Source organism: Paenibacillus sp. GCM10028914, assembly GCF_042666275.1.
Taxonomy (GTDB): domain Bacteria; phylum Bacillota; class Bacilli; order Paenibacillales; family Paenibacillaceae; genus Paenibacillus_AQ.
The window spans coordinates 403,700-461,370 of record NZ_JBHTFO010000015.1 but is presented as its reverse complement, the minus strand read 5'-3'; the positions used below and the strand labels follow the sequence as shown (position 1 = coordinate 461,370).

General features: G+C 40.3%; 61 protein-coding genes and 2 pseudogenes (1 of these 63 cut by a window edge). 37 read left to right on the top strand and 26 right to left on the bottom strand.

Features of this window, described 5'->3' with window-relative positions:
• The 5 genes from ACFQV5_RS15595 to ACFQV5_RS15575 form a co-directional block, all read left to right on the top strand.
• Nucleotides 1-660, top strand: the 3' portion of a protein-coding gene (locus ACFQV5_RS15595) for a TIGR02391 family protein (protein ID WP_379248258.1). Its footprint begins 159 nt before the window's first position; 660 of the gene's 819 nt are visible here — the last part of the coding sequence; its start codon lies beyond the left edge, outside the window; the stop codon is at nt 658-660.
• Nucleotides 657-848: a hypothetical protein gene (locus ACFQV5_RS15590; RefSeq protein ID WP_379248257.1), complete on the top strand. Its 192-nt coding sequence runs from the start codon at nt 657-659 to the stop codon at nt 846-848. The genes ACFQV5_RS15595 and ACFQV5_RS15590 overlap by 4 nt, the downstream gene beginning before the upstream one ends.
• Before the next feature lie 321 nt (nt 849-1,169).
• Nucleotides 1,170-1,442: a hypothetical protein gene (locus ACFQV5_RS15585; protein ID WP_379248256.1), complete on the top strand. Its 273-nt coding sequence runs from the start codon at nt 1,170-1,172 to the stop codon at nt 1,440-1,442.
• 44 nt (nt 1,443-1,486) lie between these two features.
• A complete protein-coding gene (locus ACFQV5_RS15580; RefSeq protein ID WP_379248255.1) occupies nt 1,487-2,389 on the top strand; it encodes a phospholipase D-like domain-containing protein in 903 nt (300 codons plus the stop codon).
• A complete protein-coding gene (locus ACFQV5_RS15575; protein WP_379248254.1) occupies nt 2,386-2,571 on the top strand; it encodes a hypothetical protein in 186 nt (61 codons plus the stop codon). Before ACFQV5_RS15580 ends, ACFQV5_RS15575 begins: the two co-directional genes overlap by 4 nt.
• Nucleotides 2,572-2,750: 179 nt before the next feature.
• On the opposite strand, the gene ACFQV5_RS15570 is transcribed toward ACFQV5_RS15575, so the two are convergent.
• Nucleotides 2,751-3,521 carry a deaminase domain-containing protein gene (locus ACFQV5_RS15570; protein WP_379248253.1) on the bottom strand — a complete coding sequence of 257 codons (771 nt, stop codon included), beginning with the start codon at nt 3,519-3,521 and terminating at the stop codon, nt 2,751-2,753.
• 264 nt (nt 3,522-3,785) lie between these two features.
• Here ACFQV5_RS15570 and ACFQV5_RS15565 point away from each other — a divergent pair, with 264 nt between their 5' ends.
• Nucleotides 3,786-3,938, top strand: coding sequence for a hypothetical protein (locus tag ACFQV5_RS15565; RefSeq protein ID WP_379248252.1), 153 nt, complete (start codon nt 3,786-3,788; stop codon nt 3,936-3,938).
• A 60-nt stretch (nt 3,939-3,998) separates the two neighbouring features.
• Here ACFQV5_RS15565 and ACFQV5_RS15560 read toward each other — a convergent pair whose 3' ends face one another.
• Together ACFQV5_RS15560 and ACFQV5_RS15555 are read right to left on the bottom strand one after the other, a co-directional pair.
• Nucleotides 3,999-4,427 carry a GIY-YIG nuclease family protein gene (locus ACFQV5_RS15560; RefSeq protein ID WP_379248251.1) on the bottom strand — a complete coding sequence of 143 codons (429 nt, stop codon included), beginning with the start codon at nt 4,425-4,427 and terminating at the stop codon, nt 3,999-4,001.
• Nucleotides 4,428-4,477: 50 nt separating this feature from the next.
• Nucleotides 4,478-4,636 carry a hypothetical protein gene (locus ACFQV5_RS15555; protein WP_379248250.1) on the bottom strand — a complete coding sequence of 53 codons (159 nt, stop codon included), beginning with the start codon at nt 4,634-4,636 and terminating at the stop codon, nt 4,478-4,480.
• Nucleotides 4,637-5,025: 389 nt separating this feature from the next.
• Here ACFQV5_RS15555 and ACFQV5_RS15550 point away from each other — a divergent pair, with 389 nt between their 5' ends.
• From ACFQV5_RS15550 to ACFQV5_RS15470, 17 genes and pseudogenes are all read left to right on the top strand, one after another.
• Nucleotides 5,026-5,316, top strand: a complete 291-nt coding sequence (locus tag ACFQV5_RS15550) for a recombinase family protein (protein ID WP_379248249.1) — start codon at nt 5,026-5,028, stop codon at nt 5,314-5,316.
• Nucleotides 5,317-5,342: 26 nt separating this feature from the next.
• On the top strand, nt 5,343-5,606 hold the full coding sequence (locus ACFQV5_RS15545) for a hypothetical protein (protein WP_379248248.1): 264 nt from the start codon (nt 5,343-5,345) through the stop codon (nt 5,604-5,606).
• A gap of 1,093 nt (nt 5,607-6,699) precedes the next feature.
• On the top strand, nt 6,700-7,950 hold the full coding sequence (locus ACFQV5_RS15540; RefSeq protein ID WP_379248247.1) for a hypothetical protein: 1,251 nt from the start codon (nt 6,700-6,702) through the stop codon (nt 7,948-7,950).
• Nucleotides 7,951-8,068: 118 nt separating this feature from the next.
• Nucleotides 8,069-8,293, top strand: a complete 225-nt coding sequence (locus tag ACFQV5_RS15535) for a hypothetical protein (protein ID WP_379248246.1) — start codon at nt 8,069-8,071, stop codon at nt 8,291-8,293.
• Nucleotides 8,294-8,685: 392 nt separating this feature from the next.
• Nucleotides 8,686-9,012, top strand: a complete 327-nt coding sequence (locus ACFQV5_RS15530) for a hypothetical protein (protein WP_379248245.1) — start codon at nt 8,686-8,688, stop codon at nt 9,010-9,012.
• Between the two features lie 192 nt (nt 9,013-9,204).
• Nucleotides 9,205-9,855 (top strand): hypothetical protein, encoded by a 651-nt coding sequence (locus tag ACFQV5_RS15525; RefSeq protein WP_379248244.1) that lies wholly within the window; start codon nt 9,205-9,207, stop codon nt 9,853-9,855.
• A 536-nt stretch (nt 9,856-10,391) separates the two neighbouring features.
• Nucleotides 10,392-12,974 carry a DEAD/DEAH box helicase gene (locus ACFQV5_RS15520; protein ID WP_379248243.1) on the top strand — a complete coding sequence of 861 codons (2,583 nt, stop codon included), beginning with the start codon at nt 10,392-10,394 and terminating at the stop codon, nt 12,972-12,974.
• 296 nt (nt 12,975-13,270) lie between these two features.
• Nucleotides 13,271-13,468, top strand: coding sequence for a RuvA C-terminal domain-containing protein (locus ACFQV5_RS15515; RefSeq protein ID WP_379248242.1), 198 nt, complete (start codon nt 13,271-13,273; stop codon nt 13,466-13,468).
• Nucleotides 13,469-13,865: 397 nt separating this feature from the next.
• Entirely contained in the window at nt 13,866-15,095 is a 1,230-nt protein-coding gene (locus ACFQV5_RS15510) for an S-layer homology domain-containing protein (protein WP_379248241.1), read from the top strand.
• 132 nt (nt 15,096-15,227) lie between these two features.
• Nucleotides 15,228-15,611, top strand: a complete 384-nt coding sequence (locus ACFQV5_RS15505; protein WP_379248240.1) for a hypothetical protein — start codon at nt 15,228-15,230, stop codon at nt 15,609-15,611.
• 2 nt (nt 15,612-15,613) lie between these two features.
• Nucleotides 15,614-15,901, top strand: a complete 288-nt coding sequence (locus ACFQV5_RS15500) for a hypothetical protein (RefSeq protein ID WP_379248239.1) — start codon at nt 15,614-15,616, stop codon at nt 15,899-15,901.
• A 296-nt stretch (nt 15,902-16,197) separates the two neighbouring features.
• Nucleotides 16,198-16,803, top strand: coding sequence for a hypothetical protein (locus tag ACFQV5_RS15495; RefSeq protein WP_379248238.1), 606 nt, complete (start codon nt 16,198-16,200; stop codon nt 16,801-16,803).
• Between the two features lie 57 nt (nt 16,804-16,860).
• The gene (locus tag ACFQV5_RS15490) at nt 16,861-17,754 is read left to right on the top strand and encodes a DUF2971 domain-containing protein (protein ID WP_379248237.1); all 894 of its coding nucleotides are present in this window, start codon (nt 16,861-16,863) and stop codon (nt 17,752-17,754) included.
• A gap of 397 nt (nt 17,755-18,151) precedes the next feature.
• Nucleotides 18,152-18,334 carry a hypothetical protein gene (locus tag ACFQV5_RS15485; protein ID WP_379248236.1) on the top strand — a complete coding sequence of 61 codons (183 nt, stop codon included), beginning with the start codon at nt 18,152-18,154 and terminating at the stop codon, nt 18,332-18,334.
• Nucleotides 18,335-18,384: 50 nt separating this feature from the next.
• A complete protein-coding gene (locus ACFQV5_RS15480; RefSeq protein ID WP_379248235.1) occupies nt 18,385-18,561 on the top strand; it encodes a hypothetical protein in 177 nt (58 codons plus the stop codon).
• Between the two features lie 87 nt (nt 18,562-18,648).
• Nucleotides 18,649-19,066 (top strand): annotated as a pseudogene (gene arsC, locus ACFQV5_RS15475) (arsenate reductase (thioredoxin)).
• A gap of 294 nt (nt 19,067-19,360) precedes the next feature.
• Nucleotides 19,361-20,353 (top strand): hypothetical protein, encoded by a 993-nt coding sequence (locus ACFQV5_RS15470; RefSeq protein WP_379248234.1) that lies wholly within the window; start codon nt 19,361-19,363, stop codon nt 20,351-20,353.
• 477 nt (nt 20,354-20,830) lie between these two features.
• Here ACFQV5_RS15470 and ACFQV5_RS15465 read toward each other — a convergent pair whose 3' ends face one another.
• Nucleotides 20,831-21,157 carry a helix-turn-helix domain-containing protein gene (locus ACFQV5_RS15465; RefSeq protein ID WP_379248233.1) on the bottom strand — a complete coding sequence of 109 codons (327 nt, stop codon included), beginning with the start codon at nt 21,155-21,157 and terminating at the stop codon, nt 20,831-20,833.
• Nucleotides 21,158-21,329: 172 nt separating this feature from the next.
• On the opposite strand from ACFQV5_RS15465, the gene ACFQV5_RS15460 reads away from it, so the two are divergent.
• Complete coding sequence (locus tag ACFQV5_RS15460) at nt 21,330-21,656, top strand: hypothetical protein (RefSeq protein ID WP_379248232.1); 327 nt, start codon at nt 21,330-21,332, stop codon at nt 21,654-21,656.
• Nucleotides 21,657-21,873: 217 nt separating this feature from the next.
• Here ACFQV5_RS15460 and ACFQV5_RS15455 read toward each other — a convergent pair whose 3' ends face one another.
• Nucleotides 21,874-22,053: a helix-turn-helix domain-containing protein gene (locus tag ACFQV5_RS15455; protein WP_379248289.1), complete on the bottom strand. Its 180-nt coding sequence runs from the start codon at nt 22,051-22,053 to the stop codon at nt 21,874-21,876.
• Nucleotides 22,054-22,082: 29 nt separating this feature from the next.
• Between ACFQV5_RS15455 and ACFQV5_RS15450 the strand changes: the two are divergent.
• Together ACFQV5_RS15450 and ACFQV5_RS15445 are read left to right on the top strand one after the other, a co-directional pair.
• A pseudogene (locus tag ACFQV5_RS15450) lies at nt 22,083-22,355 on the top strand (site-specific integrase); the annotation flags it as partial.
• Nucleotides 22,329-23,012, top strand: coding sequence for a tyrosine-type recombinase/integrase (locus ACFQV5_RS15445; RefSeq protein ID WP_379248288.1), 684 nt, complete (start codon nt 22,329-22,331; stop codon nt 23,010-23,012). The pseudogene ACFQV5_RS15450 and the gene ACFQV5_RS15445, both read left to right, overlap by 27 nt.
• 990 nt (nt 23,013-24,002) lie before the next feature.
• Here ACFQV5_RS15445 and ACFQV5_RS15440 read toward each other — a convergent pair.
• The 3 genes from ACFQV5_RS15440 to ACFQV5_RS15430 form a co-directional block, all read right to left on the bottom strand.
• The gene (locus ACFQV5_RS15440; protein WP_379248231.1) at nt 24,003-25,430 is read right to left on the bottom strand and encodes a radical SAM protein; all 1,428 of its coding nucleotides are present in this window, start codon (nt 25,428-25,430) and stop codon (nt 24,003-24,005) included.
• 17 nt (nt 25,431-25,447) lie between these two features.
• On the bottom strand, nt 25,448-26,230 hold the full coding sequence (locus ACFQV5_RS15435) for a prolipoprotein diacylglyceryl transferase (protein WP_379248230.1): 783 nt from the start codon (nt 26,228-26,230) through the stop codon (nt 25,448-25,450).
• Nucleotides 26,231-26,321: 91 nt separating this feature from the next.
• Nucleotides 26,322-26,489 (bottom strand): hypothetical protein, encoded by a 168-nt coding sequence (locus ACFQV5_RS15430; protein ID WP_379248229.1) that lies wholly within the window; start codon nt 26,487-26,489, stop codon nt 26,322-26,324.
• A 196-nt stretch (nt 26,490-26,685) separates the two neighbouring features.
• Here ACFQV5_RS15430 and ACFQV5_RS15425 point away from each other — a divergent pair, with 196 nt between their 5' ends.
• The 3 genes from ACFQV5_RS15425 to ACFQV5_RS15415 all read left to right on the top strand — a co-directional run bounded on the left by ACFQV5_RS15425 (nt 26,686) and on the right by ACFQV5_RS15415 (nt 31,425).
• Nucleotides 26,686-28,422: an ABC transporter ATP-binding protein gene (locus ACFQV5_RS15425; RefSeq protein WP_379248228.1), complete on the top strand. Its 1,737-nt coding sequence runs from the start codon at nt 26,686-26,688 to the stop codon at nt 28,420-28,422.
• Nucleotides 28,415-30,259 (top strand): ABC transporter ATP-binding protein, encoded by a 1,845-nt coding sequence (locus ACFQV5_RS15420; RefSeq protein ID WP_379248227.1) that lies wholly within the window; start codon nt 28,415-28,417, stop codon nt 30,257-30,259. The genes ACFQV5_RS15425 and ACFQV5_RS15420 overlap by 8 nt, the downstream gene beginning before the upstream one ends.
• 479 nt (nt 30,260-30,738) lie before the next feature.
• Complete coding sequence (locus ACFQV5_RS15415; RefSeq protein ID WP_379248226.1) at nt 30,739-31,425, top strand: DNA alkylation repair protein; 687 nt, start codon at nt 30,739-30,741, stop codon at nt 31,423-31,425.
• A gap of 10 nt (nt 31,426-31,435) precedes the next feature.
• Here the strand turns inward: ACFQV5_RS15415 and ACFQV5_RS15410 are convergent, their stop codons facing one another.
• The 3 genes from ACFQV5_RS15410 to cls form a co-directional block, all read right to left on the bottom strand.
• Entirely contained in the window at nt 31,436-32,701 is a 1,266-nt protein-coding gene (locus tag ACFQV5_RS15410; RefSeq protein WP_379248225.1) for an MFS transporter, read from the bottom strand.
• 176 nt (nt 32,702-32,877) lie between these two features.
• On the bottom strand, nt 32,878-33,936 hold the full coding sequence (locus tag ACFQV5_RS15405; protein ID WP_379248224.1) for an acyl-CoA dehydrogenase family protein: 1,059 nt from the start codon (nt 33,934-33,936) through the stop codon (nt 32,878-32,880).
• A 48-nt stretch (nt 33,937-33,984) separates the two neighbouring features.
• The gene (gene cls, locus ACFQV5_RS15400; protein ID WP_379248287.1) at nt 33,985-35,433 is read right to left on the bottom strand and encodes a cardiolipin synthase; all 1,449 of its coding nucleotides are present in this window, start codon (nt 35,431-35,433) and stop codon (nt 33,985-33,987) included.
• A gap of 206 nt (nt 35,434-35,639) precedes the next feature.
• Here cls and ACFQV5_RS15395 point away from each other — a divergent pair, with 206 nt between their 5' ends.
• From ACFQV5_RS15395 to ACFQV5_RS15380, 4 genes are read left to right on the top strand one after another with little or no spacing between them, the layout of a single operon-like run.
• Nucleotides 35,640-36,722 (top strand): endospore germination permease, encoded by a 1,083-nt coding sequence (locus ACFQV5_RS15395; RefSeq protein WP_379248223.1) that lies wholly within the window; start codon nt 35,640-35,642, stop codon nt 36,720-36,722.
• Nucleotides 36,723-36,730: 8 nt separating this feature from the next.
• Nucleotides 36,731-38,248, top strand: coding sequence for a spore germination protein (locus ACFQV5_RS15390; protein WP_379248222.1), 1,518 nt, complete (start codon nt 36,731-36,733; stop codon nt 38,246-38,248).
• 1 nt (nt 38,249) lies between these two features.
• Nucleotides 38,250-39,401: a Ger(x)C family spore germination protein gene (locus ACFQV5_RS15385; RefSeq protein WP_379248221.1), complete on the top strand. Its 1,152-nt coding sequence runs from the start codon at nt 38,250-38,252 to the stop codon at nt 39,399-39,401.
• A gap of 24 nt (nt 39,402-39,425) precedes the next feature.
• Nucleotides 39,426-40,034 (top strand): DUF2238 domain-containing protein, encoded by a 609-nt coding sequence (locus tag ACFQV5_RS15380; RefSeq protein WP_483874803.1) that lies wholly within the window; start codon nt 39,426-39,428, stop codon nt 40,032-40,034.
• Between the two features lie 103 nt (nt 40,035-40,137).
• Here the strand turns inward: ACFQV5_RS15380 and ACFQV5_RS15375 are convergent, their stop codons facing one another.
• From ACFQV5_RS15375 to ACFQV5_RS15350, 6 genes are all read right to left on the bottom strand, one after another.
• Nucleotides 40,138-40,707 (bottom strand): P-loop nucleotide/nucleoside kinase family protein, encoded by a 570-nt coding sequence (locus ACFQV5_RS15375; protein WP_379248219.1) that lies wholly within the window; start codon nt 40,705-40,707, stop codon nt 40,138-40,140.
• Nucleotides 40,708-40,832: 125 nt separating this feature from the next.
• Entirely contained in the window at nt 40,833-41,711 is an 879-nt protein-coding gene (locus ACFQV5_RS15370) for a metal ABC transporter permease (protein WP_379248218.1), read from the bottom strand.
• On the bottom strand, nt 41,708-42,640 hold the full coding sequence (locus ACFQV5_RS15365; RefSeq protein WP_379248217.1) for a metal ABC transporter permease: 933 nt from the start codon (nt 42,638-42,640) through the stop codon (nt 41,708-41,710). Before ACFQV5_RS15365 ends, ACFQV5_RS15370 begins: the two co-directional genes overlap by 4 nt.
• 3 nt (nt 42,641-42,643) lie before the next feature.
• On the bottom strand, nt 42,644-43,372 hold the full coding sequence (locus ACFQV5_RS15360) for a metal ABC transporter ATP-binding protein (RefSeq protein WP_379248286.1): 729 nt from the start codon (nt 43,370-43,372) through the stop codon (nt 42,644-42,646).
• A gap of 2 nt (nt 43,373-43,374) precedes the next feature.
• Nucleotides 43,375-44,337, bottom strand: a complete 963-nt coding sequence (locus ACFQV5_RS15355; protein WP_379248285.1) for a metal ABC transporter solute-binding protein, Zn/Mn family — start codon at nt 44,335-44,337, stop codon at nt 43,375-43,377.
• Between the two features lie 264 nt (nt 44,338-44,601).
• Complete coding sequence (locus ACFQV5_RS15350; protein WP_379248216.1) at nt 44,602-44,892, bottom strand: hypothetical protein; 291 nt, start codon at nt 44,890-44,892, stop codon at nt 44,602-44,604.
• A 497-nt stretch (nt 44,893-45,389) separates the two neighbouring features.
• Between ACFQV5_RS15350 and qoxA the strand changes: the two genes are divergently transcribed.
• Genes qoxA through qoxD form a run of 4 tightly spaced genes read left to right on the top strand, consistent with a single transcriptional unit; the run spans nt 45,390 to nt 49,236 of the window.
• Nucleotides 45,390-46,376, top strand: a complete 987-nt coding sequence (qoxA, locus tag ACFQV5_RS15345) for a cytochrome aa3 quinol oxidase subunit II (RefSeq protein WP_379248215.1) — start codon at nt 45,390-45,392, stop codon at nt 46,374-46,376.
• A 34-nt stretch (nt 46,377-46,410) separates the two neighbouring features.
• Nucleotides 46,411-48,354, top strand: coding sequence for a cytochrome aa3 quinol oxidase subunit I (qoxB, locus tag ACFQV5_RS15340; RefSeq protein ID WP_379248214.1), 1,944 nt, complete (start codon nt 46,411-46,413; stop codon nt 48,352-48,354).
• Entirely contained in the window at nt 48,351-48,947 is a 597-nt protein-coding gene (gene qoxC / locus ACFQV5_RS15335) for a cytochrome aa3 quinol oxidase subunit III (protein WP_379248213.1), read from the top strand. Before qoxB ends, qoxC begins: the two co-directional genes overlap by 4 nt.
• Nucleotide 48,948: 1 nt before the next feature.
• Entirely contained in the window at nt 48,949-49,236 is a 288-nt protein-coding gene (gene qoxD / locus ACFQV5_RS15330; protein WP_379248212.1) for a cytochrome aa3 quinol oxidase subunit IV, read from the top strand.
• Between the two features lie 85 nt (nt 49,237-49,321).
• Here the strand turns inward: qoxD and ACFQV5_RS15325 are convergent, their stop codons facing one another.
• The 9 genes from ACFQV5_RS15325 to ACFQV5_RS15285 form a co-directional block, all read right to left on the bottom strand.
• Nucleotides 49,322-49,519 carry a hypothetical protein gene (locus ACFQV5_RS15325; protein ID WP_379248211.1) on the bottom strand — a complete coding sequence of 66 codons (198 nt, stop codon included), beginning with the start codon at nt 49,517-49,519 and terminating at the stop codon, nt 49,322-49,324.
• Nucleotides 49,512-50,930 (bottom strand): sensor histidine kinase, encoded by a 1,419-nt coding sequence (locus tag ACFQV5_RS15320; protein ID WP_379248210.1) that lies wholly within the window; start codon nt 50,928-50,930, stop codon nt 49,512-49,514. Before ACFQV5_RS15320 ends, ACFQV5_RS15325 begins: the two co-directional genes overlap by 8 nt.
• Nucleotides 50,927-51,631: a response regulator transcription factor gene (locus ACFQV5_RS15315; protein ID WP_379248209.1), complete on the bottom strand. Its 705-nt coding sequence runs from the start codon at nt 51,629-51,631 to the stop codon at nt 50,927-50,929. The genes ACFQV5_RS15320 and ACFQV5_RS15315 overlap by 4 nt, the downstream gene beginning before the upstream one ends.
• Before the next feature lie 133 nt (nt 51,632-51,764).
• Complete coding sequence (locus ACFQV5_RS15310; RefSeq protein ID WP_379248208.1) at nt 51,765-52,070, bottom strand: hypothetical protein; 306 nt, start codon at nt 52,068-52,070, stop codon at nt 51,765-51,767.
• 188 nt (nt 52,071-52,258) lie between these two features.
• Nucleotides 52,259-52,507: a hypothetical protein gene (locus ACFQV5_RS15305; protein WP_379248207.1), complete on the bottom strand. Its 249-nt coding sequence runs from the start codon at nt 52,505-52,507 to the stop codon at nt 52,259-52,261.
• A 228-nt stretch (nt 52,508-52,735) separates the two neighbouring features.
• Nucleotides 52,736-53,956, bottom strand: coding sequence for a DHH family phosphoesterase (locus ACFQV5_RS15300; RefSeq protein WP_379248206.1), 1,221 nt, complete (start codon nt 53,954-53,956; stop codon nt 52,736-52,738).
• Nucleotides 53,957-54,123: 167 nt separating this feature from the next.
• Nucleotides 54,124-54,438 (bottom strand): rhodanese-like domain-containing protein, encoded by a 315-nt coding sequence (locus ACFQV5_RS15295; protein ID WP_379248205.1) that lies wholly within the window; start codon nt 54,436-54,438, stop codon nt 54,124-54,126.
• A gap of 250 nt (nt 54,439-54,688) precedes the next feature.
• Nucleotides 54,689-56,614: an LTA synthase family protein gene (locus ACFQV5_RS15290; protein ID WP_379248204.1), complete on the bottom strand. Its 1,926-nt coding sequence runs from the start codon at nt 56,612-56,614 to the stop codon at nt 54,689-54,691.
• 103 nt (nt 56,615-56,717) lie between these two features.
• Nucleotides 56,718-57,638, bottom strand: a complete 921-nt coding sequence (locus ACFQV5_RS15285) for a DMT family transporter (RefSeq protein ID WP_379248203.1) — start codon at nt 57,636-57,638, stop codon at nt 56,718-56,720.
• Nucleotides 57,639-57,671 lie beyond the last annotated feature (33 nt).

Genomic DNA, 57,671 nt, shown 5'->3' with positions numbered 1-57,671 from the left:
CGACTATATAATGCCCTTGCTAATCGTCAAAACCAAACTCAGTCGGGCAATTGCGTATTATCGTTCATTAGCAAGTCTTTGGCACCGAGTAGGTTTGCAGGTAAGTTGGATTTTTATCATGATTTGCTTGAAAAAATTAACGCCATCCTTCTGTTTCATGGTTTAGAGTTTAATGAAGATGGTAAATTCCATGCAGTACAGTCGGCAAAAACATTGTCTGAGGCAGAAATGAGAGCGTCTAAGTTGACTGAAAGGATTTCGTCTCGAAAGCTACACCCTCACTTACTTAATTTTTGTAAAAAGGAGCTTCTTCAGAATAATTACTTCCACGCAGTTCTTGAAGCAACCAAGAGTATCGCATCTATGATTAGGATGAAAACAGGTTTAATAAGTGATGGAGCAAAGCTTGTAGATGAAGCTTTTGCCGGAGATAGTCCGCGGCTAATAATCAATGCATATCAGACGGAGTCAGAGATCAGTGAGCAGAAAGGTTTCGTCAGCCTTACCAAGGGGTTGTTTGGAACATTTAGAAATCCCACGGCTCATGCGGCAAAGGTCGAATGGAACATGTCAGAAGAGGATGCCATCGATTTATTTACGTTAGCTTCATATGTATTACGGAGAATTGAGAAAAGTGATTCTATGGAGGCGAAGTTATGAAAGCACCAATGGATGTTATGAAGCGCCTGGAACTATTATTTGAAGAGTATGAAAAGGAAGTGTACAATAAATTGAGCAGTGGCTTGATTGCCGAAAATACTGCTAAGACATACCTTCTTCACACAGGTAATTTTATTAAATGGTGTCGGGATGAATTTGTTCCGGGAGCAAGAAATCTAAAGAAATGACCTGTGGATTTACTTGCTCCCAATATTGTTTTAAACATGACAACGTGGTTTAGGTATCCCGTTATTTTGGAATAATTTTACTTTAATTATGGATGAGGGAATTGCCTTAGCCGTAAAGCCTGAATATTAAAGAATAAGAGGTGATCTCCAAGAGGGATCACCTTTATTTGTGGTAAAGAGGATTGTTAAATACGGTAAGCTCTTTTGGATCGGGTACGGGACAAGGCTACTTTGTAGTCTTTATCTGAAACACCAGACAAACTTCCCCAAACCGAACCTTTGAGTTAGAATACATACTAACTTTTCTTGGGAGGGTTTGTCATGCCTAAACTATCTGAAACACGTCTTTACAATGATCACCCTTGGGCAGTTCCAGTTGTTCCTGATGTTTCCGAACCTTATTTTGCTCAGACCATGCCTTGGCAAATCCCAGAGCCAGTACTTGAACTAATTGAACAAATGTTCATCGAAGTAGAGGAGTACTTCAATTCTAGCAGATTGCCTATCGAAGGGGTAATTTACGAAATAAAGGAGGTCTTTGGACAACTCGATATTTCAAGTTTTACCCCGCATTCAGAGGTCACCACTTACTAAAAGGGTTACTCTTTGAGTATAAAATTGTAAGGAGTTGGAATCGAATGAGTAAAACTACGATAATCCCATTAATCCCAGGGCAAATCGATATTGTTACTTCAAAAGGGGAATATAACTTTCAAGAGGTAATGGACGACTTTCCTAATGCAGAGACTATATTCGTAACAACGTACAACATTTCAGCACGTCGAAACGAATTAATTCATTCACTTGGAGAAGCAACTGAACATGCTGAGGTACGTATCATCACGAATATCCCTGCTCGTCATGATCAGTATTTTGGGAATGCTCCACGAGAACGTGCTTCACAAAGTATCGAGCGTTACACGCAACGGCTTGATCCTTCGAATAATGAAAATTTAGCTACATCATTCAATTTTAGTAACCATTCCAAAGTAATAATGACGGAGAATATTGCTTATATTGGGTCGGCTAACTTTTCCGATGAAAGTGATCAAAGTAGGGAAACGGGTTTTCTTGTACGTGGGCAGGATTTAGTTAAAGTAATAAGTGAAAATCTTCTACCAATCTTGATAGATGAAGGCATTCCTTACTTCGGTAGCATGTTGGATGATAAGAAGATTCTCCTTTCCTTTCTGTTGTCAAGATTGGAAGGGGCAGCTTCTGTTATACGTGACGGATTGTTCACGTTTGTAGGTCATCCTTTTGAAGATCAGGAGGTTTATAACATACACGATCCTTTTTTAGGGAGCAGCGACTTAGAAGGTTTGCTTGAGGTACTTGATGAGATCGAAGGTGAGTTGGATAATGAGTTCCGTGAGGTTGCAGGGTTGGAAGACCTAGCAGATCTGATCGACATAGATTCAATTAACGTAATCCGTGCTCTTTGTGATTATGATACCCAATTTATGAACTTGCAGATTTTGATTCGGTTGAGTATGCATCAGATATACTATCTGAATAGATGGTTCATAACGAAGACATGAATGATGCTTCTCAAGATGCCGTCGATAGTGCTGCAGAAAAACAGTACGATTTGACAGTAGCAGCAGAAGAACTGGTCAATGAGCTTTATAAGTATCTGGAACAAGTGAAAAATTCATTCCAAGTAGCTGTAAATGAAATAATGCGACTGGAAGAACAACAGGCAATTATCGATAACACATAAGCGAAATAACAGCAATAAGATACCCACCCGAATTTTGGGTTGGTGTTTTATATTATAGGTTATGTTTTACTGTATGGTGACAATCATTGAAATCATGTCTAGACCAATAGTTCATGACTCCAATATTTAATTTGAAGGGCTTCACTACTATGTAGCCCCTCTTGATATGGTGTGTATTCTCATTTTCTTTGTACATTTCGCAGTAGTTTTATTAACTCCTGATCAGAATTGTTAGTAAGGTAGTCTATTTCGTACCCCATTTGTCCGAAAAGTAATTTAAAACGCACTCCTTTTTCCTGCATTTCCGTAAGAGCCTGAAAACAATAAATGCAAGGCTCCATTTCTGTGTAAAGCTCCAAAGTACTGTCCTTTAACTGAGCATCAGTAAAATCACTCAAGATACGTGCACAAATTTTTCTCTCACAACAGCATTTTCTTGCTTCCGCAAAGCCTAGCTTCCAATAACGCCCCCATGAGAGGTCGGGATTAAGCCTCTTAACTCTGAGATGTTTGTCGACCAGTTTTGTCGAAGAACAAATGATTCCATTATACTCATTTTTTAATTGGTCTTCTTGTTCCGGCTCTAAGTTATTAATCTTACTTCCCGCTGCATATTTAAACCGTTTTCCATCTTTCAAAATGAGTGTAGCGCGAGCAAAGTTTGTACTTGAGGAAGGATCGTAAGTAGAAATATTGCTTATTAATCTAGAATCAGATGTAGCTTTACCTCTAAATATTTTAGTATCCTTATGATACTTTTTCCAGAGTTCATTAATCTGGGCTATTGATAGGATTAATAGTATAGCGCCTACAATAATAATTATAGCTGTTACAAATATATTTAAACCTGTATGTAAGTTTTCAGAACTAGTTAATTGTAATAATGGATTCGATAATAACGTAAAAGCTATAAATAACAAGATTAACAATAGTATATTGTTGTGTCTCACTGATTATCCCCCTCTTCATTTACATAGAGATTATACCAAAGTATGGGGTGAAATTGTGTTATTGGAAACACAAAAGTCTCGTATTTAACGCAGGGAATCCCGAAGGAAAATCAATGGAAGTATGACAAGAAGTACCCAGGTTCACACGGGACTTACATCACAGGCTCTGAGTATTACGGAACAATAATTGACGTTAAGATAATCATTAATGATTACGATAAATGTGAAAAGTCCGACATCAGGGATTACGTCTTCTGGGAAAATGTGAAAAAGAAAATTTCCGCCAAATTACTAGAATTTGTTATCAACAATAACAAGGGAAAGAAAATTGTTGTTGAAGAAGTTGATGCCGGTTTACGTTTTGATTGCTCACTGTTGAATGTAAGAATGCCTAAGAAAAGTAAATCAAAAGTATGAGTAAGCATGGCAGACCTCAGACGGGGCTGCCATGCTTATTGTCTTTGCTCCATCATTCAGTTACTTCATGCTCAGCGACACAGAGTACATCGGCTTTAACAAAGCGTTGAGATAATCCTCAAGACAGCCGCGCAATGTAATATCTTCAATTAAGTAAAATCGAAGAAGGTGGTTGTCCGCTATATAGTCATCGAGTTCATCAAAAGTAGTAACCGGGCTTTGCTTACGCGTTTTCTTAAGCCCGAGCAATGCCTGCCGGAAGCTCGATTTACCTTTCCCGTTTAGGTGGACATCAAAAACGCGATCCCGTAGATCACCGGACTTCCCGACATAAACACATTCATCTTGGTCGATAGTAGTGAAGGCGTAAACACCACCCTTTTTCGGAAAATCGTATCGATCCAAAGTTCGAATCTCGACTGGTGTCTGGTTCATAAAGGTTTCAGCTAACTGTTCAATCTGCAGTGTCCATTGAGGGTCGGTTTTCATTAATAATCGCTCCGTAGTGAGATAATATTTTTCTGAGTTATGCTATTTGGTTACTGCTGTTCCCCTTGCTCAATCCGGTTTAGTCTTAATTTTCGCTCCACGATCTCCATAAATCGATTTTCTTTTAGATCCTTCGTCCGTAATGTTGTTTGATCGAACACAAGCCCTAAAAAGTTCGGTTGGTAATTTCCCTCTGCTTGTTCACTCATGAGGGGTTTCCCCTTGTCCGGTCTTAGGGGTCGCAAGTCCTTTCTACTATTATACAGAAGTAAGGTGTAACGATCACCTGACCTCCATGTAGCTTTTATCGCAAAAGAACACATGTCTAGCTTCTCTTTATCATATTCATACTACTTTATTATATGGAAGGAACGCATTGTGGCGGTCGATTCCCGGCAGCTTGCAGACCGCCGCACAGAGGAGCATATTAGAAGAATATTTTTTAGAGGGGTTCAATAAACCGTTTACCCAAGGTATCATAACTCTTAAGTTTTGGACTCCCAATTTCTGCTCGATAATTTGACGGTAGAATGCGGGTTCGTCCGGTGTCATAACTTAGGGTCATAATTATGCCGTAATACTGGGGGGAATCCTTAAAATGTCTAAAATCATCGGCTACTGCAGGGTATCAACGAAGGCTCAGGTGGACGGTAATAGTCTGGAGCAGCAAAGTCAAGAAATTCTTAGTCGTTACGATAACGCTGAGCTAGTGATCGAGCAGTACAGCGGGGTGAAAGATGATCGCCCGAAGTTTAACAAAATGATTAATGAACTACAGCCAAACGATACTATTGTAGTGACCAAATTGGATCGCTTCTGCAGGACAACTAAAGAAGGACTTATATATGTTGAGAGGCTAAAGGAAAAGGGGTTCGAATTCATATTTTGAATATGGGGTTAATCTAGGACACACCTATGGGTGATTTGATTATAACCTCACTCTTAGCGTTTGCTCAATTCAAAAGGGCAATGATTCTTGAGAGAACACAAACGGGTAAGGCAATAGCTAAGACCAAGGAAGGTTTTCGTGAGGGGCGCCCACCTAAATTCTCAAAGCTAAGTCTCGATCACGCTATCAACTTGCTTGAAACTAATACGATAAAGCAAGTCTCCAGCCTTACTCGAATCAGTGAAAGCACGATTAAACGTGAGCTTAGAAAACGTAGAGACGCACAATGAACTTAATGGTGTCGGAGCGGGCAGAGCACTATGTTTCAAACCACCCAATCACCCGATCAAATTGATCATAAATGCCTGTAATTTTGTCTGGTCTTCTTACTGGTTAATTTGGCTCTTTAATGTCCAAGTGGATTTTCACTTGAGCTTTTCTATTTTATGCAGGAATTTTTCTAGTTGCTTGAGTGGGGATCGATTTGAGCAGTTAGTTTATGAGAACAAATATAAGTACAGGGATAGTACTGAACACAATCTAACCTTTCAACCAATATCAACACTCGATCGTTTAAGGGATCTTCTCAAATATTTTCATTTAGTGGAGTTCTGCCAAAGTAGAGTCTCCCATTAAGATGGATTCCGTTGATCTGCTGTATGTTTAAAGAGGATCGAGAATTGTTGCAATTGGTGCAAGAGGTAGTAAAGAGTCGGTATCATTACTAGAATTGATTTAGCCGAAGCACATTCCAATCATGAGAGGGGTAATAAAAATGCTTTTGCGTTATATTTGCGAGGTTTGTGGTAAGGAAGACATTTTAACATCCGAACTAGGTCATGAACAAGGATGGGACTACCCTCCTGCAATGGGTCAGTTCAAGATAGTATCTCCGAGAACCTGCGGAAATTGTACAATTAATGGAACCTTGTGATGGGCTATAAGTGTGGATGGTAAGCAATCCGACAGTTTTAACGAAAAACAGCTTCAAACGCTTAATCGTATCTTGAACGAGCCAGAGAGCATTATGGTAACCGTTTGACATTGAGCTGTTACTGTAAGTCTGAGGGATATGAGATGTATTCGAACTACTCACATGAAATAAACTTCAGCACCCTATTGCTGAGAAAAGATATATACACAAGAGGACGAATGTGAAGAAAAAAACAACTGGAGCAGAGAAAGAACACTGATTAGATAACTCGACCAGGCAGCTTGAGCAGTTCCTATTCCCACTTAGGTAGAGTGAACGTGGCTCCCCCTTCTCGTCCTTCTCCATTCCTCCAGCTACACTCTCAATTTTACGTTATCCTAGAATATACTGTAAAATAAGAGTGAGATCAAGAAGTTGCTTGCTTTTGAAATGACTGGAGGTAGTTTAAGGTGGCAAGGGGAAGTAAAGTAAGACGGATTGATTATAACAAGGCAGAAATGATGGAGTTAAGTGAAATTAATACACCACCGACATTCACAGATAAAATGAAGAAGTTTTATGCTCTATATGGTTTTGAAGAGACTGACTTCAGAGTAGATAAATCAAAGAAAGCGGACTACTACTTCCCTGCTGATTTTGCAGAGCTCCTTGCTTTAATCTTGAGGAAGAGCAGTAACCACCCTTTTAGCAGAGCAAATTATGACGAGAAGAAGGTTAAAGCATCGCAAATACAGGAGTACAATCGACTGATGTGCGAAAGCATTGACCATGAGTTACCCTCAGTATTCCGAGATTTGATCTACACCATGCCCTCCCACCTTCAGTCTGTTAAGCTTGGAGATTTGACTTCAGTATTGGTCGAACGTCTGACTTTATTTATTCTGAATGTCACTAAATTAGATCATCAAGGTATGGGAGATGTGGTTCACTGGCTGTGTAGACAGTTAGATGAGGTGAATTATAATATATTCAGGGGTAATTACTTTTCTGAGATGGCTCAAAGGTCCAATGAAGCCTACAACAATGAGCATCATAAAGAGCTAATTGAGAAATTATACGGACCTAAGAATGAGAAAGTCGAAGATATAGATAGACGAATGGTAGCGACTAATAATAGTATCGACTATACGATTTCTTTGCTAATAAAACGTATCCTGAATGCTACAGATGATCTATACGAAGGTGATGGCTCAGAATATTTAGACCTTGGTAATAAAGAGTTGCTTCATTTCATGAGGTTATCAGGGGTTCCAGTAACTGAAAGCAACTCGAAAGCTCAGGTAAGTCCTTTGATAGAGCGGACTCTTTATTACAATCAGGAGATGTCCAAAGAGGAAAACCAAGGAAGAGTTGAAAATGCTGAGTCAGTATTAGAGGGGTATAGAGAAAAAATTCTGACGAGAAAATCAATCGTTGACCAGATTAAGGACAAGAGTTTCCGTGAGCCAGGCGATATGAGCGTTGAGAAGAAGAAGGAAATACTAGAAAGTCAGATAAAATTAATGCGAACTGAATTAGCTAGATTAGAGGAAGAAGAAAGCGAGCCACATGATGACTCCGTAGACAGTTTCATGGCTGAGATGCAAAGAGAGTATGTGGCGTACTGTGAGAAGGCAAATCAACATTCAGAAAAGTTGAAAGCAGTAGTTGATCACTTTGTAGGTCAAGTCCTTATAAACTTCATGAACACAGTGGAATAAAGTAAAGGCTTTTTATATTTGCTTTACTTTATGCGCACTGCCATATTCTTCGTAATATAATTGGGACATCCCCAATAAAGGAAGGTGCATCAAATGAGTTTAGAGTTGCCTATCAGTCATGAAGACCAATTCGAGTGTGAAGGTTGTGGCGACAAAATTAGCCATACATTCACTATCCAAGATCTTGAGTATGAGAGCAGCGATGAAAGAGGTATGGGCGAAGAGACTCAGTACAGCTTTTTCAGAAGAAGTTCCTTGCTCTCAATGCGGTCACTTGAACGAAGTCACCGGAGAAGTATGGGAATATCCAAATGGAGCTGTAAATCTCGTTCAGTTAACTTAACATGCAGGTAACAGGTGGAGATAGTGTCCGAAAGTGGATACTATCTCTCGCTTTTAATCAGGTTGTCCGTAAGGGATCGAATTACAACATCGTATCGAGAGGGGTATAAGAAATGCTCTTGTTTCACGTTTGTGAGGTCTGTGGTCTAAAATTGACCTTATCAACTGATCAAGCCTTCGCGGATGGTTGGGATTATCCCCCAAGAATCGTGTCTTACGGTGTAGTATCTCCCAGCACCTGCGGTTCCTGCTCAATAACTGGAGGTTTATGGTGGGAAATGACTATGAAAGGTAAGCAGATCGCAGATCTCTCGGATCTCGAAACGCTCCACCGTTTCTTGAACGAACCCCACTCTATTGTAGCACCTAATTGACCGAAGGAGATGTCAGTCCATGTACAACGATGATCAGCTCGCTGACTCGTTACAGTCCGCATCGTATCTAATTCAAAATGCTAAGGGGTTCGATACCTTTGTCTTCAGGATGGGGTTCAAGGAAGAACTCTCTCTTACGGACGCTCAGAAGGATCAGATACTGTCCTACTTAGAGGAAAACGTAAGCAGGAATGATCATCTCTACATTAAAGCCAAGGCGTATATCGACCAAAGCGAGATGTCGAGCGACTATTTTCATAAATATCCGAGGAAGTTTCGAGGCGCTTATCGTCCTGTCGTAATGCAGTTCATCTCGGGTCTAATGACTAACTCACTTATCCATTAACAACTTATTGCGTAATCGACCAACTGCTGATACCCTCAGCAGTTTTTCTTTGTTCGGTGTCCCAAGAAAATAAAGTATTAGGCTGGAAAAATAAAGTGTTAGACTAGGAAATAAAGTTGCAGACTGATTCTCCTGTAATGGGACGTTAAGCTGGGTTTACTTTAGGGACAGGGCGAGGAGGATGTAATAAAAATGACCACACATTTTGGGATAAAGTTACGCAATAAAGAAGGTGGTTTTAGTTTAACCGCCGATAACTATATACAATTGAGGAGTAAAGATATTACCTCTCCTCACTTTGAAGACTTAAATCATAAGTACGAAAAGGCTATGATGAATTTCGATCTTAATATGAATTACTTCAAAACTCTGTCTTGGGATAAGTTTAATGCAGAATTGATGAGGTTAGTAGCTTCGTACACCTTGGATAAGATTACTGATCTTAATTCTGTTAATGGGGTCAAAGGATTCTACATCATGGTGCTAGACGATTATTGCCAAGCTTATATCGGGATAAGTCACCATATTAAAGGAAGAATAAAGGCACATTGGGGTAGACAAATTCCATTGGATCAACTCGCTAGTGATTTCTCGGTGTATTCACTAGAGATAGATTGCTTTAGGGCATTAGACACCACGAGAATATTTGTACGTCCTTGTCCTGAGTGTGATTTTATTAATTACCCTCTGATAGCCGGAAATCTTGAGAATGAAATAGTACACAAGTTACCTATAGATTATTGCTTAAATCAGGGTATGACAGGTACGAGAGAAGATGTGAGAGAACGGTTAAGGAATCGTGATATAAGGATTTCAAAAATGCTTGGACAGCCTATGAGTTAATCCATGTAACGACTAAATGGAAAAACTAGCAGTAAATTTGATGCCGCATGATAAATTACCCGTTCACCCAACCTCAGAACCTGATTTCCTCGCCCTCGAATCGACTTGTGAACCCCGCTCGAGCAAGTTATCATCATTCAAACTGCTAAGCGAGGTGAAGGTAAAATGTCGTAAAACTACTGGTCAGAGTCATTCAAGAAACTAATCGATCAGCGTCATTGTTCCGAGATGGTAAAAGATAGGGGTCCCCTTTACAAAGACCTCTTTGATCTTATGGAAAGCGGCGAGATTCAGCCGCGACAGTAACCTATGGTGGACTTAATACATTCGATAAGCACCAAGTTTCCTTTAAAACGGGAATCTTGGTGCTTTTGTTTGTTCAGGGCAGGACATACGGAGTCGTCTGTAGAATAATGTAGAAAATTGGGTTAATTGAAGGTACTTTCGTTATTCTTTTAGAAACATGAATTTGGAGCTAGCGATAGTAACTAAATTATTAAGATGAGTTACTCACTAATAACTAGGAGGAAATTGTTGTGACGACGGCTGTCGATAAAAAGTGGTTAAACATGATAAACCCGAACGTAGTGGATTTATATCCACTTCAATTTGCTAATATTGAACGTTTAAACAATCATGATAATGACGTTGTGTATATCTTTGATGAGGTGGGTAGCGGTAAGACAATTAGTAGCGGCATCATGGCACTTGATTACATGGAGCAAAACCCTGATGAAAAAGTGCTTATTATTACGACTAATGCTCTCGCACAAAGTAGTAATATCAAACCATATGGACAGTTTATTGGAGATTGGTTCGATAAGTTGCCATTCGAGGATCTTGACTTCAGCCACAGAGTGAGGGCTGTAAACAATCACCACTCAAAGTTTAAGAAAAAGCAAGACTATGGTTTAGTCATAATTGATGAGGCTCATCTGTTCCTCAATCTAGAAACTCAGCGTTATTCTAACTTGGTTCAGAACGTTTCAGCTAAGAAAGTTGTATTCCTGACAGCAACTCCAATAAAACAGGGTGTTTCGGATTTGAGAGCATATCCTCGCATTGCATCGGCCCTCCTCAAAAAAGAAGTAGACAACAGCTGGATTACTCAATTGCAGACTTCGGGTAAGCAGCCGGAGCAGTTAATCTGCAGCCAGTTTGATGTTAAGTTTCCGGTAACCCGGTATTTCAAAGACACCATTAAGTCACTCCAGACTGAGGGGTATAAGAAGACCCAGGCAAAACGCTATGAAACACTAACTTGGGAGTATCAATCGTATGCTAACAAGAACGAAGTACTGGTTGAGAATTTGAAAGCTCTTTATGCCGAGTCCAAAGACAACCGCTTTGTCATATTCACCAGATACGTGGTAAAAGAAGCCGATGTTATCGGGGGGCATCTTGAAGCGGCAGGGTTCGTGAAGTCCAATAAAGAGCTACCCGACAAGCCGACTTATTATATTGTCACAGGACGTAACCCACAAGAGTTGTCTGACTTCTCGCAGTTGACTTGCTTGCCAACTGTATTGATCTTAACGTATCAGATCGCTGAGCAGGGCATTAATCTACCTGGGTATAACCATATCATTAACTATCATATTTCTGCCTACCCATCTGCATTAGAGCAGAGATATGGAAGGATTGACCGCTTGAATAGTCAGAGCGAAGCGATCTATAACTGTTTCCTCATCAGTTCTAAGTATTTTGACACGAATACGTTTAATTTCTACTGTGCGATTAATACCTGCCTTGGCTCATTATTGAGTTATTTGCCTTCTAGGAATACGATACTATCGCCTGAAATATTGAGTAGCTACACAACTCTAAAGAATGAATACGAGAAGTATATTGCTCGGATCTCTGGCTTACTCGACGGGAATATGATCAGTAGGCTTTATGATAGTCTTGCCGCATGGGGTGCTTCTTCAAGTGAATCGGAAACGGGCGAGATCTCTTTAGACTCTACACCTCTGGTAGTAAAAGATGAGGATCTTATCGACTTACTTGATTTTTGTAAAGAGAGGATTTCTCTGGACGAAGAACTTCTAGGAAACAGGATAGAAGCAGAGAAGGCTTTGTTAAAAGATATCCTTGAAGAGCTGACTGACTTAAGACAGAGCATTATTCAGAATAGTGCCGAGAAGGAAAAAGTAATTGACTGGCTCTCAAAGGATAAGGGGATTTGGGATCATATTTTTTATATTAAAGAGCAGTCACACAATTGGTCGCAGCGAGATGTAGGACGAGTAGATGCTATAGAGGGATGTGCTAGTCATATCTCAAACAACAGTAATTATGAGACGTATCTGGCCATGTTCAACGAACAGGTTCGATTACCTAAGGAGTTCCAAAAGTATCGTGACCAGATCAATCGCAGTTTTGAGGAAGCATTTGAAGGAAACGAATTTCATAAGTTATTCCCTACTGTTGTGAACAGTACCTATAAAGAGAAGTTCGAAGAAATCGGTCAACTTAGCCCGCTAGTGTTAGAGAATTTAGAACAACTGATTCCTACACTACCTTTTTCACGAATGGTTAATCAGTTCAAAATAGAGCTAAGACGCCTAGCTCGGACGGAATCGGGATATTATAGAGATAAGTTTTCTGGAGAGGTACATGTTTTTGCAACAGCGATGGGTCGCCTAGCTAGTAGGGACTTAGGTCTTTCCAAAGATTTTTACAATAGATTCTTTGGACATGTTCTCGGTAAAGAATACTATAATTATAAAAATGAGTTTCAGTCCTTCTTCGAGGTTGCCGTTGATAAAGAGCTTGATGAAGATGGGGTAAAGAAAAAGGTTAGTGCCGCGAGTAACTGGCTAAAGCTGGCATATCATGTGTCGCGTAAAGAATCCCTATGTTGTGTCTTGAAATATGCGGGCGGAGATAAATATTGGTTGGAGTACATTATTGATTCCGCAGTCAGTTCTGTTGCTCCACCGAAGGGTGGCGTTTCACTCTTCTCGTATTTTATTCAGACGAATAGCGGTGGTTTCCGCACATGGGCAGAGAAGTACTTCATTAGGGCTGTTCCTCGCGCCGAGTATGTTTGGTCTAACGACTATTGGACTAAAGGCATCTTAGATATAGTTAACAATCAGAAATTCAATTCAAACTAATTCTCTTTGAGTAATATAGGTCCTAACCAGCGACACCCGTAGAGGTGTCGTTTTTGTTCTCTCTGGTTTAAAACAGTGCTCAAAACCAACTCCCTATTTGTCCGAGTGCCCCTTCGCTTAAAATTACTTGCAATATATTTTCCTTCGTTCTATCATACACAACCAACGAATGAGGGGGTTATTATCTTAAGCATAGGGTGCAACTCGATGATCTGTAAAAATGTAACAGGAGTGATGACGTAATCGATTTTCGTAAAGGAGCCGAACGATTAGTGCTGTGTGCCGATTGCCGCCTTATGCTATTGGTTCCGCATGTTCAGGTTCCCGAGAGCCAGTGGAGCAATAACACATGCCTAGGATATGCGATCTTAGGCGCTCAGAACCTCGGTTATAGCCAAGATCAGATTAAGGAATTGGTTAGAGCCATTAACAGTGAGTTCGATATTACAAGTATCGAAGAAGCAATAGTCGTATATGAGCTGTTACCTTATTAAGGAGATTTCACCATTATGAGCAATGAGAGTGTGAACATATAAATCAGTAGTATGTTCAGAATCCCTTAACCTGCTAGGACTGTAAGAAGTCAAGTTGAGAACAGTGGCGACCAAGGAACCGGTAAAACCCCCTTATTGTGGACGATGCAAGAACGCGTCAACAGAACACACTTATGAATATGTTGCGAATTTCAACTAGCGGACTGACAATAGGGATCGTTGCGGAAATGCTGATGATCTTTTTTTGTATAGCTTTACGGAAGTTCAACCAAAGTTTCAGATACAAAAACGACACTATCTTTCGTAAGTAGCCTTTAACTGTTCACACCCATTGTGACGATAATAAATAGAGGGCGTTCTCCCTAGTTATGAGCGCCTAATTAAAAGGAGAGAGCCCATGAGAAAACAGTTTATTAAAATTGCTGGAATCACACTGGCAGCAGCACTAACGGTATGCAACATGGGTATTACGGCACCTAGCGCACAAGCCGCTACAAATCAATTCTCAGACGTGAAATCGTCCCACTGGGGAGCTAGTGCCATTACAAAAGGCGTAACTAGAGGTTATGTCGATGGATACACGAATGGTACATTTAAGCCAGATGCCAGCGTCACACGCGCTGAATTCGTGAAGATGGTCGTCTCGGCCATGGAACTTGAAACCACGCCAACAAGCAGTAAATGGTACACTCAGTACGTTGATGCTGCTAAAAAAGCTGGCCTTTACGCATCAAGCGATTTCCCCAATAGCGAAGAAGCTTGGACAAAAGTGATGACACGCGAAGAAATGGCTCGCGTTACAACTCGTGCGATCGGAGAAACAACAAAAGAAAATGATAAATGGATGTATCTCGCCACAAAAGCCGGCCTGATTAAAGGCGTCCGCAAAGGGCAGATCGCTCCGAAAGGGCTGACCACGCGTGCGCAAGCGATAGTTATAATCGAACGTATTCTTTCCAAGAACACCGGCACTTCCCTCGACGTCGATAAGTATGCGGTCGGTAGTGCTGAAATTGCTTGGCACGGTACAAACATCTTCACCGTGATGCCGGAAATGTGGGTAACAACGGAATCCGATCTTAGACAAGCTAGAAAGAACTCGGTCGAAGAAATGTGGAATGAAGAACGTATGACCATCACGTCAAAAGACGGACTGTATCAAGGCAAGCTTGATGCACTTATCGCTATCGACCTTACTGATCCAAATGACCCTAACCTTGGGTTAATTAAACCGATCAACACGCTCAAATGGTTCAATAACCATCCTAATACCAAGAATCACCTAATGGTCAAAGACCAGAAAAACAGTTATGTTCTCTATTTCAAGGGCCGGACGGTATTTAACAAAGATACAAAAAGATATAACCCTAATACAAAAATTAAGTTCCAGGTCGATGGATTTGAAAGTCCTGACCTCGATGCCTTTTTCGATAAAGGAGTGCTGAATAAATCAGCCCGACTTTACCGTGATAGTAGTTATGACCTCGACATCCCTGCCGTTATAATCCCGAAAACGGGAACTGTGCAAAAATATAGCGATTTGGAAATTAGACTGCAAACACCAGCAGGGGGATGGTGGTTCAGCGAAAGTATCCCACTCCGTCTTGAAGGTGACAGGAAACATTGAGAAAAAAGATGAACGCTGCAGATCAAACTGCTAAACAGCCTTTGACTTTGACTCCGATAACGGAGATGGTTTGTTAGTATGTCTAAGTATTAGGAAGAAGAATAGTCATTAATTAATACTGGAGGATAGATCATGCGCACAGATAAGAAAATGTTTGTCATAGTAGGTCTTATTGCTTTGTCTTTAGGCGTCATCGGCTGCGGCGAGTCTGCCAATGAGAATACAGAGGTGGAAAGAGCGGAGAAAGCTGTAAAGAACGAGGCTGCTGAGACTGATATAACAATAGAAACTAAAACAGAGACAGACACTAAAAAACCATCGGATGAAAAAGCCGTGACAGTAGACCCCTTAATCACCAAAACAGGAGGTCTTGGCGATACCAAAGAAGCTATCGAACAGTTGCGGGGAGCAGACGAGAATGAAGAAGACGCTGGTATTAGCTCATATCAGAATAATACTCTTCTCGTAATATATGCAGAAGATGACTTGACGAAAAGAACACAGCCAACAACCTGACCTTGTCGTTTGAAGCAACGGATTCACCACGGCGCTCTGCAGAGGAAGCACTACAAGAGGCTTCTTCTATCATCACCAGTGACGCGGTCAAGGTCAAGCAATATACGGTTGACGAGGGCCGAGATGTCATTCAATATGAGAGCAAACTCCTTGCTGAACGACTAAAAGGATATTATGACTTTAATGCTACTCTCGATCCCGAATCCAAGCCTGGTACCTTTATCATCATCTTGAAGCACGACGATAAAGGAACTTACTCAGTTGTAATTGGGGCAGGTGATAGTCCTTGAGAAAAGAATGCTTCTTTATCCAGCTGAGGTTCTTATACCGAGATCATACAATATGCTTATACCGGCTGCCAAAGGATATAATTCTCCTAACAAAAGCTATAACGCTAACTAATTACCATGCGCATTTTAAAATGATGATGGGAATTGAGGATCACGAAGAAGAGCTTGATCAAACTCAGGTATCTTAACATCGTCTGTTAAAGTAGCATATAGTGAAATTTACGAAGCGAAATGGAATGAATAAGAAGATAGGAACGAGTTGAGAAATGAAAAGCTGCTGTGAGGAGGTTATAGAAATGGATAAGAAAGTATTGCTCTGTAGTAAGTTTATTGAGAGTAATGAATCCATTATCGATTTAGAGAAAAATTACACTCACATCAGGGCATATCATGGTTGTTCAACTAAAAATGTGGAGAATTATTATAAGTATGGAATTTTACCTATTAACAAGAATTTTGCCAAGAAACAAGCACTTGAACTACTTATAGACGATAGGACTTCGAGCGAAACTGTGTTAAGAGTGTTTAATGAGCATTGGAAAGAATTCGATATTGTACATAGAAGTGTTTGGTTTTCTCTATTACGACAAGAATTAATTAAATATTCAGGACACTATTTAATCTATGGAAGTGAGTTTATAACCAACATGGCAGCTGAATTATACTGTCTAGACAAATTAAAGGAAAAAGGACAACCAACGATTTTTCATTGTGATGTTCCCATACAACAGATACCTGCTCACTTTTTCGATTCTATAAAGGAAAAATTAAAAATTGGTGACATTAAAAACTGCGGGTTCAAAATAGAAGATAACCTGTCGCCTGAAGAGATAGTTAAGCACGATACTCCAAAATTAGTATATGATCCATTAAATGGTCTTCGAACATGTTATTATTCTTGAATATGCTAGGGAGAGCTTCCAATACTTTTTAAATAGAAATGGACTTGAGGTGTTAAAGTGAATTTTAATCAATCTGAGCTTGAAGAATATCGGCTTTCTAATCCTATGGATTATATTAAAGCTGTTAAATTATTAATTGCCTCTACGAATAAAAATGAAGTGTTCCAGACAATTTATAAAATAACAAGATTACATATTCCGGATAAGTTATATAAATATTATAGCCTCAATGATGATGAGAATCTAAATGACATGAAACTAACAACATTATCTGATGAAAAAATATTTTTAGCAAATAGCCAGGATTTTAATGATCCTTTTGATAACAAAGCATTTTATTATCGAAATGAAGAATTGCTGCAATTTGAAGAGTTGCGTGAGTTTGAGGGACGCATTTTTGATGAAGTAATGTTCTCTTCTAGAGCAACGTCTCTTACAAATGTGGGATTCAATTCTATGCCTATGTGGGCACATTATTCAAACAATCATCAAGGATTCTGTGTTTCATACAATATGAGAGAATTGCGTAATACAGAAATGAGTGCCTGTACTTTTCCAATACAATATTTAGACAAACGAATTGATATTACACACATCATGGTTTCTTTTATTGATCAAGCTTTAAAGAAAAAACATAAACAGATACGTGAAGGAAAAAAAGAAATTGTCATTGATGATTTAATAATGGTGTATTTAACGGCATTTCTTCAGAATATTAAGGAAAGCGCCTGGCAGTATGAACAAGAGTTTAGATGTGCCGCAGGTAATACCTCTATTGGCTTGCCATTTATAAAGGCAGTTCCATTAGAAATTTACGCGGGTGAAAAATGCGCCCCGTTGCATATCGAACGTCTGTGTAATATAGCTTTTCAGTTGAATATTCCCCTTTATAAAATGGATTTTACAGAAGTGAATAGTTACTTTAGAATGGCTCCGGTGAGAATTTGTTGATTGAAGGCACAGGAACGGATTTATAAGGTTAATGAGGATATTAGACTTGCCGGGAAGTAGGACCCAATTGAATATGAATATATTATGATGGCCCTAAAGATTCCAACATAGATAAGGAATATCTTCACGATCTGTTTTATGTGGTGTCATAATTAATGAGAAAAGTGTCATAATAATTGAAACGAAAATGTCAGAATTGTTGATGATACTTGTAAAAAAAACATATAATAATTCATATTAATCTTAATAAAATCCCATGTCTTTAGGGATTTTTATTATTTTAGAAGTATGTAATTACAAGTTGATAAAGAGTAGAAGACGATTTGGGGAAAATCACTTCAGCGTTAGACTCCTTATACCGATATATTGAATAAATAAAATGTAGGAGCGATTTTATATGCTTTCCGAATTGCGAATTGCTAGCAAAGACCAAAAGGTTAGTATTAAAGCTACTGATAAAAAAATCTATGTTGGATTCCCAAAAGAATCAGTAGATCCTGCCAGAGTAAAAATACATACAGAAGAAAACGAGGTTATCTCTATACCTTTATCCGAAGTACTTCATGTTACACAATCTTAAGGGTCCACAGGTTAAACGCTCTTTCCTCTTTAACTGCATCCACAAATTTCATGGAAGCCTTGCAAGACATCGTTTCTGTAGAATTAAAAGACGAGTATTTGTTGGCCATGCAGCAATCCTCCTATGCTACCCGAAGAGAACGAAAAATTCCTATTGCTAAAATGAACGATCCTATCGCGGACGACTATCGAAGTGAATTGGCGGGAAAGTATGGTCGTAAAAGATAATCATTAAGCGAAATTCATTATTATAACCTTTTTGGATTATATATTTGGCTAACCATACTTTAAAAGAGATAAGGGAGAGGAACAATTATGGAAAAAAAGACACTTTACTTCTTATGCACAGGCAACTCATGTCGTAGCCAAATGGCTGAAGGATGGTCAGCAAAAAATCTCGGAGATGAGTGGAATGTCTTCAGCGCCGGCATCGAAGCACATGGACTAAACCCGAATGCGGTCAAAGCAATGAACGAGGTGGGGATCGATATATCGAACCAAACATCGGATATCATTGATCCGGAATTATAGAATCAATCTGCTTAAGTAGTGACCCCTTTGTGGTGATGCTGCTGATCGTTGTCCGACACCTCCGAATGTTCGACGTGAGCATTTGGAATTTGATGATCCAGCTAATGCTCAGGGTACCGACGAAGAGAAATAGGCTGTTTTTCAGCAGGTTCGTGATCAAATTGGTGTACGTATTCAGAAGTTTGCTGAAACAGGTGAGTAAAACAATAGGATGTAGGAGCTGGGAGATATTTTCTCGGCTCCTTTTATTACATAAGGGAGACGACATGATATTCAATAAAAGTTATACAGGAGGATGTAGACCGAATGCAGACTATCATATTGGGGAAAACAAATAAAGTCGTGGAAAGGAAATACCTCAAAAAAATATTTGAAGCAAATTTTGCGATAGCCACCTATTTTATAGGTAGAGTATGTTGGTATTGACATTACCATAATAATAAATTGCTGGAATGGTAATAACGAATAGTAAAAACAAAAGGAGATGACTTGTATCGTGATTACTTGGAACAAAAGGTGGGCGAGACCATATGAGTCTTATTGGTCTATATTTCATAAATTTATGCTTGCTAACTGTATTAACGTTAATCAAATTGTCCAATTGGAGACAGCCCAACAAGAAGAAATCTGTACCCATATTGATATTAATATCAAAGTATTTAAAGCACTACTTAGCAGAAAAAATAATGTACCTCAATTAAAATATTGCTCAAAATGTGCTGAGATGGGTTACCATAGCCATGAACATCAAAGATATACTCATTGTTTTATCCATGGAGAACCAACTTATTGCAACTGTCAGAAATGTTCAGCTGAACTAAAATACATAGGAGCATCAAAAGATTTCTATATGGCGCCATTCACTTGCATTTGTGGTAACACAATTTTAAATAATCCTTTTAAAATCGATTCTATATGCCAACAAGGGGAAAAGTGTAATATTGTGCTGCAAATAATATCGAACAAGCACTCAATGAAACACGCTTCGATTTCAATTTCAAAAATGCCGTATGAAGTTTATGACCTAACTACCGTTATAATTGATTCATTTCTTAGGTGTTTTATTTCTGAACGATTTAGCGCTGATAATAAAGGCACACACACTTCATTTCGTGGAGACTACTTTCAAATTGAAACTAATCAAATAAAACCTTCACTTGAAAAAGTTGTTGAGCAAATGTTTAAAGATAATTACATTGGGATTCCTTTTCTAGATTTTATTGTAGGTATAATCAGGATGTCTCTCAAACGGTTTGGATTAAGAATTAGTGATTATTCAGCCAATATCGAGAATTTTATTGAATACATGAAACCTTTATATTATTTAAACCTTCAGCGGTATACAGCTGCCAAGTTAATAACTAATATGCTCTCGGAGATAGTTCTTAGTAACGAAAAAATACTACAAATAAATTTGAATCGTATTGATCAAAATAATGAGTTACCCTTGGTTCCAGATGCAAGCGTTATTTGGTATCAAAAAAATTAAGTTCGAACCCTTTAGGAATTTGTATAACACTAGATGTGTTTCGATCTAAATAAGGCTCGATTGGATCTGGATGGATACAAGAAAAGATTGAAGGAGATAGTTTAAAGCAAACAAGCATCCTGCAAAAGGGGGTAATGGGGCAGATTGATCAATAGAAAAGGTGGAGAGCGTAATACAACTGAATTCGTTCTAATATACCTTTTTCCACGGGTCTAGGAAAGCTTAATCTTATGACAAGCAAACCTCTTAAAGACGTGGAGTAAGTAATGTTGTACCCGGTCTATATTTTGTGAACCGGTCTGGGCAGCTATCCTTTTATTCTGCTACACACCGAAGGTGTGGTTGCGCTCCAAAGTGAAATGAGGCCGTAACGAGGAGATAACACCTCCCCATAAGGGGATGAAAGAATGACCTAGAGCGTCTATCTTTAATAATAAAGCATTAAATTATATGGGGCCCTGAAATCTGCGCTATTCGTTATATAAATTCTTTAATTATTGTATTTACTTTTTTTAAATCAGATTTATTTAGTTTCAAAAGTAATTCTAATGTTTCGTTGACAAGTGTATCATTATCAAAACCCTTTAAATCCTTACTATATGAGAAAAAATTATGAATTTGTACATCTAGAGCTACCGCTACTTTTTCCAGATTTAATAAGGTAATGTTCTTTTCCCCGCGTTCAAGACCGCCAATATATGAAAAGTGTAATCCTGCTTTTTCACCAAGTAATTCTTGAGACCAACCTTTTTGTTTACGTATATCTCGAACTTTTGCTCCTACTAATTTTAAAATGGAAGACATTTATCCACACCTCTTAATTAAAAGTGTAGACAAAGAGAAACTTTAAAAACATACGTATATATGTATCAATTATTTAAAATGATATATATATGTATTAAATATGATGAAAGTGATAATAATACTACTACAAGTTAATAGAGAACTTTAATAGAGTTTAATAGGAGGCAAGAAAATGAAAAACGAAAGAGTAAAGTTTGGTTTCGCATTAGTAACAGCTGAGGGGTTGAAGTTTAACGATAAAATCTTTTCAAACTCTCAAATGATAAAGCACCAATGGTTCGAACATGCAGCTAAATATGGGGAGTGGGAATGTCCAATAGGATATATTGAATCTAACCTCGAATTCATTGTGTTATTTAATAAAGAAGAGATGGAAGTTGCTACTGCCGTTGAAATAAATGGGATACTCAAGGATGAAGTTGTACTACAAGCATATTACGAAGGGATTAATAATTTAAAATCAAGATTACTTTCGGTAAGAGATAATAATGAGTTTTGAAGACACGAAGGAAATCAGATTGTTATTGAAGTTCAGTGTGATTGAACACCAAAATAAAAAATATGCAATTGTTAGGGCAACTGTATCAGTTTTTCTGGGATGAAGATATAGTAGTCTTCGGCCAATAGGAATAGGTGATTTGATGTAGTAAAATACCTGGTTGGAATATCTCACTTGTATTAGATGCAGGTTTTAGAATTAAAACGCTACGATAGAACTAATAATAACTTTCATCTACCAACAAATTTTGAACATTTGTATCTAGAGCAACTGCAATTTTGTATAACAGATGAATTTGGACATGATGTATTCCTTTCTCAATATTACTAACAGACGACCGAGATAAGTTAAGATTCGACGCTAATTGTGATTGCGTCATTTTTTTTGATTTCCTAATACTCCTTATTCTAGAATTCTTTCACTGTATACCTAGAAGTAAACAGAAACTATTCTAAGGGAACTGTTGAAATTTACAATCAGGCAATCCTAAGACTTTCCTCCTGGCTCAAAGAAACAAAAAACATTACATATGTAGATGAAATTTCAGCAAATGATATTCAAATTTACTTAGGAACATTAAGGCATCCCAAAGTCATTAAGAACACAAATAAGATTCATCCACAAGCGGGCACAATTTATGCTGCTACAACAAGGGCTAGAATCATATCAGCAATAAAGCAGTTCTTTAAATGGGCAGTTAAACAACACTATCTTCAGTACGATGTTTCTCAGTACATAGAGAACCCTAAACTTGGAGATCGTCTCCCCAAAAGCCTAACACTGCAAGACGCTATAAAATTCGAACAATTTGCCGCAAAACGTAACTTCAGTGAAAGAGACTCATTAATTACTACACTCTTTTTGTTATTAGGGCTTAGGGTCTCGGAACTTGTGAGCATTAATTTAGAACATTTTAATGAAGATGATGGTTATCTAACAATTATTGGTAAAGGTAATAAAGAAAGAAAACTCGTATTGACACCCAAGATCTTACGCGCTCTTAAAATTTATAAGCCTGTTAGACAAGAAATTCTTATAAAACGCAATAGACATAATGAATCTGCATTATTTATTTCTCAAAAACAAGGAAAACGATTAACAAGAAGATCCGTGGAACTAATTATTGAGACTATAGCTGGAGAAGCGGGAGTAAAAGCAAATAATCAGAAAGTTACACCTCACAAATTAAGGCATACGTGCGCAACAGTCTTATACAATGAAGGTGAAGGAGCAGATTTATTAGCAATCGCGGATTTATTAGGACATGCAGATCCTAAGACGGCTACGATTTATACAAAGGTTAATATAGAGAAAATGCGTAAAATTGTTAGTTCAAACCCTTTAGAATCAACATAAAAGGGATTTGACTTAGAAAAATAGCAGTGACACAAATTTCCCCTCATGGTGGGAGAATGACACAAATTTCCCCTCATGGTAGGAGAATGACACAAATTCCCCCCTGTAAACGGCGGTTACCCAGTGGGTAGTGACACAAATTTCCCCTCATGATCGGCGGAATGATACACAACAAGCCTGGTGAATGAAAAAAAGCATTAACATTAATCTGATTATAGAGAAATTAGGCAAAATAAATGATCTTATTATCTATACCGCAGCTAATAGGGGGAGTTTTGTGTCATTAATAAGGGGAGTTTTGTGTCAATTAACAACAGCTCTTAAATAAGATGGACTTGAACACAGTTCCTTCTAGACATATGTACAAAATACGAGTTTTGTGTAAAAGTATTAAGGGTTTTCAAGTATCCAATAATATTTTACATAATTTCTTCAATTTCATTGTACTAAATTAAATGTCACATATTGTCATATTGTGTTGTGATTCTCTTATATCTTATAAAGTTAAGTTCTCTTTGTTTTGTTTGAATCAATACTTTGTTCTTAAATCAAATCGAACTCATAAATGCAACTGATCTGATCCTTATGTATTTGAGCCTGACTAATCATATCACTCAAATCAGTTGTTCATTAATAATAAAAGCTTTATCTTTTTAAATTGTTTGTACTTCTTGATTTATCTGATCATATTGTTTTGAATTTGTATCTAATTTGTATTATCCCATTTTCATAAGTTACTCTAATATCTTTATTACGATTTTATTATTTCACTCCAATAAACTCCTATCATTCATTCTATCCAAGCATGTGAAAATTATTACATTCATGTACGAAAAATCCTCCCTTGGACGATATATATTCGCAATCGAATTCTACAAGTGCAACCAATAACCACTTCCATCTGTTCAAATTTACGATATTCCCTATTAATAAAAAAAAGACCGCTCGATGGCGGTCTCTTTCTGTTATCTACATATTTAAATCTCCATATTATCTTTCATTAACATATTGATCCCAGGCTGTAGCAATCTCCTCTTTCCGTTCTTTCAGTAACTCTTCTTTATCATCCCGGTAAAAAAGATTGTACGTATCAAATGGAATGATTCGGCCGTCTGGATGAGCAATATGTACACAAGATTTCTTAACCGAACGAACATCAAAATTGTGGGCGTCGAGAAATTGCATAATGATAACCCGAAATACATTATCGTATGTTATTTGCTCCGGTACAGCAGCTAACGGTAGGCAGCACAGTAAGCTTTTTAGAGAAAGTGCTGAGGACTGCGGTGAATGACCTGTGGACAGTAGCTCGAACATTTTGCTACGTATGACAGGATCCTGCTCGAATACGATGGTATTGCTATCTCCCTCGAGTAAAATTTCAGGATCGATCATACCCGTTAGAGGTAAGACCTCTCCACCCAGCTTAAGCGCATATCCCATAGCTAAGCAATCCGGATGACAAGGCACTGGCAATATGTCCGCATCCTCGAATACATCTGTTTGCTCAATTATTCTCCGCCGCACTTCACTGACCGTAAGACGGTCTGTCGATGGATCATACCCTTCTAACCGGCCTGCAGCCTGGATCGGCTGAATCGTTACACCGCGCACGGCTCTCTGCTGCAATCCATAATTGATGATATCACCGATCTCTCCGTCATTCAGTCCTTTTTTCAGCGTAACGACAAGTGTTGTAGATATGTTGAATTCATTCAGATGCTCGATCGCTTGCTGGCGAATACGGCGTAGATCTGCACCCCTAAGCTCTTTAAGGACATGAGCTTCAAAGCTGTCAAACTGCAAATAGATCTCAAATCCAGGCATATACTCCGATAACCTCTGTGCGAATTCCTTGTCCTGGGCTATTCGGATACCATTCGTGTTGACCATAATATGCTTAATTGGCCTGCTCTTACACATATCGAGAATCTCAAAGAAATCCGGGTGTGTCGTTGGCTCACCCCCACTGATCTGTACGATATCCGGTTCCCCTTCGTTCTCGACAATTCGGTCGAGCATAAATTCAATCTGCTCTAGCGAGCGATAAGATGTACGGTGCGGAGAGGATTCCGCGAAGCATATCGGACACTGCAGATTACAATGATCCGTTATTTCCAGCAGTGTCAGACAGCTATGCTGCTCATGATCTGGGCATAGCCCGCAATCGTAAGGACATCCGTAACGGATCGGTGTATTCCATTTCAGAGGCATTTCAGAAGTCTTAATAAATCGCCGAGTCTGGTGGTAGTAATCAACCTCAGTAGAGATCAGTACTTTTTCTGGTCCATGCACAAGACATCTTTTGACCATATAAATCTTTCCATGCTCTTCAATGATCTTCGCTTCGACTTTACGGTAACATGTCGTGCAAATGCTGTTCGTCAATTCATGATATAGATAAGGCCGGTTCGGCATATAATATCGCTCCTTTGTCAGCTTGGAAGTTGAGAACGTGAAATAGAAATTCTGTTCCTATTACCAATCAGCCATGCATAATAGATTAGTCCAGCGATACACGCCAGCTGAATATTGTTAAGTCCAAAGTACGGATGAAGTGTTGGTTTGATCCATTCAATCATTAGACGGAACAATAGGTATCCGGCCATAAACCATTGAAACATCGTGCCAGAGATATAGCCCTCTCGAGCAGACCCGCCTCGACTTTGACGATATATAGGTGTTAGCAGCAACGAAAATACTATCAAAAACAAAATTTCATACAGCTGAGTAGGATGGCGATATAATCCGTCTCCAAAATCCACACCGGTGATCCAGGTTGTTGGTGTACCGTAGGTGTGATCATCAAGTCCTGTTAAAAAGCAACCGATCCGGCCTAGCACCAGGCCAAGAACCAATGGGTAGACAAAATCATCGCCGGTAGACTGCTTCCACCCGACCCAGCGCTTCGTCAGTTCAACTCCAATTAGCCCTCCCAGCAGGCCTCCTACTATTGTTTTTCCGCCCCATAACAGTTGGAATTCGCTTAGATGAACCCACGTGGTGGCTGGGTCCTCCAGCCAAAACAAAAGCTTCGAACCAATAGCTGCTCCTGCGATCATACCAGCAAAAATTTGCAGACTTACTAGTTTGGACATGCCACTTGGACGCCGAGTCCATAAATACACGCGGAAACCCAAAAAATAGGCTAGCGATTCAAACAATACATGCGGATGAATTCGCCAAGAACCCAGGTTTACATACACAGGGAAATCCATAGGCTACTCCTTTTTCAATATCACGTAAATTAAGAAAATATCATGGCCCCACAAATCGCCATCAGTAGCAGCGTAAGCCCGCCAAGGATGGCTAAAATGGATACAACAAAAGTCCAAAACAAGTTTTTGGGCTGTTCAGATCCCGAAGAGTTGTAACCCATCTCACCACAGCGGGTCCGACAGTGTCCGGTTTCCGGATCATAACATCGCTCACAAACGGGCTTCCCGCATCGACTGCATTGGGAAACCGACCTTTCATCGGGATGGTTCATACATCGATATACTGCCATACCCCCACCTCACTTGTAAAATAATTCATATTATACCTATTGTAAACGTTGTCGTAAATCAACGCTACCATGAAGATACAATGGGATTTGCCTTTGACATTTCCCTGAGCCATGGATTAACTTGGTAGTTAGCTTAATTTTTATAGAAGAAGGTGTTATGAAATCTTGTTTAAGTTATTTCGTTATTTGCGTCCCCACTGGAGAGCAGCTTTACTTGCACCGCTCTTGATGCTGCTGGAGGTCGCCATGGATTTGCTGCAGCCGATCCTAATGGCGAGCATTATTGATAAGGGCGTGATGCAAAATGATATTTCGCACATTAAAAGCGTCGGTCTAATCATGGTTATTGCTGCACTCATTGGAATCATCGGTGGTGTTGGATGTACTGTATTCTCATCTATTGCCTCCCAGCGGTTTGGCGCGGATTTACGCCGTGACCTGTTCCGTAAAGTGCAATCCCTATCATTTCGCAATATGGATGAATTGTCGACAGGCTCTCTCATTACTCGGTTAACCAACGATATCGTCCAGCTACAGACAATGGTACAGATGCTGCTTCGCGTATTTATTCGATCACCTTTCCTGGCAATCGGAAGTATTCTGATGGCCGTAATCATTAGCCCTCGGCTCGCAATTATTCTAGCATTGTCTGTTCCACTCTTATTTGTCGTTATGTTTCTTCTCATTCGGACGACCTTGCCATTGTTCTCTGTTATCCAAGATAAACTCGATAAAGTTAACACGGTCTTGAAAGAAAACTTTGCCGGCATTCGGGTGGCCAAAGCATTTGTAAGAAGAGATTATGAGAATAAACGCTTTAACAAAGCTAATACAGATTTCACTCAAGTGTCGGTAAAAACGCAACGTATCGTGGCGATTAATATGCCTATTTTGACAATGATTTTAAATGTAAGCATTGTAGCCGTCCTCTGGTTCGGCGGCAAAAACGCCATTGATGGATCTTTTGAGGTCGGAAGTCTTATCGCGTTCATTAACTATGTGACCCAAGTGCTCTTCTCGGTATCTTCGGTTGCGATGATGCTAGTCAGATTCTCAACAGCTAAAGTTTCTGCAGATCGTATTCACGAGGTGATGACAACAGAGGCTGAGATTAAGTCCCCTGCTCATCCTAAGCAAAATGTTCACTTGCGGGGTGAAATCAATTTTGATCAGGTTTCATTCTCCTATCAACCAGGATTACTCCAACCCGTAATTCGTGATTTGAGCTTTACGGCACACCCTGGTCAGACCGTAGCAATCATGGGCGCAACCGGAGCGGGAAAATCCTCACTGGTTTCTCTAATTCCCCGTTTATATGATGTAACCGAGGGACGAATATTGATTGATCGAACAGATGTTCGGGACTACGATCTTTTCTCACTCCGTGGATTGATCGGGATTGTACTTCAGGAAACGATTCTGTTCTCAGGTACCATACGCGAAAATATCTGTTACGGTAAACCTGATGCAACCGATGAAGAGGTCATGGCGGCTGCTAAAGCTGCTCAGGCTCATGATTTCATCATAAAGTTGCCTGAAGGCTATGAAACACAGCTGGGGCAGCGGGGAATCAACCTGTCAGGTGGTCAAAAACAGCGGATTTCTATCGCCCGTGCCTTGTTAGTACGCCCTTCCATTCTCATTCTTGATGACAGTACGAGTGCGATAGACATGGGAACCGAATCCAGACTACAGAAAGAGCTGTCTCATCTCATGCAGGGCCGCACCTGCTTTATCATTGCCCAGAGGATTTCCTCAGTTATAGATGCAGACAAAATTCTGGTTCTAGACAAGGGGCGGTTGGTGGCAGAAGGCACACATCTCGAACTGCTCGCTACTTGTGAGCTGTATCAAGATATTTACGAGTCTCAATTCGGTAAGGAGGTGTCTTCTCATGGCTAATTTAGAAGCAGGGCGAAAACCTGCCAACAATGAGGCACCAGATCTTAGCATGCGAGGCGGCGGCCCGATGCGAGGAATGACGACGGTTAAAGTTAAACCGAAAAACTCGGTGCAAACCATCCGTAGGATTTGGGGATATATTGGACCTCACCGCAGTGGCATGCTTGCGGTATTGTTATTCACCTTGATCACGACGATTCTGTCTCTTACTGCCCCATATCTACTCGGAAGTGCGGTAGATAATTACATTATTCCAGGCGACTATAAAGGTTTAATGGGACTTTGTGTGGGCCTTCTTGCAGTTTATGTGGGTACAACTCTGAGTGCATGGCTACAGCAGCATATGATGGTTAAGATTTCACAACTCTCGGTTCAGGAAATGCGGCGCGACATCTTTTCAAAGATTCAGCTTCTTCCTCTTCCATTCTTCGATACGAAGACGCATGGCGAGCTCATGAGTCGTACCACAAATGATATTGAGAATGTATCAGGAACGCTGAACACCAGTGTGACGCAGCTCATCTCAAGTGTACTATCGTTGGTTGGTGCCCTAATCATCATGTTATATCTGAATGTATGGCTTACGTTAATGAGCATGGTCACCATTCCACTAGTCATGCTGTTTACCAAGATGGTCGCTAGTCGTACGCGAAAGCATTTTTCCAAACAGCAGTCACAGCTAGGAGAACTTAACGGCTTTATAGAAGAAACAGTTTCTGGACAAAAGGTTGTACAGGTGTATCGCAGAGAACAATTTACCGCTGAACAGTTTGATAAATTAAATGTGAAGTTAACCGATGCAAGCATTCAGGCTCAAATCTACTCAGGAACAGTTGGGCCAGTTATGAACGTACTGAACAATATAAGCTTCGCCTTAATGGCAGCTGTAGGTGGGTATATGTCATTCCAAGGATGGACAAGCGTCGGTGTGGTTGTAGCATTTCTGAACTACTCCAAGCAGTTCCAGCGCCCGCTGAACGATTTAGCGAACCAGTTCAATCTAATCCAGTCTGCTGTTGCCGGTGCGGAGCGGGTATTTGAAGTGATTGATACAGAGTCAGAGTACACAGGAAATAATAACGCGCTAAACACCAGTGATATGCGAGGCAGCGTACAATTCGACCGGGTATCCTTCAGCTACAAGAAAGATGTACCTATTCTGAATGATGTATCTCTTACTGCAAGACCCGGACAAACGATTGCTCTCGTCGGCCCAACAGGCGCTGGAAAAACAACCATTATCAATTTATTGACACGCTTCTATGAGATCGATGCTGGAATGATTTCGATTGACGGCTTGGATATAAGTCAACTCGATAAGGATGTTCTACGCAGCAAGCTGGGTATCGTTCTTCAGGATGCCTATGTGTTCTCGGACACGATCCGGGAAAATATTCGTTACGGACGTCTTGATGCTTCGAATGAAGAGATTGAAGCTGCTGCAAAGCTTGCTAATGCGCATGATTTCATCATTAAGCTGCCGCAGGGTTATGATACACCTCTCACCTCCGGTGGTAGTAACCTAAGCCAAGGACAACGCCAACTGCTAACAATTGCACGTGCTGTACTTGCAGATCCTCTTATCCTTATTCTTGATGAGGCTACGAGCAGTATCGATACACGGACCGAGATGCATATTCAAGCTGGTATGAAGAAACTTATGGAGGGCCGAACCAGCTTTGTCATCGCTCACCGTCTTAGCACAATACGTGAAGCCGATCAGATCCTTGTCATGAATCAAGGCGGCATTGCAGAACGTGGTACACATGACGAACTTCTAAGTAAACGAGGCTTCTATTATGATCTATATAACAGCCAATTTAAGCAGCCTAGCTAAGGAACAACCTTAAACGTTAACAAACAGTACTAAGACCCCATTCTAGACGGGGTCTTTTGTTCTTTATCATTATACAAACCCAGGATAACAGATTGTGTTAAAATATTCCTTATAACATAGCCCAAGGGGTGTTGCGATATGGTGTTAGGCCCCGAGAATTTAGATCAGATTCAGCAAGATGTTTCTGAGAGAAAAATGAAGGAAAAGCTTAGAGGTATAAACCAAAGAGGACTACTCAGCGATATGCTGATGACTTTACTGGCTGCAGTCGCTTTTATAGTTGTTGCTATAATATTCTTAGAGATATTACATTATATTAGGTATAAATAACGGAAGTACGAACAAGAGATTTTGTTAATGGTGTTTTTCTCATAGATGAGAACAAATGTTCTCTAGTCGTAAAAACAGTACTTTTATAAATACCGTGCACCTTAAAAACATCCTAAATAATGTTAAAAACAGGTGTTAGGAGGAAATTAATGAATCTTAAAGACCTCAATCAGTTAAGGAACCTTTTTTACGAGCATGCGAACGAGTGTTCCGCTAGCAAAATGAAATCCTATATGCGGAATCAATTTGAGTTCTTCGGCATTCAGTCACCATTAAGAAAAGAGCTAACCAAGAGATTTCTCAATGAGTATGGTTTCCCTCGTGAAGATCAGATTGTAGAAGTAATCACAGAGCTCTGGAACATGAAAGAAAGAGAACTGCAAAATGCAGCTCTCCAGATCATGGATATGAGAAAGAGAAAGTTCCATATGGATGACATTAAGCTTATTGAACAAACGGCGGTTGAAAAGTCTTGGTGGGATACGGTCGACCATATCGCCTCTAATCATGCTGGGCATTATTTTGCAAAATTCCCCGAACAGCGCTATATCGCAGACGAATGGATTCGCTCGGATAATTTCTGGCTCCAGCGTATGGCTATTCTATTTCAATTAAAATATAAACAGGATACGGACATTAACAGACTATTTACGTATATTAAAATGACTGCTGACTCCAATGAGTTCTTTATACAAAAAGCGATCGGTTGGAGTCTTCGCCAATACAGCAAATACGATCCTGAAGCAGTGCTTCATTTTGTAGAGTCGAATCCTCTGTCTAACTTAAGTAAACGGGAAGCTTTGAAAGTGATTCATCGGACAAGCTCTTCGCTATAAACTAAGAACTCTATACATTGACATCATTGTTATGAGCGTGGTTCTTGTTTCCATCCTGTTTGGTTCGTTTAAGTGTGCGAGCTAATATAGATGAAGATAAGAACACGCCTCCCATCATGACAAAAATCAACCGACTTCCGAACACATCACTCATAAAACCTGAAACACTTCTTCCAAGAGGTGTTATGACCCCACTAATAGTATAATTAACACCATATACCCTGCCTAAGAGATTATTTGGAGTCTTGCTCTGTAATGCGGTATTAAATGCCGACCCTGAAATGCCAAAAGATATGCCTGCTATAAATATACAGATAATGATTAGATAATCTCGATGAAGTATGGCTAGACTGCCGAAACCTACCGCTTGTATAAAACTACTTAACATGAAATATTGATAAGTTTTCATTTTTAGATAAGACACGATCCAATACCCTACGAATTGACCTAATGCTAATGCAGAATAGATGAAACCAATCAACGCGGATTGTTGGTCTGAACTTAGTAGGATCTCCTTATCCAAATACACGGGTAACAGCACGAAGAATGGTGAATATGCTAGAAGAGATAGCGAACTAATCAGAAATAACTTGAGAACATATTTGTTTCTTCCAACATAGGAGAACCCTTCTATTGCATCCTGAAACAGATTCGTTGCTCCTCTTGATTGATTTTGATTCGCGGGTATTTTTAGGAATAGACCAGCTAGTACAGCTACAAAAAATGAACAAGCATTAAGTAAAAGAACAAATTCTATACGCATAACTGTAAGTAAAACTCCACCCAATGCCGGACCAATAAGATAGCCTATACTATCTGTCATCCCAATTGCCCCGTTAGCCGTCGTCAGCTCTTCTTTCTTCACAAACATAGGGATCATTGCATTAACTGTCGGCTCGAAAAACTGTGTGGCTGCTCCTAGTATAAATGAAAGAACCGATAGCGAGATTAGTTCTAAGTGACCCCAAAAAGATAATAGAGCCATGAATACGATGATACATCCGCAAACAAAACTAGAAACAACCAATAGAAACTTACGGTTTGTTTTGTCTGAAAAGACGCCTGAAATCGATCCAAAAATAAAACTCGATATGGCAAATGAAGCTAGAACAATGCCGGTTCCTGATCCTGATTTGGTTATACTGTATGCAGTTGCAATAATAGCAACCGAATATATACCATCTCCAAGTCTCGAGATTAACATTCCGATAAAAGCCCACAGCATATTATGATTCGATCTCAACAAATGGATATGAGGGCTATGTATTAATTTCATTTCTAATTACCCCTTACTAGACTTAAGATTGTTTATGATGTCTAAGTTTAAATATCACAAATCAGATGTTATCCGAACTCATACTTTGTTTTTATATCCATAAAAGAACTGCAAACAGCGGGATGCTGTTCGCAGTTCTTTCACGTGGATTAATTTCTTCGAGTGTTTAAGAATACTTAGTAACTTCTAAGCAGTGCATGCTGACATGACGTTTGAAGATCTCTCCAAGTTCGATTGACTGCACTGTTCTCCATTGCCGCTGATAAACCGAGAAGCGGAAACATTTCTTGACCGCACTGCAGAGATATTTGTGCAGTGGATATACATAGTGCAGATACATTGGATTCTACTTCAGGCGATAATTGCCCTTCCTCTAACAAGACACTCCATGACTGACTTATGCATGAGTGAAAGGCATTTTCACTGTCTCGTAATGTCTCCTGCAGCTTAATTAATTGACTTGTAACATAGGGATGTGTAGGTTTTTGCTTCAATAATGCTTCAGCTTCCTCCAAAAAATGCTCTGCAATTCCAAGAGTAACAGCGGCGAAAGAAGCTTGCGCGAACGGCAAAAATGGATAAGCATAGATGAGTTCATGGCCATAGGCCTTCTGATCTGTAATGTCAAACGTCATTTCTTCAGGTACAAATACATCCTTGGCGGTGATACGATGACTTGAAGTTGCTTTCAGTCCAAAGGCATTCCAATCGGAATCAATATGTATTTGATCTGGCATGAGAATAAAAGAACGTATTGAAGGATTCTCTTCAGATTCCGAAACGAGTGCCCCATCCTCTGGAAGGATCATTGCATTCGCTGTAAATGCTGTAGCATGTGTTGAACCACTACAGTACTTCCAGCTCCCTTCTACCCTATAACCACCAGGTACACGATGAGCTGTACCCGAAGGCGTTCCGCTGCCTGCAATAACCGCAGTCCGGTGTGCATATACATTCCGGCTTACTTCAGGAGTCATAAAAGATGCGAAGAATCCACCCCCAGCACCAATCGTGACCAGCCATCCCAAATTCCCGTCAATACGCGAGCATTCCTGAAATATCTTTACTGCTTCCGGTAAAGGAGTCATTCGTCCTTCCAAGTCATTGGGTACAAATAGGTGAAACAAACGATAATCATAAATAAGTTGGAGTACTTCATCAGTTACTTGACCATTCCGATCCATCTGAAGAGCTTGATCTCTAACTCTCTTTATTTGTTGCTGTGTAAAAAGCATCTCCCCACCACTTTCATCAAATTCGTCTCTCTCTAAAAGGTCATCCCACTATAAGATCGGAGACAACAAACGTGATATCGATTCTTTAATACGGATCCACCGCGAACGCTCCTGGTATTCCTCTAGGGTTAACACTGAGGATACCTCAATATCTTTTCTGAAATTATCATTTAAGTGCTGGGATATACATTCATCGTATATAAACGCATTGACCTCAAAGTTGAGCTTAAAGCTTCTGAAATCAATGTTCGCTGTTCCGACGGAGGATATCTCATCATCAATTACGATTGTTTTGCCATGGATAAATCCATTATTGTACAAATACACCTTAGCGCCAACCTTTAACAGCTCTCCAATATGGGATAATGTTGCCCAGTACACGAACATATGATCTGGTTTGTCTGGGATCATTACATTGACTTCTACACCCGATAACGAGGCCACTCGAAGCGCATCAAGAACACTTGAATCCGGAATAAAATAAGGGGTTTGAATATAGATTGATTTTCTCGCTGAGGTGATCATTTTTAAATAACCATTCTTGATATGCTCATATTCAGAATCGGGTCCACTGGATACGATCTGAATACCTACATTGCCTTTGGATGGTAAATGAGGAAACAGGCTTGGAGTGTAGACGACATCGTGATCAGCTGAGGCCAGATTCCAATCCAATATGAACCTTGTTTGGATCGAGTATACGGCTGCCCCCTCTATCCTCAAATGTGTATCCCGCCAATAACCGAATTTGGGACTTAGACCAAGATACTCATCCCCAACATTAAACCCGCCGATATAACCAATCTTACCGTCAATAATGACGAGCTTTCGATGATTGCGATAATTCAGACGAAGATTAATGAGACGGTATTTAGATGGAAAGAACGCTTCAACTTTCCCGCCAGCTTCTCGCAGATCTTGTAGGAACTTTTTATTGATCCTTCTCGATCCGAGCTCATCATATAGTACCCGAACTTTGACACCTTCTTTTGCCTTTTTCGTAAGCAAATCCATCAATTGCTTGCCCAAATTATCCTTCTGAATAATATAGTACTGGATGTGAATGAACTCCGAAGCTTGCTCAATATCTTGGAAGAGAGCTGCGAACTTCTTCTTACCGTCGGTAAAGATCTCAACCTGATTATCTTCACTGAGAACAGCTTGATTGTGTAGCAGGTTCATGGTGATAAGATCTTTATTCTGGCTTGAAATGTTGTTCTTGAATTGAAACTGGTCTGATCGAAATTGAGACATTTGGAATTTCAGTCCACGATCAAGCCCTCTTTTCTTAATATCATCCCAATAAAACAACCGCTTACGCCTGAAGTTCTGGGCAAAAAAGAGATATAACACAAACCCGGCAATGGGAATCAGCAGTAATACAAGCAACCATGCCCAAGTTGAACCGATATCTCTTCTCTCCTGAAATATAACTACAAACGCAAATATGATATTTAAAAAAATGATAAGTCCGAGTAGCAAGGTGGTAACGTACATATCCATCTTCCTTTAACTAATTAATAATCCCGCTTCTATAGAGCTTTCCCTGACTTCAAAATATAAGCATACCAATAACCGATCTCTTCTGTCTAGACAGAGTAGACACTCTCAAGAGATCGTCCAAATACATAAAAAGAGTTAAATAGAGAATACTCAATGTATCGAAAATGAAGAACGTATTCCCTGATATGGAGATTAACACCATGCCGAGAAGCAAAAAGATATCTGTTCTAGACACTTATTTTATACTATTGCTTTCTTTAGGAATTACTAACCATGTAATATTAATTCCTGTTTTGCTTCAGACAGCTGGTCGTGATGCATGGATGGGCGTCATATTGACAAGCTTCATACAACTCATCTGGCTGTATATTTTTTACTTGATCATGAAACGCACAAACCAGCAATCGATCTTTAGTTGGTTTAAAGAGCGTTTCGGAACGATTATTGGCTGGATCTTTATAATCATAACGACATGCTATTTCTTTCTACTGGCTATGATTATGCTGAGAGAAACAACCACGTGGATAAATGTAACCTATCTACCACAAACTCCGAAAATATTCGTTTCAATTGTAATTGTTATTCTATGTGTCTATATTGCTTTCAATGGAATACGCTCGATCGCAATTGTTTCCGGTATTCTGCTACCTTTGGTTTGGATTCTAGGTCACTTCGTAGCTACAACAAATCTTCAATTTAAAGACTACTCTTTGCTCACCCCTCTATTCGTTAACGGATATATGCCCACGATGAAGACGATGATTGTAGCAAGTGGAGGATTTATGGAGATGATTGTATTGATCTTTTTTCAACATCATATACGTCGTAAGATTAGTTACTTACACATCGTTTTACTGGGCTTATTGCTTGCTGGCCTTACGCTAGGACCGCTAATGGGGGCGATCGCTAATTTTGGCCCAGTATTAGCGAAGCAGTACCGCTATCCCGCTTTTGAGCAGTGGATGCTGGTAACCATTACAAAGTATATAACTCATATCGACTTTTTAGCCTTGTATCAATGGTTGGCGGGTGCAGTAATCCGAATTGCGTTGTTTCTATTTATCATCGCGGACAGTATTTCTTTTAAAAATTCATCACGTCGCCTTTTATTCCTAGGCTTGCTCGGCGCTAGCCTGTCCGTATTATCTTTGACTCCCGCTATAGATAGACAAATTGAGTTATACGTTTTAGGTAACTATGCATTAGCATGTCTTATATTTTTGTTGAGTCTCTCTTTAGCGATCTTCTTAGCAACTGCATTTAAAGCCAAGACAAAAAGGTGATTATGCATATGAAACGAAACAAGATGTTCCGTAAAAAAATGAATTCGAATACGAGTCCGGTAAGCAGCGGGAATGGTAATGAAACGATTGATGAAAAAACGATACGGTCACTGTTTGAATCTTCTGCGGACGTCGTGATTACCGAGTATGCAAATAACGAGCAACGTCAAATTCCTGCCTTGCTCATTTACTGCGAGGGAATGATCGATTCTGTTGTCATGACACAACATGTACTCCCTAATTTAAAGCGGATGCTGGATAAGATCTCGGATTGGGATGAACTCACAAACGAACTGGATGAATCCATGGATTGGACTCGAATGAATAAGCATTCTGAAATCGTGAAAGAAGTGTTTACTGGGAAATTGATCCTCGTGTTTCCTTTACAAAACGGTGTCTATATGATTGATATCGCCCAAATTCCGAATAGACAGCCTGAAGAATCCAATACCGAGGTTTCTCTTAAAGGCGCGAAAGATGGATTCACTGAGAATGTAGGTACAAACGTTGCACTGATTCGTAAGAGACTTCGAACCGAGTCATTACATCATGAGCAGTTCGTTATTGGGACTCGTAGTCAAACCAAAGTCTCACTGCTATACATTACGGATATTGTACGTCCTGAAGTAATAAATGAAGTGAAATCAAGATTACATGGGCTGAAAGTGGATGCTTTATTAAACAGCGGAAAGTTGGAAGAAGGAATTTCTGATTCCTCGCTATCTTTATTCCCGCTTGTTGATTATATTGGAAGACCTGATTTTGCCGTAGAGTGCTTACTAAAGGGACGCTTTATTATTCTCGTTGATGGTTCTCCCATGGCACTCATTGCACCCTGTAATTTATTTCAGTTACTGAAGACACCGGAAGATTCGTACTTCCCGTACTATTTCGTTATATTCGAGAGAATTCTTCGGCTTTTTGGATTAGTCATAGCGATATTTTTGCCGGGTTTTTGGGTTGCCTTAACCGCCTATAACATGGATCAACTCCCGTTACCGTTACTTGCAACTGTGACCAATTCTAGATTTGGTCTCCCTTTTTCTTCACCCGTGGAGATCTTACTTATGCTGGGAATGTTTGAATTGTTCAGAGAAGCCGGCGTTCGATTGCCCAAAGCTGTTGGTCAGACGATTGCCGTCTTAGGTGGATTAATAATTGGAGATGCTGCTATTCGCGCAGGTCTAACATCACCAACTATGCTAGTTGTTGCCGCAACAACTGCAGTCGCTACATTTACGCTCGTAAACCAAACCTTAAGCGGGACGGTCAGCATCATCCGATTATATATACTTCTCCTCTCATCCATTCTCGGCTTAGTAGGTTTTTTTGTCGGCATGTTAAGCCTTGCTGTTTATCTGTCCGTACTCGAGTCCTTTGGTATCCCCTATTTGACGCCGATTTCTCCTCTAACCAGAAGAGATCTGATGTCGGCACTTTTAACTAAGCCTTGGGTGTTCGCCAAGAAAAGACCGGAAGTGTTAAGAACGATTGATGATACATCTCAAGAAGGGAAAGCCGAATAAGATGAACAAACACGTCAAGTTACTTAAAATAATATGTGTATGTCTGCTTCTTAACCTTCTTAGCGGTTGCTGGGATATCAAAGAAATACAAGATATGAACTACATTTCAGCAATCGGCATCGATTACGAAGACGATCACTTTGTCTTATACACCCAAATGCTTGATTTCACCTCCATAGCGAAGTCAGAAGGAGGACAATCGTCCCCGACGTCAGATGTTTGGACAGGTAAAACCGAAGGTAAAACTTTGGATATAGCAATTAACGATTTGTATAATTCATCTCAGGAGCGGACTTCATGGGGGCATATCTCAAGTATTATTTTAAGTAAGAATGTGTTGAAATCTAATCTTCTCCCTCAACTGGATACAATTACCCGCTATCAGGAAATTCGAGTGACTCCCTGGGTATACGGAACTGATGAATCGATAGAAGATTTATTGAATGTAACTGCTTTTTACAATCTGTCACCTCTAAATACGTTATTACATGAGCCTACACAGGTGCATGAACAGAAATCTTTTATTTCTCCAATTCGATACTTTGATTTTGTTGCTGCAATAACTGAGCCAGGATTTCAAGTCCTACTTCCACGTTTAACCATTGATTTATCAACATGGCGAAAGAATAATAAAGAAGATCCTAAACTAAACCTTAATGGAGTCTTTGCAATGTCAGACGATAAGCTGAACGGATTACTTACGAATGATAAGCTTACTGGACTTCGTTGGTTAGATACTGGAACCCATCGTTCTCCCCTTGCTATAAAAAAAGATAATGACATTGGTGCAGACCTAATACTGCAGAAACCGAAAATCAAAAAGAAGTTGTACGTTTCAAACGGCGTACCGAAATATAAGATACACGTTAAATTAAAGGGGAGTGTTGTGGAACTCCGGAGGGATTTTTCCATAAATGAACTTGAGAAAGAAGCTGCGAAAGCAGTAAAAGAAGAAATACTATCAACGTATAAGCATGGCTACGATATCAATGCAGACCTGTATAGATTGAGCCATCTATTGTTTAAACAACAGACAGGACTTTGGAAAAAACTCAGTCAAATGAAACCATTCATATTGGATGAAGATTCATTAGAGCTTGTCACAGTGGATGTCACTCTCGACAGTACAGGAATGAAAATATTGTCACAATAATCTGATATAGAGAAGGGGCTTTACGTGAAACAGACATCAAGAAAAACATCAGGAAGCCGAAGATATATTCAAGTGTTTGAAATAGGATTATATTTGATATGCAGCATCGCATTAGTCTACTTTGCCATAAAAGGCGTTTATTCAAAATGTTTTCAAGCGGGATTGATCATCGCAGTTCTTCTATTATTAAGAGGACTCTTGAGATGGACAAAGACAACACTCTCCCCGAGTCTTCACTTTTCCGTATTGCTATTTATTACAATCACCATGCTTGTGGCCAACTTATTTAATATGTATGGTGTTATCCCCATTTTAGATAAAATTGAGCATTTGCTGTCCGGCGTGATCCTTGTGTATGTTGGACTGTTGGTGCTCCATAAAATCATCCAACGTCAAGGAATAACGGATCTCCCACCACGTATTTCAATATGGTTTTCGTTGTTCTTTTCGATTGCTATGGCTGCGTGTTGGGAAATTTACGAATTTACGGTTGATCACCTATTTGGGCTGGTTTCGCAAAATGGCAGCTTAACGGATACCATGTGGGATATCATCTGCGGCACGATCGGAGCTGTATGTACCGTGATTTACTTAAACATCAAAGCTAAAAAAAATCCGCAATCGATCCTATAAAACCTTCAGTATTACTTGAACGCTAGAGGCCACTTCAGGAGTTAATCCCAAAGTGGCCTCTATAATAATAGGGCAAATCGAATTCTTAGATTCATAGAATGACTTATTTCTCTTCCATTCTTCCAAACACAGCTTGTTTCTCCCTTATTATGTACTGTTTGTTATGTCGAATCTCTTGGACAACCTTATCTATGTCATCGACTGACAAGTGACTAGTGTACAGAACATGCTGCGTATCTTGGATAGCTGCCTTAAACTCCTGCAGTAAAATAAAGCTTCGCTCTCCCATCTGTTCCTCAGCAGGACGCAAACGGTCCCGTGCACCCAGTGTTTCCTGATCCGTCAGCAAAATGATATAAACGATCTGAACTTCTTTGTTCTTTAATTCATTGGCCAACCATGCAGCCTCATGCGGAAAAGTAACATAGTCAATCACGACATTATAATCAGCTTGTAACAGATTGTGAGTGAGAGATGCGATATTTGTCCATGTTAACCGATTCGTGTCTTCACATAGCCACGGTTTCCCCCGCCCCACAACAGGAAGATGACTAATAGTATCACCTGATATATAAGAGCTTCGCTCAAGTGAATGCACTAACCTTTTTGAAGTCGTCGATTTCCCTACGCCAGCAGGACCGGAAATGATATATACCGTTCTTCTTAGCTTCATATTATCTACTCCCAAATTGAGATGTCAAAATATTCCTAGTTTTATTAAATCTGATCTCAATCATAATAACAATAAAAAAATAGCTGCAGAGCTAATAGCTCTACAGCTGTCATGTAATTTAAAGATTAAATCTCAGGCACAGTGAAAGGTTTAAGATATCGTGAGAGTATTCCATGTTTAGGAGAGAACAAGAAGCTAAATACGAACATGATCCCTGTAGCGAATGCCATAGATCCCGAAATAGAAGTATCCAACCATACGGCAATATAATAACCCGCTACAGAGGATAGGACACCAAATGTCCCGCTAAGTATAATCATCACTGACATGCGATCTGTCCATAAATAAGCGGAAGCCGCAGGTGTAATGAGCATAGCAACAACCATAATTGCACCAACTGCATCAAATGCCGCAACTGTAGTCACCGATACAAGTGACATAAACAAGTAATGCATAAGAACAACAGGTATACCTAGACTTGCAGCCAAAGCGGGATCGAAGGATGTAATTTTCCACTCTTTGTAGAAAGAGAGTATCACGATAATGACCACAAGCAGGACAACTGACAAAATAAAGGTTGCCTCTGGTATTTCTCCGATCCAAGGGATATTGATCTTGTTCCATGGAATAAAAGTAATCTCTCCCATCAGTGCATGCTTCACGTCCAAATGAGCATTTCCTACCTGGGTGGCAATCAGGATAACTCCTATCGCGAATAGAGTCGTAAACACTACACCGATGGAAGCATCTTGCTGAACGCCGCGGGAATGAAACCATTGTACAAGTACCGAGGTCATTAGACCGGCAATAATAGCACCTATGAGCATATGACTCCCGCTAAGCTCCCTCGTAATCAGAAATGCCGTAACGATGCCTAATAGAACGGTGTGGCTAATCGCATCAGCCATCATGGCCAACCGCCGCAGGATCAGAAACACCCCAATAATACCGCAAGATAATCCGACAAGTGAAGCGGTTAGAAGTATCCACCCCGTATAACTCATCTTTCCGCCTCCTTAATCACAGCTGTCTGTCTGGACCAGATTTGAGTATCCTCTGCAATCTGCTTTTTCTGGGAACGAAGCTGCAGAGCTTGAATGAGCAACCCTTTTTCAGAGCCAAATACAAGCGAAATTACGAAAAGTGCGGACGATGAGACAACGATGAACGGACCTGTTGGCCAGCCCTTACCTAATGTACTGATCATCGTACCCGTCATTCCTGCACTTCCGCCAAATACAGCTGAGAGAATAAGCATCCATTTAAATGAATGTGTCCAATACCGAGCACTGACAGCTGGGATAATGAGCAATGCTGACATCAGGATCACTCCAACCGCTTGAATACCAATAACAATCACAAGCACGAGAACGGCAAGGTAAATACTGTTCATGAGGCGACCTGACAAACCCAATCCTTTAGCAAAGTCAGGATCGAAGAGGAACAATTTCCATTCCTTGAATCCTATGATCACCACAAGCATCACAATTAGAGCAAGCACGAGCATCGTATATACATCTCGCCGGACCATCGATGCTGCCTGACCAAAAATAAAACTATCAAGTCCGCTCTGGTTACCTCCTGCCGAACGATTAACGATCGTTAGCAGCATAATTCCCAGACCGAAAAATACGGATAAGATCATGCCCATGGCTGTATCCTCTTTAATCCGACTCGAGGAACCGATCCATTGAATCATTAATGCACCGATCAGAGCACTTATAGCAGCTCCGGTTATCATAATAGGTAAACTTTTCGTACCAGAAAGGGCGAAGGCAATAACAACACCCGGCAAGGCAGCGTGCGATAAAGCGTCACTCATAAGACTTTGACGCTTCCAATAGGCGAGACATCCAATTACACCAGCAGCCATTCCAAGAATTAATGTGCTTAATAGAACCCATTGTGTATTAGGCGAAAGTAGCGTATCCATGGTTTACGCCTCCTTCATCCAGCGAAGTGCACCGCCATAAGCGCGGTACACATTTTCCTTAGTGAAGACGTCTTCTGTCTTCCCATGAGCTATAACTCCGCGGTTTAACAGCAGAACGTGGTCAAAGTATTCCTCTACAGTTTGCAAGTCATGATGAACAACCATTACTGTCTTACCAGACCTTCTCAACTCTTTCAGAGTCGACATGATGGCACTTTCCGTGGCAGCATCTACACCGGCAAGGGGCTCATCCATGAAGTACAAATCAGCTTCTTGCACCAATGCACGGGCCAGAAATACCCGTTGTTGCTGTCCTCCAGAGAGCTGGCTGATCTGTCTCTGTGCGTAGTCAGCCATTCCCATTTGCTCGAGTGAAGCCAGCGCTTTTTCCTTATGTCTACGTTTAGGCAACTTTAACCATCCAACCTGACCGTATAATCCCATCATGACAACATCCAGTGCGTTCGTCGGAAAATCCCAGTCCACAGATCCGCGCTGCGGGACGTAACCAACACGAGTCTTCATTTTACCGAGTGTAGAACCGAAAAAACTTACTGTACCCGAGAGTTTAGGATGAAGCTCCAGCATTACTTTCAGTAGTGTGGACTTTCCGGCCCCATTTGGACCGACAATGCTTGTCAGTGACCCCGGCTGTACATCGAATGTGACTTCACTCAATACTTTATTTTTACGATAAGAAGCTGATAATCCTTGAACACTTAGAACTGACATACTCATTCACCGCTTCCTGTTAAGGCTTTGAAAATCGTATCCACATTATGACGATACATTCCGATGTAAGTGCCTTCTGGTGTTCCCTCACTACCCATTGCGTCTGAATAGAGTTCTCCGCCAAGTTTTATGTTCAAATTTTGACTAGCAGCACCTTCGATAACCGCCTTAATTGAATTTGGGTTAATACTGCTCTCTACAAATACAGCTGGGATGCTGTGCTCAAGTAATGTCTGTATTGTTTCATCAATATCTGATATCCCGATCTCATCTTCTGTGCTTAATCCCTGAAGTCCTACAACTTTCATATCGTGCATTCGTCCGAAATAGCCAAATGCATCATGCGCCGTTACAATGACTCGCTTTTCTTTCTCAATTTGAGCAAGCTTTTCTTTCGATTCTTTACTTAATGCATCAAGCTCTTCAAAGTACTTTACCTTGTTTGCCTCGAAATATTCTGCATTGTCCGGAGAGAAATTCTTCAGTTCATCTACTGCCGAATTCAGAGCCTGCTTCCATAAATCGATGTCAAACCAGATGTGAGGATCGACGGCATCGGCATCATCTCTAAGCAACTGATCCTTCGGTACAACTTCGCCAATTGCAAGCACAGGCTTTCGCTTACCAATTTCCTCAAATATTTCGATCATATTCCCCTCAAGATGCAGACCACTATAAAATACGATGTCACTGTCATCGAGCTTCTTGATATCCCCTTGAGTTGCGTTATACAAGTGCGGATCTACACCTGGGCCCATTAGGCTTTGTACATTCACCTTATCTCCACCAATGACGGATAGCGGTTCGGCGATTTGTCCAATTGTTGTCACGATACTAATCTGACCTTCCGATAGTGCACCATCAGACTTATTTTCTTTCGTAGCACAACCCGTAAGTATAAGTGATAACCCCAGAACCATTACAATCGTAACCTTGATTGTCCTCTTGTACATCTGTTTAGTCATTATTCCATTCACCTTCTTTTCCTCCTCCTACAGTATGGTAAGAACCAATAATTGTTCCTTCGTAAAAGAAATGTGGACAACATCAAATATGTTTCCTCAATGCAAAACTCTCTGGGTATAAAATAATTTCAAAATTGATATTTGTCAAGAACTTATTTGAATATGAGCAAGAAAAAAAGAAGTCTATTCCCACAGTACTACCGCTGTAGGAATAGACTTCTTTACATTAAAAAAAGTAATACGGCCTAACTCCATCAGTATGATCTATACGATATCATCTAATGTAGTAATTAGAATTCCGCCAAAAGCAGGACCATCTTCTGATGAAGAAAGTGAAACACTCAACAGCTGATCTACGGATAAGCTTCGGCTATTGAAGCCAGAAATCGTATACGTGGAGGTATCAGCATTAGCACGTGTAACTACAAGATCAACCGGATTTGGTGAGAGATTCAGTACGTTAATGGTCGCATTTTTACCACTCGACAAATCCTCATAGTAGGTCTTACTCTCCGAAACTGGTAAATTGAACATTTGAGGTAATATAGAAGTCATTCTTCTAACCTCCTCTCGATTTGAGATATTACATACTATTCTTCAAATCTAGTTATGCAACGGTAAATGTCATTGATTAATATCAATTTATATATTTAGGTAATTGTATACGCTTCATAATTATTGTAGAGAAAAAATATAGCAATCACGCTACCTTACGCCTCCATTCCCTTTAATTACACAAATTGAAAAAAATGTTGCTATGAAAGGAATTTGAAGCTTTTATAGCCAAAAATTTGTGACAAATATACGAACTATCGTGAATATTTGAACAAAGTTTGAACTCGCTGTAAACCGCGGTAATACTGTGATTTCTCTCACAGACCCCTTCGTTTGTAACAATTTGAACACAGAATGTTACATACTTCGTCATGATTAAACCATTATATGGTTATTTTACAAAGAAATGCTTTTTGCAAACCGATGCTTAACTTCTTAATATAGGTAAAGGAAACAAACAACGCCAGAAGATAGAGTAAGAAAGAAAGGGGTACACCATGAAAAAACGAGGGCCGTTATTTGCATTGTTCTTGAGCTTCACCTTGCTCTTATCGGGATGCAGCTCAATTACAGTATTGGATCCAAAGGGACCTGCTGCAAGAACCCTATCCGAGACCATCATATTTTCTATATTAATGATGCTCGGAGTCTTGGCGGTAGTATACGCCTTGTACATCTTTATCCTGGTTAAATACCGGGCTAAGAAGTCTAATGAAGGATACGTGCCTCCTCATGAAGAGGGCAGTAAGTGGCTGGAGATAACTTGGATCACAATTCCTATTATTATTGTAGCTATTCTGTCCGTAGTCACTGTGAAGACTACAAGTGCTGTTGAGAAAGTTCCTGAGGGGTATGAGAATCAGGAACCACTAGTGATCTATGCATCTTCATCGAACTGGAAATGGCATTTTAGTTATCCAGAAGAAGGTATTGAAACAGTTAACTATGTGAACATTCCAACACATCGTCCAGTCGAGTTCCGTATTTATTCTTTCGGACCGATCACCAGCTTGTGGATTCCTCAACTGGCAGGTCAAAAATATGGTATGAGCGACATGGTTAATAAACTGAACGTGGTTGCTGATGTTGCTGGATCGTACGTAGGTAAGAACTCCAACTTTAGCGGTGAAGGATTCGCTCACATGGAATTCGAAACATTGGCTATGTCCCCTGCTGAGTATGACGAGTGGGTGAATGATGTGAAGACAACCGCACCTGAATTAACGGAAGCAGATTTCAAGAAGCTGCTGAACACGAAATTCGTAGGCCGTATGTCCTTCTCGAATAACCACCTAACTTTCAGTCCTCCACCAGAAGAACATGGACACCACGGAACTTCTGATCACCAGGAAAACAAGACTGAACATCCAGATCCGGCAACAGAGGACGAAGCTGAGTTTGACAGTGAAACCAATGTTGATCCAACTGAACCGATTCCGGATTTCCCGGCTGATGAAGAATCAACAAATCATGAAGGACATTAATGTCTTCAGACATCCAGAAAGGAGTTAAGCCCTTATGAAATGGGACGAATTTTTCGTTACCGGCGAACCGATGATCTACGGAGCCATGGCTAGTATTGTACTCGCAACGCTCGCAATTATCGTAGGTTTGACCTACTTTAAAAAATGGGGATATTTGTGGCGGGAATGGCTGACCACGGTGGATCATAAGAAAATAGGTGTTATGTATATCATAGCAGCCTTGCTTATGCTATTCCGTGGTGGTGTTGACGCACTCTTGATGCGTGCCCAAACGGCAGCACCGGAACTAAAATTCCTAGACGCACAACATTATAATGAAATTTTTACAACACACGGCTTAATTATGATTCTCTTTATGGCAATGCCATTTGTATTTGGTCTGATGAACGTCATCATTCCACTCCAGATCGGTGCGCGCGACGTAGCTTTCCCACGTCTAAACGCAATCAGCTTCTGGTTGTTCTTCTTCGGGGCAATGCTCTTAAACCTCTCCTTTGTTATCGGAGGATCACCTGATGCCGGCTGGACTGCATATTTCCCTCTGGCAAGTAATGAATTTAGTCCGACCGTAGGTAATAACTATTATTCCCTTGCTCTTCAAATATCAGGGATTGGTACATTGCTTACTGGCGTAAACTTTATCGTTACCATTCTTAAAATGCGTGCACCTGGCATGACTTTGATGAAAATGCCAATGTTCACATGGTCTGTACTTATTACATGTGTCATCATCATCTTTGCTTTCCCAGTACTGACGATTGCATTGCTTCTAATGATGTTTGACCGACTTTTCGGTTCCCAATTCTTCACCATGGCGAACGGCGGTATGGATATGCTGTGGGCCAACTTGTTCTGGGTATGGGGCCATCCTGAAGTTTACATTGTTATTCTACCGGCTTTCGGTATCTTCAGTGAAATTATCTCGACGTTCTCTAAAAAGAACCTGTACGGATATACATCAATGGTTATCAGTATGGCTGTCATTTCCGGTCTGTCCTTCCTCGTGTGGGCTCACCACTTCTACACGATGGGCCAAGGCGCGATGGTCAACGGATTCTTCTCCATTACAACGATGGCGATTGCAGTTCCGACCGGTGTGAAGATATTCAACTGGCTGTTCACGATGCGAAAAGGTCGAATAACCTTTACGACACCTATGCTTTATTCACTAGCCTTTATTCCGATTTTTACAATCGGTGGTGTAACGGGTGTCATGCTTGCAATGGCAAGTGCCGACTATCAGTATCACAACACGATGTTCCTGGTAGCTCACTTCCACTACGTTCTGATCCCAGGTACCGTATTTGCGGTTATCGCTGGTTTCCATTACTGGTTCCCGAAAGTATTCGGATTCCGTCTTAATGAGCGTCTTGGTAAAATGGCTTTCTGGTTTATCGCAATTTCGTTTAACGTAACTTTCTTCCCTCTATTCTTCTTGGGTCTGAAAGGTATGACACGCCGTACGTACACGTATTCTGCAGAAACAGGATTCGGACCACTCAACATGCTTTCCATGGTGGGTGCACTCGGCTTAACGATCGGTTTCATTCTACTCGTGTACAACATCTATTGGAGTACTCGTTACCAACCAAGAGACAAAACCGGAGATCCATGGGACGCACGTTCTTTGGAATGGTCTACACCAAGTCCGGTTCCAGTATACAACTTTGCTGTTACACCTAAAGTTACTCAGCGCGATGCATTCTGGTTCGCTAAGCAAGACAAAGTTGCTCTCTCGGATGAAAAAATCACAAAGATTCATATGCCGAGCAATTCAGGCAAACCGTTTGTTCTTGGTGTCATCTTCTTCTTCCTAGGATTCTTCCTAGTATTTAGTTGGTGGGTACCAGCTATCATTGCAGGTATTGGCGTCATCATTGTAATGGCTACAATGTCCTTTGACCGTGATAATGGATACTACATTCCGGTTGAAGAAATTGTTGAAACAGAAAACAAATTGCGGGGTGATACGGTATGAAAATAGATGCCACTCAGCCGCTTGAATACGGAACAGAGGAAAACCGCAATAAGATCTTTGGATTCTGGTTATTTCTCGGAGCTGAAATCGCACTGTTCGCTACCCTGTTTACCGTTTACTTCGTTCTAGTCAATCGTTTTGCGACTGGTCCGAGCGGTGCAGAAATATTTGAGATTGGTCCGGTTCTTGCCGAGACTTTCATCTTGTTAACATCAAGTTTTACAATTGGTCTTGCAGTTCACAGTATGCGCCTTGGTCTTAAAAAGCAGATGATGATCTTTATGATTATCACCCTGCTGCTCGGTGCAGGCTTCCTTGGAATCGAAATATTTGAATTCGTCACTTATGTTCATGAAGGTGCAACATTGTCGACAAGTGCATTCCTATCCAGCTTGTTCGTACTACTGGGTACTCACGGTGCTCACGTAACCTTCGGATTATTGTGGGGTGGAGCAATTCTGTTCCAATTGAAAAAGTACGGCTTGGATCATCGTACAGCTAACAAATCCTTTATCTTCTCGCTGTACTGGCACTTCCTAGACGTTGTATGGATCTTTATCTTCAGCTTTGTTTACCTGAAAGGACTGATGTGACATGTTGAAACAGCTGTTTCCGATTAAGCATGTAGTAGGTTTTGTTTCCTCCCTCGTCCTTACCGCACTTGCGCTTGTTGTGCTCATGGATATTCCTTCAGCGGTGAAGATGGCAATACTGGTGGTTACAGCTATACTGCAAGCTTCCCTTCAGCTCGTCTTGTTCATGCACATCGGGGAATCGGACAATAAAAAATCACTCTATATCAATATCGCCTATGCACTGTTCGTTGCACTAGTAACGATATTCGGTACGCTCTTCATCTTTACTTGGGGCTGGTTCGCTTAATACAAGTTGACCACAACCTCTTAAAGTTAGAAAGCATAAGAACAGCCCTCCTTGAGTAATCAAGGAGGGCTGTTTTCTTTTTATATTATTTTTTCATCCATCTGGCCATGAGATATTTCAAGCCGAAGATTACGAAGAGCAGAGATATGAGTATACATAACGGAACTAATACAGGTTTACTTATTATATGCAAATGCGCAGGATCAGATATAGCAGATAAGAATAAACAACCCAGACCTAGAACAATCAAGCCGCTGGCGAGGATCCACTCCAGTTTATTCATATTCATCCTCCTTACTTTCAGGTGAAGGGAAACAAATATCAAAGCTCGTGCCTACTCCAAGTTCGCTGCTTACCTGAATATCGCCACCATGAAGATCGACCAATTTTTTAGTGATGGATAGTCCAAGACCGGTTCCGCCAAACTTACGCGAACGAGATTTCTCCACCCGATAGAATCGTTCGAACAAGAATGGAATCTCTTCTTCTGCAATCCCCATACCTGTATCTTTGATCTTTAAGTGTACATTGTTCGGATTGTGGTGGATACTTACTGTTATGTTTCCTTGATCGGTGTATCGAATCGCATTATCAAGCAAATTAAGCAAAATCTGCTCCATACGAAGACCATCTCCTAGAATCAATGGAATCTCATCATCATACACAGCTTGCATCGATAACCCCTTCTCCTTAACCCTCCATTCCATCTTGCGAACGGTATTTCGTACAATCTCGGATAGGTCAATCCATTCTAAAGATAAACTGATCTTACCTTCTTCCATCTTAGCTAGTTCAAATAAATCATTAACTAGCCTATTTAAACGCACTGCCTCTTCCTGAATGATATCTAGGTACTGATCTTTCTCTTCCTCTGAAGTATATAATTTTTCTTTAACAACCTTGGCATACCCTTCGATATACGTAATAGGTGTGCGTAGTTCATGAGATATATTCGCAAAAAACTCCTGGCGGGTATCCCGATATCGTTGCAGGTCCTTCGCTAGATCGTTAATCGCTTCTGCAAGTGACCCCATCTCGTCCCCACTCTTGATGGAGAGTCTCGTTTCTAAATCACCTACGGCTATTTTACGAGTTGCTTTCTGCATCTCTAGTAACGGGCGTGATAAGATTTGAGCTGAAATCCATGTTCCCCCCAAAGCAATTAATAGAGCACCAACACCAGATAGGATAAGTAAATTACGTATTCGGTTGATTGACTCGTCCATGTGCTGCGTTGATGCAAGAACATAAAGTGCTTTGTCAGTCGCGCCATCATGATCACTTTGAGGGATAACCATACCTGATACTATATATCGGTTATTATTCGGATCTGTATGTGTAAAGTTAACCGTTTCACCGGCAAAGATCTTCTCAATATCCTGCTCATGGATGAAAGTATGGTATGAAGGGTCATAATCACCAGAATGTGCTGTAACGTCGCCCTTATTGTTTATAAAGAATATACTAACATCAGAGAAATCAGCAAAAGCATCTAGTGAATGTTCGATAGAATTCTCCGGTGAAGCAGCCATCATAACAAAATGCGTTATCATGTCATTTACTTTACTCTTCATTTCCGTTTGATGAAAATTCGTGAAGATCCGATCGATCGCGATACCAAGAAAGAAGAAGACAATCAGGAATAGGGACATGATCCAGATCCCTATCTTCATTCCGATACGGTTATGTTTCACAGAAGTTCACCTGCAAGATTAAACTTGTACCCGATCCCCCATACCGTATGAAGTGGATTATAACTGAGACCCGCCTTAGTCGCTTTTTCCCGTATATTCTTCACATGCGTATCTATAACTCGTGATTCCCCGTGATAGTCATGCCCCCAAATGGTCTCTACCAACTCTTCTCTAGAAAAAGCACGATGACTATTTTGCGCTAATGTAAGCAGCAGATCAAATTCCTTCTGCGTGAATTCCACGGGCTGATCATGGATCAGCACTTCTCTTCCATCGGGATGAATCGATAGTTCCGGATAATGGAGCTTTTTTTCTTGCGGTGCACTTAACTTAGCAAACGTATATCGACGTATCAAAGAATAGACCCTTGCAATAAGTTCGTCGGATTCAAAAGGTTTCGTAAGATAATCATCCGCACCGATACCTAGACCATGAACTTTGTCTTTTGTTTCTGATCTAGCCGTAAGTATTAGAACAGGAACCTGACTCTGTTCCCGAATTTTTTTGCATACAGTCCACCCATCCATATCCGGCATCATAATATCCAGCAGAATGACATCAAAATTATGCTGCTTAACTAAGGATAAGGCTTCATAGCCTGTTGATGCCTCTTTAACTTCGAATCCTTCTTTCATGAGATAGATTCGTAATAAATTTCGCATATTCCATTCATCATCAACTACGAGTACTTGAATTTTCATTAGCATTACCCCTGCTCTATGTACTTTATTGCTTTATTATCAGTCAAATGCATGCTGAAACCATGGAGTTACCACTAGCTCAAAAAAACCAGTCTATCACATGAAGTGTTAGACTGGTTAACCGCATTAATTCCTAAAGATCTTGTGATGACTCAGCTTGTCCGCCCCACATCATTGAACCATTATGATGACTGCGCATCATGCCGTTATACGATCCCTCTTCGCGATTCTGTACTTGATTTTGCATCATTCCATTATTGTTCCCATGGCAATCTTGATACATTTCATTCAACTGCTGATCCGAAGCTCCTGGATGCATTTGCTTCATAAATGGCAGCATCTCCTGAAATGACATTTCATTGGTTTCTGCATAAACAGCTGTTCCGATTCCTAAAGTAAGTACAGCAACACCTAATCCGGCAATCCATTTGTTTTTCATGATGTTATCGCCTCCTATAAATTCATCATAATAATAAATGATGTAGTTTCTGTGTGGAGAATGTGAATCTGTTGTGAATTAATGTCCACTATAGGCATCTCCACCGAAAGTAATTTGTTTAACAATAGAGAAATAGCGCTCCCTGATTCATCAAGGAGCGCTATTTTATTTTGTCTATCCGTAAATCATTAACGAATCAATCCGATTTGTGTTCCTATAATAAGACTTTCCCAATTATATAATGTTTCGCTATCGTCGCCGCGATCACTGTCTTGATACTTTTCATTGGATTGGTTATTGGTAACTTGGGGTTGCGTTTGTTTCATAAACGGTAGCATATCTTGCACAGTCATCTGATTGGATTCTGCATAAGCAGCTGTTCCGATCCCCAAAGCTAGTACTACAACACCTAATCCGACAAACCATTTGTTCTTCATGATGTAATCGCCTCCCTGTATATTTCTATATTAATAAAAAATGACATGAATGAACGGTAGACCTGTGACTTTATTGTGAATATTTTCTCAAACTTTAATTTAAATTAAAAAGGAATAATCTTGAGCATCCTAGTGCTTATAGATTCTCTGAACGTACCAGAGTAAGTATATCATCTACCAGTACGTTCAGAGTATGATCTCAAGTATTAGCTTCCTCTTACTTCCGCGTTACCCGCTTGTCGAATTCGTATTACGGGTACGTATATCCCTCACTTGGTTCGTTAACATGCTGACATAGACCTCATCCTTGGCAAGCCAAGCACCGTAGTTACGTTTAACATGTCTTTCCGCCTCATCAAACGTGGGAAAATGAAATGATAGTTGTTCGTTATTCCATTCCACTACCCACTGCCCAGACGGCGATAAATAGATGAATATCTGGTCTTCACCCCAGCTTTCATAGAGAACGCCCGTTTCAGAACCTTTTACATTATACTGGTTGCGCGTCGCATCCGTTCTGATTGGTTCCAGCTCGAACGTTTCTTCCACATACAGACGAAATACTTCGTCCGTGATCATACATCCTGAGGCTTTGGCATGCCCTCCCCCGCTAAAACGCATAGCAATGGCCGAGACGTCGATGTCATCATGAATCGTACGCAGACTCATCTTACGGCTTCCCATGTTAAGTATGGCTATGTAATCCAGATGTGAGTAGCCAGAACCAAGTTCACTAGCTAATTCCGAATGATAAGATTCAGCATATACAATCCCCACACATTTATTTTCAATGAAGGTTTGGATGATCTCCCTTCTTTTACGGCGGATATAGCGTTCAATTTTATTCTCCTCCATGTCCAGGATCTTCACTTCAAACTCATCGAACAGAAATCCTTGAGGACTTTGGAGCCGCTCTATCATCTTCTCTTCAAATTCATCCAGTGCGATCATATAGAAGAGGTCATTCAGCCGCTTAGCTTCGATCTTGTTCTCGGCTTCCCATTCCCATGTATCATAAAGTCTAACCAATTCCACGAATTGATCCATCGTTTCCGTACGGGTGAGCATATCATGTGTAATTAAATACTCATACAATAATGAAGTAGCTGAAGAGGCCCGGCCGTCCGTATGTAACACATCCACTTGTGCCCATGAATAGTTGTTAAAATGCTCCGCCGTTTTATGGTGATCAATCAGCCTTACCTTGCCACCTTCCTTAACATATTCATTTAGACGCTGCTCTAATTCACTGTTGACTGTTAGATCTGTAATAAACAGCATATTATCTGTATTTCCCTGGGAGCTTGCTTTGTTTAAATACTTTTCAACCTGTATATTGATTCCGCTGATGGAATTGTAGCGTATATCGACATCATCCCCGAACGCACACTTTGCGATAATGCCACATCCGACTCCATCCAAATCATTATGGCTGTATAAATAATGCATGAAGTTGAACAGCTCCTTATAAAAATGTCATACCCAGCTCTAACTTTCCCTTATAATTCCCATTTTACTCACGCGTCTCTAAAGGATTATGTTTGCCAAACAGGTTTTCGACCATAGAAAAAAGCCTGACAGCCTACGGCTAGACAGACTTGATTAAATGCTTCATGTTAGCGATTAGAAGGACATCCCTTACAGTTATCGGTTAAATACGATAATGATGTAAACCCGGCTTTCTTCAATTTACGAGCAGCAAGGATTCCCTCAGACCATTTAGGCGTTACAATAATGACTTCGTCTTCCGGGTTCAATTCTTTATCCCAAACGTAAGGAAGGCGGCCGAGTGAGATATTAACCGACTCCTTAATATGACTATGATCTGCTGTGTATTCTGAGACATCTCGAACGTCTAACACTTTTAGATTGGGTCGTTCCTGCTTCGCCTGAGCTAATTCACTGCACTTCATCAGCTTTAAACCGTTCATAGGAACCCACCGTCGATAAGCGTAAATGAATAGCACGCTTATGAAGAAATATAAGAAATACAAAGCCTCTTACCTCCCCTAGGCCAGCGAATAACCTTTTGAGATTAATGATATTATGAGTTAGATAATCCAATTTCGAATTACCCCTGCGGGTATAATATTATGATGTCATAAGTCAGTTGTCAAGAGACTAAGCTGATATTTCAATTAACAAAAGAAGAACCGCACAATAACTGCGGTTCTTCTTCATTTAAGGCGCTCTGTTCGGTAGCAGCTTCACATATTCATCTGACAATTTCATCAGCTTCAGCACATAATCGTAGTCTTCTCGATATGGAGATATATCCGATACAGGCTCTAGCGTTTTTAAAGATATGGCAGAACCATCATCAAAACCATCACCGGGTACAAACATGACCTCATTGTTAAAGAACGAACCGGTAGGCAAGTAGTATCTCATACCAATGACATTTTTTTCGATGTTAAGCAGGTCCTGTCCAAGAGCGGTGAACTGTTTCTCTTTTAATGATATACCCATAATATTAGCGATGGTTGGCATAATGTCTACTTGACCACCAACCTGCTCAATGGTCTTCCCTTCGGTTAAACCAGGGATGTGAATCATCAGCGGAATATTAAATCGACTGACCTGATCATGATAAGGAATTCCAAGGTTAGACGTAATTAAGCTGGATTCGGTGTCTTTGCTATTAATGCCTTGATGATCCCCATAAACAACTAGGACGGTGTCTTCCCACAGTCCATTCAATTTTAGCGATTCAATCAGTTGACCGAGCGCATAATCAGAATAGTTGACTGCATCAAGATAATTACCTAGCTGAGTTCCGACAAGTTCTTCTGGAATCTGTATTTTCGAAAATTCTTCAGGCACCGTAAATGGAGAGTGACTCGAGACAGTCACGAATTGAGCATAAAACGGTTTGTTATCTTGGTGTACATCCATTATCTTTTCTAAGCCTACTCGATATAACTCTTCATCTGAAGGACCAAAAGAATTGAAATGATCATTCGTATAGTAAGGCTTGTCATAGAAATGATCAAATCCTAGAGCAGGATACATCTTGCTTCGATCCCAGAAGCTAACTTCGTTGACATGAAACGTATTACTCACATATCCTAATTCACCAAGCAGCTTAGGCAGACTAGGGAGCTCTTTGCCTCCAAATCCAGTAGACATCGCAACAGAGCCTAATGGATAGATGGAAGTATTCGATAAGAACTCAGCATCTGATGTATTACCTTGACCAATCTGCTGATAAACATAAGGGAAATACAATCCCTCATCAGCAAGCTGGTTCATCACTGGGGTCAATACTTGATTGTTCAAAGATTGATGGATCGGAAAGTTTTGTAAAGACTCCATCTGTACGACGATGAGGTTTTTACCTTTACCAGCCCCGAAATAATTAGGGATTTTACCGATTTCGTCCACGTTTTGGTAAGGGTAGCTTTCCTGAAGTTGTCTGATCTCTTTGACCGTATCATCCAGGTTTGCTTGCGCTAATTCTTTGTTCTCCTGTCTGTTTTTTGCAATAGCAGCGACTTGATAGTTTATAAAACCCATCTGTTCCGCACGAACGAGCTCATTCTCTATATTCCATCCTTTACGGATAAATAAACCGGATACCACAACTCCAACAATTAGCAGTCCTGCCATACTCAGTTTCCACACAGATACTTTTCTAGAACCTCTATAGGAGGGTTGGCTGAATGTTGTGAACTCTCTTGGCTGAACCCTGCGCTTACGAACACGATTCACGATCCAGAAGATGCCCATAACCACAATATCTACGAAGAAAATGAAATGCTCGGGTTCAATTAAAGTTGTAATACTAGAGCGAACTTGATGAACTTGTCCAAGACCGGATAACGCTGTATAAGTTGGTATGGAGCCGAAGTATACATTGTAAATTGCAGATGCAAATAATATGACTGATATGATCAGATTAAATACCCAATACGATACATGTCTGGCTTTCATAGGAATCAAAAGCTCTAGGAGACTCAGCAATACTAACAAGGAAAAAATATCGGTTAAGACTTTCCCCCACATCACTTCATTAAATAAAAACAATCTAAGAAGCATTAACTTCAGCAGCATGAGCAAAAACACACCGCAGAACAATGCTAATCTTTGTTTCTTAGTTCTTTCCATGCTCATTCTCCCTGTCTTTCCTGTGATTTATTATGTTAAGAATTGTTCCCTATTATAACAGGTAAGTAAACCTCTATCTAATTAGTCATCATCTATGTGGTTTTTACACTTCTGACAAACCTGCTACAGCTTCTTCACTGGTTGTTCGGGAAGGCCGGACATATAAGAATAGGATGAGTCCAAGCATCACTATTGCCCCGCCTGCTACCTGCAGACCGTTCATCGTCTCATTAAGTAGTATAAAGGCAAGCAGACTTGCCCCAACAGGCTCCCCGAGAACACTCATCGACACCGTAGAGGCTGAAGAGTATCGCATCAACCAGTTAAACAGCAGATGTCCAAATACAGTAGGTACGATAGCAAGTAGCAGGAATATTCCCCATTCTCTAGGTGGATAGCCTGTCATCGGAATACCGGATAATCCATTGTAAGCAGCAAGGAATATGGAAGCAAAGGCAAATACGAACCAGCTATATAAAAATGGAGGAATCCGTTTAAGTACCATCTGCCCAAGCAGCATATGTACTGCAACTGCCATCGTTCCGAACAGCGACATCAGATCTCCCTTAAGATGCGTACCCCCTCCGCTTAAACCACCTTTTCCAATAAGGAGAAAGACACCAATAAATGCTATACCCATGCCAGCGATCGCTGATAACGATGTCTTCTCCTTAAACAGTATGTACGCTCCAATCATGACAAACAGAGGCTGTAGTGCTAGTATTATTGTCGAGTTTGCCACGCTTGTCCACTGCAAGGACCCCATCCAGAGCAAGAAGTGAACGGCAAGCATTGTTCCAGAGGCCACAAGTTTTACTATATCTGCACCTGTAAATTTTCGAAGCTCTGGAATGTACTTAAAGCAAAAAGGAAGCATTAATAGCATCGTGATCATTAGTCTGTACATGGCTTGGATCGACACAGGCGAATCCGACCATTTAACGAAGATTGAAGAAAATGATATGGCTGTTATACCTATAAAAAGAGGAATAGCAACCGGAATTGGCGGTTTTTGTTGATTCATGATGGTTAAAAGTCTCACCTTTCGTGTATTATT

What these genes read in the sequence shown, in the direction of transcription:
- ACFQV5_RS15590 (WP_379248257.1), top strand. Translation starts at nt 657, where the DNA reads ATGAAAGCACCAATGGATGTTATGAAGCGCCTGGAACTATTATTTGAA.
- ACFQV5_RS15585 (WP_379248256.1), top strand. Translation starts at nt 1,170, where the DNA reads ATGCCTAAACTATCTGAAACACGTCTTTACAATGATCACCCTTGGGCA.
- ACFQV5_RS15580 (WP_379248255.1), top strand. Translation starts at nt 1,487, where the DNA reads ATGAGTAAAACTACGATAATCCCATTAATCCCAGGGCAAATCGATATT.
- ACFQV5_RS15575 (WP_379248254.1), top strand. Translation starts at nt 2,386, where the DNA reads ATGAATGATGCTTCTCAAGATGCCGTCGATAGTGCTGCAGAAAAACAG.
- ACFQV5_RS15560 (WP_379248251.1), bottom strand. Translation starts at nt 4,427, where the DNA reads ATGAAAACCGACCCTCAATGGACACTGCAGATTGAACAGTTAGCTGAA.
- ACFQV5_RS15555 (WP_379248250.1), bottom strand. Translation starts at nt 4,636, where the DNA reads ATGAGTGAACAAGCAGAGGGAAATTACCAACCGAACTTTTTAGGGCTT.
- ACFQV5_RS15550 (WP_379248249.1), top strand. Translation starts at nt 5,026, where the DNA reads ATGTCTAAAATCATCGGCTACTGCAGGGTATCAACGAAGGCTCAGGTG.
- ACFQV5_RS15545 (WP_379248248.1), top strand. Translation starts at nt 5,343, where the DNA reads ATGGGTGATTTGATTATAACCTCACTCTTAGCGTTTGCTCAATTCAAA.
- ACFQV5_RS15535 (WP_379248246.1), top strand. Translation starts at nt 8,069, where the DNA reads ATGAAGACCAATTCGAGTGTGAAGGTTGTGGCGACAAAATTAGCCATA.
- ACFQV5_RS15530 (WP_379248245.1), top strand. Translation starts at nt 8,686, where the DNA reads ATGTACAACGATGATCAGCTCGCTGACTCGTTACAGTCCGCATCGTAT.
- ACFQV5_RS15525 (WP_379248244.1), top strand. Translation starts at nt 9,205, where the DNA reads ATGACCACACATTTTGGGATAAAGTTACGCAATAAAGAAGGTGGTTTT.
- ACFQV5_RS15515 (WP_379248242.1), top strand. Translation starts at nt 13,271, where the DNA reads ATGCTATTGGTTCCGCATGTTCAGGTTCCCGAGAGCCAGTGGAGCAAT.
- ACFQV5_RS15510 (WP_379248241.1), top strand. Translation starts at nt 13,866, where the DNA reads ATGAGAAAACAGTTTATTAAAATTGCTGGAATCACACTGGCAGCAGCA.
- ACFQV5_RS15505 (WP_379248240.1), top strand. Translation starts at nt 15,228, where the DNA reads ATGCGCACAGATAAGAAAATGTTTGTCATAGTAGGTCTTATTGCTTTG.
- ACFQV5_RS15495 (WP_379248238.1), top strand. Translation starts at nt 16,198, where the DNA reads ATGGATAAGAAAGTATTGCTCTGTAGTAAGTTTATTGAGAGTAATGAA.
- ACFQV5_RS15485 (WP_379248236.1), top strand. Translation starts at nt 18,152, where the DNA reads ATGCTTTCCGAATTGCGAATTGCTAGCAAAGACCAAAAGGTTAGTATT.
- ACFQV5_RS15480 (WP_379248235.1), top strand. Translation starts at nt 18,385, where the DNA reads ATGGAAGCCTTGCAAGACATCGTTTCTGTAGAATTAAAAGACGAGTAT.
- ACFQV5_RS15465 (WP_379248233.1), bottom strand. Translation starts at nt 21,157, where the DNA reads ATGTCTTCCATTTTAAAATTAGTAGGAGCAAAAGTTCGAGATATACGT.
- ACFQV5_RS15460 (WP_379248232.1), top strand. Translation starts at nt 21,330, where the DNA reads ATGAAAAACGAAAGAGTAAAGTTTGGTTTCGCATTAGTAACAGCTGAG.
- ACFQV5_RS15440 (WP_379248231.1), bottom strand. Translation starts at nt 25,430, where the DNA reads ATGCCGAACCGGCCTTATCTATATCATGAATTGACGAACAGCATTTGC.
- ACFQV5_RS15435 (WP_379248230.1), bottom strand. Translation starts at nt 26,230, where the DNA reads ATGGATTTCCCTGTGTATGTAAACCTGGGTTCTTGGCGAATTCATCCG.
- ACFQV5_RS15430 (WP_379248229.1), bottom strand. Translation starts at nt 26,489, where the DNA reads ATGAAAGGTCGGTTTCCCAATGCAGTCGATGCGGGAAGCCCGTTTGTG.
- ACFQV5_RS15420 (WP_379248227.1), top strand. Translation starts at nt 28,415, where the DNA reads ATGGCTAATTTAGAAGCAGGGCGAAAACCTGCCAACAATGAGGCACCA.
- ACFQV5_RS15415 (WP_379248226.1), top strand. Translation starts at nt 30,739, where the DNA reads ATGAATCTTAAAGACCTCAATCAGTTAAGGAACCTTTTTTACGAGCAT.
- ACFQV5_RS15410 (WP_379248225.1), bottom strand. Translation starts at nt 32,701, where the DNA reads ATGAAATTAATACATAGCCCTCATATCCATTTGTTGAGATCGAATCAT.
- ACFQV5_RS15405 (WP_379248224.1), bottom strand. Translation starts at nt 33,936, where the DNA reads ATGCTTTTTACACAGCAACAAATAAAGAGAGTTAGAGATCAAGCTCTT.
- cls (WP_379248287.1), bottom strand. Translation starts at nt 35,433, where the DNA reads ATGTACGTTACCACCTTGCTACTCGGACTTATCATTTTTTTAAATATC.
- ACFQV5_RS15395 (WP_379248223.1), top strand. Translation starts at nt 35,640, where the DNA reads ATGCCGAGAAGCAAAAAGATATCTGTTCTAGACACTTATTTTATACTA.
- ACFQV5_RS15390 (WP_379248222.1), top strand. Translation starts at nt 36,731, where the DNA reads ATGAAACGAAACAAGATGTTCCGTAAAAAAATGAATTCGAATACGAGT.
- ACFQV5_RS15385 (WP_379248221.1), top strand. Translation starts at nt 38,250, where the DNA reads ATGAACAAACACGTCAAGTTACTTAAAATAATATGTGTATGTCTGCTT.
- ACFQV5_RS15375 (WP_379248219.1), bottom strand. Translation starts at nt 40,707, where the DNA reads ATGAAGCTAAGAAGAACGGTATATATCATTTCCGGTCCTGCTGGCGTA.
- ACFQV5_RS15370 (WP_379248218.1), bottom strand. Translation starts at nt 41,711, where the DNA reads ATGAGTTATACGGGGTGGATACTTCTAACCGCTTCACTTGTCGGATTA.
- ACFQV5_RS15365 (WP_379248217.1), bottom strand. Translation starts at nt 42,640, where the DNA reads ATGGATACGCTACTTTCGCCTAATACACAATGGGTTCTATTAAGCACA.
- ACFQV5_RS15360 (WP_379248286.1), bottom strand. Translation starts at nt 43,372, where the DNA reads ATGTCAGTTCTAAGTGTTCAAGGATTATCAGCTTCTTATCGTAAAAAT.
- ACFQV5_RS15355 (WP_379248285.1), bottom strand. Translation starts at nt 44,337, where the DNA reads ATGACTAAACAGATGTACAAGAGGACAATCAAGGTTACGATTGTAATG.
- ACFQV5_RS15350 (WP_379248216.1), bottom strand. Translation starts at nt 44,892, where the DNA reads ATGACTTCTATATTACCTCAAATGTTCAATTTACCAGTTTCGGAGAGT.
- qoxA (WP_379248215.1), top strand. Translation starts at nt 45,390, where the DNA reads ATGAAAAAACGAGGGCCGTTATTTGCATTGTTCTTGAGCTTCACCTTG.
- qoxB (WP_379248214.1), top strand. Translation starts at nt 46,411, where the DNA reads ATGAAATGGGACGAATTTTTCGTTACCGGCGAACCGATGATCTACGGA.
- qoxC (WP_379248213.1), top strand. Translation starts at nt 48,351, where the DNA reads ATGAAAATAGATGCCACTCAGCCGCTTGAATACGGAACAGAGGAAAAC.
- qoxD (WP_379248212.1), top strand. Translation starts at nt 48,949, where the DNA reads ATGTTGAAACAGCTGTTTCCGATTAAGCATGTAGTAGGTTTTGTTTCC.
- ACFQV5_RS15325 (WP_379248211.1), bottom strand. Translation starts at nt 49,519, where the DNA reads ATGAATAAACTGGAGTGGATCCTCGCCAGCGGCTTGATTGTTCTAGGT.
- ACFQV5_RS15315 (WP_379248209.1), bottom strand. Translation starts at nt 51,631, where the DNA reads ATGAAAATTCAAGTACTCGTAGTTGATGATGAATGGAATATGCGAAAT.
- ACFQV5_RS15310 (WP_379248208.1), bottom strand. Translation starts at nt 52,070, where the DNA reads ATGAAAAACAAATGGATTGCCGGATTAGGTGTTGCTGTACTTACTTTA.
- ACFQV5_RS15305 (WP_379248207.1), bottom strand. Translation starts at nt 52,507, where the DNA reads ATGAAGAACAAATGGTTTGTCGGATTAGGTGTTGTAGTACTAGCTTTG.
- ACFQV5_RS15300 (WP_379248206.1), bottom strand. Translation starts at nt 53,956, where the DNA reads ATGCATTATTTATACAGCCATAATGATTTGGATGGAGTCGGATGTGGC.
- ACFQV5_RS15295 (WP_379248205.1), bottom strand. Translation starts at nt 54,438, where the DNA reads ATGAACGGTTTAAAGCTGATGAAGTGCAGTGAATTAGCTCAGGCGAAG.
- ACFQV5_RS15290 (WP_379248204.1), bottom strand. Translation starts at nt 56,614, where the DNA reads ATGGAAAGAACTAAGAAACAAAGATTAGCATTGTTCTGCGGTGTGTTT.
- ACFQV5_RS15285 (WP_379248203.1), bottom strand. Translation starts at nt 57,638, where the DNA reads ATGAATCAACAAAAACCGCCAATTCCGGTTGCTATTCCTCTTTTTATA.